Below are 57,671 nucleotides of genomic sequence, written 5' to 3'. Positions count from 1 at the left end.
ACAGCTTAACCGAAGAACAATGTCTTCATGGCGTTATTGCTGCCTCAGCAGGTAATCACGCTCAAGGCTTAGCTTTAGCTGCTAGTAAATTAGGTATTAAAGCCACAATAGTTATGCCTAAAACCACACCTGATATTAAAGTAGACAATGTAAAACGTTTTGGTGGTGAAGTTCGTTTAGTAGGCAATAGCTTTAACGAAGCGCAAGCCGCTTCAATGGAGTATGCTGCTGCCGAAAATAAAACAGTTATCCACCCGTTTGATGATGTTGATGTTATTGCAGGTCAAGGCACCGTTGCCAAAGAGCTATTACAGCAACTACCCAAGGGTGATGTTATTTTCATTCCTGTTGGCGGCGGCGGCTTACTTGCCGGCATGGCCGTTTATATAAAGCAGTTACGCCCAGAGACTAAAATAATTGGTGTTGAAGCCGAAGATTCTGCCTGTTTAAAAGCAGCATTAGCCGCTAGACAGCCAGTTGATCTTGAGCAAGTAGGATTATTTGCTGACGGTGTTGCCGTTAAACGCATTGGTCAACACACCTTTGATTTAATACAACGATATTGTGATGAAGTTATTACCGTAACTACTGATGAAATATGTGCTTCAATTAAAGATATCTTTGAGCAAACTCGTGTTATAGCTGAGCCTGCCGGTGCACTTTCTTTGGCTGGCTTACAAAAATATTGCCAAACCAGTAAAGGTGACGAAACCTTAACGGCTGTTTTATCTGGCGCAAATATGAATTTTCATACCTTACGCTATGTCTCTGAACGCTGTGAATTAGGTGAGAAAAAAGAAGCTATTTTAGCGGTAACTATTCCCGAAGAAAAAGGCAGCTTTAAACGTTTTTGTCAAACTATAGGCAATCGTGCCATTACCGAGTTTAACTACCGTTATTCAGGTAAAGCCTGCGCCGAAGTATTTGTTGGTGTACGTTTAGGTGGAACTGTTGAAGAACGACAACAGCTATTACAAGACTTACACACAGCTAATTACCAAGCCATTGATTTTACTGACAATGAATTAGCAAAATTGCATGTTCGTTACATGATTGGTGGTAAAAATCCTGAAAACACCAACAATGAACAAAATGAACGGTTATTTAGCTTTGAGTTTCCAGAACACCCTGGCGCGTTAGAAAAGTTTTTAGCGGCAATGGGCGAGCATTGGAATATCACTTTATTTCATTATCGCAACCACGGCGCAGCTTTTGGACAGGTATTAACAGGCTTTGAACTTGCTGACAGCCAACAAACAGAGTTTTTCAAACATCTTGATGATTTAGGTTACCAATGGCGAGAAGAAACTGAAAACCAAGCATATCAAGCGTTTTTGAATTAATACTAGACTGGTTGAGCATAATTGATAATTAAGCTTGTAGGCGGGAATTTATTCGCGCGAATAAATTCCCGCCTACAAGGCCATTTTCGTAAATTCCGTTACCGTCATTCCCGCGTTATCTTGGCGGGAATCCAGTGGTTTATTTGGTAATTATTTAACCTTAATTCTAAATTCCATAAATAAAAACCTACTCTGTTGGCATGGCTTCAATTTTTTTTAATGAACGTAAAAACAAGCCTAGCCCCCCCATCGCCAGCACTAAAATTACAATCAGATCAAACGAGGTCATCGTTCTAAAACTAAAACGAATAGACGAGATTACGCCAAAAATCAGTGCGGTGATTGAGCCTAATGCTAGCACCCAGCCCAAAATGTTTTTTCCATTATAAAAAATTAAGCCCACGCCAAACATAAATGGGATCATCACCATACCGCTAGTAATACTATACATACCACCCATAGCGGAAAAGCCATAAAGTCGCATTCCCATACCAAAACTCGAGTTAACCTGAATGGCATTAAGTAACATGTAGAATCCCCCACACATCATAATTAACCCGACGAAGAATTGCCCTAAACCACCTGATGTTCCACCTGCACCGCGCATAAAATTCCTTATTTAAATGAATAGACAATCATAAATCAAACTAATTGCCATATTAACTTTCAATATTAACTGAGATAACGTAAAAATGACAAGAAACTAAAGCCCAGATACAAAAAAACACCCATTGTTACAGTGGGTGTTTTTAAGTGGTTTGTTGATTTAATAGTATTATTTTTTCAATTTACGAGCAATTAAACCCATCATACTTAATACTAAAATAATAAATGCAGCAGGTGTAGAAACCGCTATTGGTTGTGCTAAAGCTGTTGCATAAGTCACGTTATCAAATACTGCACTAGCTAAGTCAGGAGTAAAATTTATATCTGAAAAGGTAGAGCCGTCATCCGAAACAATACCAAAAAAACCACCGGTATTAGTAGCTGTTGAAGTTAACCCATTAAGATTTGCAACTAAAAAATTTCCGTAAGCTTTAGAGTCATCAGCGTCAAAATCAAAACCAAAGCCCACAATACCTGTATTAAATGAAAAGTTTGCAGAGCCATCTACCCAAAGATACTCAGCCGTCAGGTTATTATATGGCCCATAACATACATCATCTGAATGACAGCGATACATGTCACCCGAAATAGTAAAGTCATTCAAAGTTTCACTATCAGAATACTCAGCGACACTACCAATAGAGGATAAGTCGTCAGTAACTACCCCACTTAAATAACTTTCAAATGTAGCTCGGTCATTAAACGCAATCAATCCCGCATTCGCGACATTTACAATGCCACTCATTGCTAAAGTAAAACCGATTAATAAGGTATTCAAATTTTTAAACTTCATTGAAACTCCTACTTAATATTAAGTAAACTTTGAAAGCCTACAATAGATTATCTACACGGGCGAAAATTAAGGCTTCACATTAATCGGCGCTCTCTTTAACACCCCTTCTATAGCAAAAATCAAGCCACTTATATAAATGATATATATTTCAATACACTATAAATGTTATTAAAATCTTAAAATGCTAAACTGTAAATTAATCTGACAAAAAAATGGCAGTAAGCTGTTAATTTAGTTACATAAAATTTACACTTTACGTGTTTAAAATGACGTACTTAAATTATCTTAAAGTTTATTCATGTTTTTAAAAATAATTCAAGTCTATATAATTTACTCATTAGTATATCGAAATAATATTTACCCGTTAAAAGTATTAACATATGCTAGTATTTATAAATCGTTTATCGTAATCAGTTTCAACCTTGTATTTAACTTATTTGATTAATTATTGTTTATGTCTGTATATTTAAATAAAACTGTCATGATTTTATTGCTTAGCTTGATCTTTTTTGGTCAATCAACGGCATCTATGATCATGTCTTATAACATGACAAGTAATGCTATAAATATACATAATATGGCTAAGCAATCTGTTGTAGATAATCTAAATAATAATCCTAGTTGTCATCAAACTAAAACACTAGCCCCGCCTGCTAACCTAAACTCCACTAGCACGAACAGTAATACTGCAAATATAAGTATTAAGCATGTTCCAAGTAATTGCTGCACACAAGAATGTAATTGCTTAACTACAGGCTGTGCAACCGTTGCGACATTTATAGCAAGTATTAATCACACACCTAAATTTACTACCCCAACCAAGATACATTCATTTAAATCACTTGTATCAAAAAACATCCCTACATCCTTGTATAAACCTCCAATACTGAGCTAATTACAGCCTCATTACGTCTAAAAAGCATCTCACTCTTTAGTATTGAGAATGGCTATGTTGATAATACATATCGACTTTACGTAATTTGCACTGCGATTAATTACCCTTTATTTCAAGCACAATTTATGACTGACAACTTATAGTTATGTCAAATATAGTTTCTGGTTTGAACTTAAATAGCTCGATCACATAAAAACGCTAAATAACCTGCAATACAATATTACCTAGCGTGGAGAATAAAATGCAAAACAACAAAGCCAACTCAACAACAGAAAACCCTAGAGCAAAAAAACATATCACTTCAGTTCTAGGGCTCACTGCCGCATTAGTACTAGGGGCGGTTTTAGGAAATAAATTTTCATTGAAAACCGACTTATCCTCGCAATCCCAAGCGGCTACTGGCGCTAATATAACAACTGATGAAACAAAGCCTTTATATTGGGTAGCACCGATGGATGATAATTATCGTCGTGACCAACCGGGAAAATCTCCTATGGGTATGGATCTCGTTCCTTATTACGGCAACCAAAACAGTAGTACTGTAGATGAAGGCGCAGGAACGATAAAAATATCTTCACAAGTTATTAATAACTTAGGTGTTCGAACGGCAACAGTGACGAGAGGTATTCTTAATACCAAAATAGAAACCGTCGGTTATGTTACTTATGATGAAGATAAACTCGTTCATCTGCATTCGCGCATAGCAGGTTGGGTTGAAAAAATGCACATAAACGCTATTGGAGAACACGTAGAAAAAGACCAGCCACTTTACGATATTTACTCACCTGAGTTAGTTAACGCACAAGAAGAATTATTACTCGCCTTAGACAGTAATATTAGCCGATTAATTAGATCTGCTGAAAATCGACTTATCGCCTTACATGTTCCGAAAAGCACGATTAAGACGATTAAAAAACATAAAAAAGCACAACAATACGTTACTTTTTATGCACCGCAAGCAGGGGTTGTTGAAAGCTTAACCGTTAGAGCAGGACTGTACGTAACTCCTGAAACAGAGATGTTAACAATCGTTGATTTATCGCAAGTTTGGGTAAAAGCAGAAGTGTATGAGCGAGATATTGTTCAGCTTGCTATGGGTGATGACGCCAACATGCGCATTGATTCTTTTCCAGGGAAACAATGGCAAGGAAAAATTGAGCATATACACCCTATGCTCAACCCACAAACGAGAACAGGTGTCGCGAGGTTACATTTTGACAACGCCAACGGACTTTTAAAACCTAACATGTTCGCTAATATTGTTATTGCAGCGAATAACAATAACGACACCACAGTTTTACAAGTACCAAGAGAGGCGGTTATTCGCACCGGTACTCAAAATAGAGTGGTACTAGCGTTAGGGGGTGGCTCTTTTAAATCGGTTGCGGTGCAAATTGGTCGCGCTGATCGTAATAATATTGAAATTCTATCGGGATTGTCTGAAGGTGAGAAAGTGGTAACTTCCAGCCAGTTTTTACTCGACTCCGAATCAAGTAAAAACTCTGATTTTAAACGCATGAATGCTGATGAGAATTCCCCTGTAGCTATCAGTTTAGATGAAGAAAGTACCAAAAACCCAACCCAAAAAACTTCCCCCTCAACTACTCCTACAGCAATGGTGCACGGTACTGTTATCTCGGTAATGCCAGCTCATAGTATGGTTACTATCGACCGCGAAGCGATAGAGAAGTGGAACCGAGAGCCAGCTACGGTTGATTTCATTGTCAGCGAAACGGTTGATATGTCGTTGTTCACTGTTGACGCCTATTTAATGTTTACCTTTGAAATACGAGATGGAAATTTTGTCATTGTTAACGCCATGCCCATGACGAAAGGTGCGATGGCTAAGGGGGCACACTAATGATTGCTGCCATTATTCGTTGGTCAGTCGCTAATCGCTTTTTCGTCATACTCGCTACCATGATTTTGGTAGGTGCTGGTTTATATACGATAAAAAATACGCCAATTGACGCACTACCTGACTTATCTGATGTACAGGTTATCATCAAAACCAGTTACCCAGGGCAAGCGCCGCAAGTGGTTGAAGATCAAGTCACTTATCCGCTTACCACAGCTATGTTATCGGTACCCGGAGCTGTGACTGTTCGCGGCTTTTCATTTTTTGGTGATTCTTACGTTTATGTTATTTTCGAAGAAGATACTGATGTTTATTGGGCACGTTCTCGTGTTTTAGAGTATTTAAGCCAAGTATCTCCCAATTTACCAAGCGAAGCGAAACCACAATTAGGCCCTGATGCAACAGGCGTTGGCTGGGTTTATCTTTACGCGTTAGTTAATAAAGCTGATGCAGGTGAAAATGAGCAACATGATTTAAGTCAGCTACGCAGCTTACAAGATTGGTTTTTAAAATATGAACTACAAACAGTAAAAGGTGTTTCTGAAGTTAGTGCGCTGGGCGGCATGGTTAAACAATACCAAGTACAAGTTAACCCAGACAAGTTACGCGCTTATGCTATTCCATTATCGCTGATCCAAACTGCCATAAAACAAGGTAATCAAGAAATTGGCGCTTCGGTTGTTGAAATGGCCGAAGCGGAATATATGATCCGCGCTACAGGCTATATAGAAGGCGTGGAAGATCTCGAAAATATTCCGCTCGGGGTGAATGAAAATGGCACGCCGTTATTACTAAAAGACGTTGCCGAAATAGGCACAGGACCGCAAATGCGTCGTGGCATTGCCGAGCTAAATGGTGAAGGTGAAGCCGTTGGTGGCATTGTCGTAATGCGTTATGGCGAAAATGCACAACAGGTTATTAACCGCGTAAAAGCCAAACTTGAACAATTAAAGAAAGGCTTACCTGATGGCGTAGAAATTGTCACTGTTTACGATAGATCAGCCTTAATTGAGCGCTCAGTGAGTAATTTAGCGATGAAATTGTTAGAAGAATTTGGCGTGGTTGCTTTGGTTTGCGTTATCTTCTTATTTCATATTCGCTCATCCTTAGTGGTTATTATCAGTATTCCGGTGGGCATTTTAACAGCCTTTATTGTTATGCATTATCAAGGATTAAATGCCAATATCATGTCGCTTGGTGGTATCGCCATTGCCATAGGTGCCATGGTCGACGGTGCTATTGTGATGATTGAAAATATGCATAAACACATGGAACGCTTACCTGAAAATGAAGCGATGACCAATGAAAAACGTTGGCAAATAGTTATCGATTCAGCCAGTGAAGTCGGCCCGGCTTTATTTTTCAGTTTATTGATCATTACCGTCAGTTTTATGCCGGTGTTTACCCTTGAAGCACAAGAAGGCCGCATGTTTTCACCGCTGGCTTACACTAAAACTTATGCTATGGCTGCCGCTGCGGCATTAGCCATAACCTTAGTGCCAGTATTAATGGGCTATTTCATTCGCGGTAAAGTACTAGCGGAGCATAAAAACCCTATAAATAAAGCGTTGACGGCGCTATACATGCCGATACTTAAAGCGGTATTACGTTTTCCTAAAACGACGTTAACTGCTGCCGTTATTATATTTATCATAGGTTTATACCCACTAGATAAGATAGGTAGTGAGTTTATTCCGCCTCTTGATGAAGGCGATTTAATGTATATGCCAACTACTTATCCCGGTATTTCTATTGGTCAGGCAAGACAATTATTACAGCAAACTGACAAACTCATTAAAACGATTCCAGAGGTTAAAACAGTATTTGGCAAAATTGGTCGCGCTGAAACCGCAACCGATCCCGCGCCGTTAACCATGATAGAAACCTTTATACAGTTCAAACCCAAAAATGAATGGCGCGAAGGCGTTACAACAGCAAGCTTGAAGAAAGAGTTAGATGATTTAGTAAAACTGCCCGGTGTTACTAATGCTTGGGTAATGCCAATAAAAACCCGTATTGATATGTTAGCTACAGGTATTAAAACCCCCGTAGGCATTAAAATATCTGGCCCTAAACTCGACACTATTCAAGAAATAGGTCAACAACTTGAAAATATTTTAGTCAATGTGTCCGGTACTGCATCTGTGTATTCTGAGCGTGTTGCTGGTGGGCGTTATATCAAAGTAGATATTCAACGCCTTAAAGCTGCACGTTACGGCTTAAATATTAGTGATGTTCAACAAGTAGTTGCTAGTGCTATTGGTGGCATGAATATCACTAACTCGGTTGAGGGGTTAGAGCGTTATCCCGTTAACTTGCGATATCTACAAGATTACCGTGACTCACCTGAGCAATTAGCTAAATTACCTATTGTGACACCTAAGGGGCAACAAATCACCTTGGGTGAAGTTGCTAATGTATTTATTGAAGATGGCCCACCAGGCATAAAATCAGAAAACGCGCGTTTAACGGGTTGGGTTTATGTCGATTTGACCGAAAATGAAAATATTGGTAGTTATGTAGAGCTAGCAAAATCAGTACTCGATGAAAAGCTAGTGCTGCCGACTGGCTATTCAATTAGTTGGGCAGGTCAGTATGAATATATGCAACGCGCTAAAGCGAAATTAACTTATGTTATTCCGTTAACCTTGGTAATTATCATCGTCTTACTGTACTTAAGCTTTCGCAATGTGATTGAAGTGGTGATGATATTAGGCACCTTACCACTAGCTATGGTTGGTAGTGTTTGGTTAATGTATTTAGAAGGCTTTAATTTTTCAGTCGCGGTTGGTGTTGGATTTATTGCGCTAGCAGGTGTCGCCGTTGAAATTGGCGTAATTATGTTGGTTTATTTGAATCAAGCTTATTATGCTGTATTGGCGAAACATAACGAGCAACAAAAACCAACGACTAAAGCCGATATATTACAAGCTGTGTTACATGGTGCAGGTTTAAGAATACGACCAATTATGATGACCGGTGGTACAGTAATTATCGGTTTAATACCTATATTATACGGCACAGGAACAGGCTCAGAGGTAATGAGTAGAATTGCAGCGCCTATGGTCGGCGGTATGGCAAGTGCTATGTTACTTACTTTATTAATTTTACCTGCATTATATTATTTATGGCGTTCAGCGAGATTTCCTATTCATTCACATCAAAGATCCAGTTAAAGCCGTTTATTTATGCAAAATCGGTTACAGATCCGGCATAATTTTACATTATCTATTTAATACTTAGCTTTACAGATAAAAAGATGGAGGTGATTTACTTTCCACCATCCTATAAGCAAAGTTGATTAAGTTTAATCAACTTTGCGACAAAAACCTTCATTTTCCTAGTTTCAATGCACACTATTTACCTTAACAACTTTAAATAAATTAAGCGCTTGGTTTTTCAGAAATCCAAAGTTTAATGTGCCCTTGTACTACAACTACATCATTTTCATCGTATGCGGTAATATCAACTAGCATATCTCCAGGTTGCCAATCTTCAGCATTAACCTTTGCAACACAACGAATATCACTACCCGCTTTTGCGGTATAATCAACTGTCATACCTTTTGGGATCCAACGTAAACTTTGTGGAATTGACGCCTCAGCCATTACTCCCATGGCCATTTCTAATCCATTACAAATTGCAATAACATGCACAGTTTTGATGTGATTAAAAACCTTTTTCTGTTTTTTGATAAGACAGGTACATTGATTTGGCGCTAACTCGGTAATTTTAGGATTGATAGTTGAGAAGTATGGAGCAATACGACTTACCATAATTGAAAACAACTTATTTCCAAACGGATACTTTACACATTTTTGATAGAGCGACAGGGTTCTATTAGCACTCAATTTCAAGGTGTTGTCGCTCTTATCCATCATATTTCCTCACTATAAACATATTTTAAATAAACGGTTTTTAATCCGCTATTTTTTCGTTGCACGACTAATGACGTTCATACAACGCAACAATTGTGCTTGTTGCAATAGTGTTAGCGTTAATCATATAGCCTGCTAACGCACCTGAAGCATCTGCAGGTAGCTCAATATTATCTACTGATAATGCATGCACAGTAAATTGATAATGATGTACACCGTGCCCTACTGGCGGACAAGCGCCACCAAAACCTCGGCTGCCATAATCATTATTTATTTGCATACTGCCTGTAGGTGCTAAATCGGTTTTAGTATTTCCAGCACCTGTAGCAAGATCGGTTACGCTCAGAGGAATGTTGATTATTTGCCAATGCCACCAACCACTGCCTGTTGGCGCATCGGGATCATAAGCAGTAATAGCAAAACTTTTGGTACCTTCGGGAATATTTTTCCATTGTAGTTGTGGCGATAAATCTCCACCAGTACAACCAAAGCCTGTGAATTCTTGTGATTTGGACATTAACTCACCGTCAGTAATATCTTGGCTTGATAACGTCAATGCATTGGCAAAAACAGTGGCCGACAAACATACCGATATTAAGGTGACTAAAGTAAGCGATTTAAACATATTCTGTACCTTCTCTAATTATTGTGAACTTACTGCTTTTACTTTCATTCAATATAAACCGTTATGTTTATGATTGATTATATACAATTAGCAGCTAGAGTTATTATTAACTCTAGCTGCTATTTTAAAGTTCGTTACTAATATTTATAGTGTTGATACAGTCAACTTTTCGCCCTATCCCGTCACCTTAGTCTTTCTCAATGCAGAAGGGGTTAAACCAAACCTATGTTTAAAGCGTTCCGTAAAACGAGATTGAGACTGATAGCCGCATTGTTCTGCGATATAAATAATTGAATGTTCGGTTGTTTGAATTAAGTGTAAACCCAAGCCTAATTTAACTTGGTCTTTAATTTCTTGAATCGTACTACCTTCAGCTAATAATTTTCTTCTCAAAGTAGACTCGCTCATTGCCAGTTGTTGACATATTTGAGCAAGAGGAACATCTACTGCGGGCTGTGCACTTAACATTGTATGTATTTTTTGCCCTACTTTATGCGACGCAGCCATTGAAACAATATTTTGATAACCTAAATAATATAGCAACTGCAATATCTCTTTTCTGCGAATAGACCACATATCTTGAGGCGAGAAAACTGACCACTCAACAAATTGCTGTAAGCATTTATTTAATACCGTAGATATTTCGCCTACACAATACGGCTTACCACCAGTTTGAGAGACCGAGTATGGCCTTAAGCCAATAAAGTCTTCGTATTCAAATTCGATAAGCAGCGCAAAATATTCAGTCGCTTGAGGAATATTACGCATATCTATTGCCGGATTGTCAGATAAAAAAATGAAGTTTCCAGCGCCACAAGATATTTCTCCTTGTTTACCTAATTGCTTATCACCGGCAAGTACCGCAATAAGAAGCGGTTTAACAACGGGTACATTTAATAAATGTTGTTCTTTTATTGAACTGTAAACAGCGAAAGGCAGTGAACAATTATCACTGGTAGCGGCTTCAGTAATTGCCGCTTTAATGATACTAATCAGTTTATCCATGATTTAACTCAACGAAGACATAGGTATTATTTAATATTCTTTTAGCCGCTAGAATATGATTTTGTTTGGTAATTAGGCTATCCTACTTAGTGTGAACCACCCTTTCAACAAACTCCTGGAAATACCTTTGTGACCTTAAACTCAAATAAAGAAACGATTGCTGAAATATCTGAAACAAAAAAATTATCAGGTAAAATAAAAGTGATTGTCACGATTGTATTGCTCATCATAATAATCGCCAGCACCATTTACTTAGCTACGAAAACAGATAAAAAAGAAGTTCAAGCTGAGTTACCGAAAATGACCGTGCAAGAGAAGAAAGCGCGTTTTAAATCATTAATTGTTCCTGCCGTTGACCACGTATATACGCAACTCATGAGCCGCTATGAAAGAATAAAAAACAATATTGATGCTGGTGAAAATAAGACAGAAATTGAAGCATTAAAAACAGAATATAAAGCTTCCTCTAACGAAGCGTTACTCATGGCGCTTAAGCCACACCCTCGAAGTATTGCTATTGCACAAGCTGCCATGGAAAGTTCGTGGGCGACTTCACGCTTTTTCAGGGTCGCCAATAATATTTTTGGTGTTTGGTCTTTTGACGAAGATGAGCCTAGAGTCGCTGCCTTAAAAAAACGAGGTGATAAAACTATTTGGATCAAAAAATATAACAGTATTGAAGCTGCAGTATACGACTATTATCGCACCCTTGGGCGCAGCCATGCCTTTGGAGAGTTCAGACAAACAAGAATGATTACAGATGACCCATTTATCTTAGTTACTAAACTAGATAGTTATTCTGAAAAGGGCAGTTTATACGGCGAAGAATTAACTTCAATTATCAAATTCAATAAGTTTAATCAGTATGATGTTACCGGTGAAGGCGTCGATGATGAGTAATGCTATGACTGGGTACTAGGTACTAGGTACTAGGTACTAGGTACTAGAATAATGACTATCTAAAACGTAAAAGCAAAAAATTTGTCTTTACTTTACGTTTCTTTATTTATAAACCGTTATGATAAACACTTCTTTTCTCATTTATTAATAAATTTATTATGTATTCAACTACTCCACTCAAAAGTCTTTTTATTGTTCTACTGTTGAGTATTGTTATTGCTGGTTGTAGTAGCAAACACGATATGAAAATAACTGAAGTATTTCGACCAAGCATTCTTGATAATGATACAAAAATGTTTAGCTTCTCTATAGTTTTTGTTAATCCAAACAAGCTCTCAACTGCAGATAAACAACAAGGAAGCCCTAGCCAAGAGCAAGGCAAGAGTAAAAAAGGCAAAGGCCGTGACAGAAAGAAAACTGCTAACAGACAAAGTAAATCAAAAGGCGCATCTAAAAAAGAAAACTTAGACGACTTAATGTCTGAAGAATTAGAAATTCGCTTAGTAGAAAAGTTAGAGGAAAATAATTATTGTCGTACAGGCTATTTTGAACTTGATCGCACATTCAATAAATCAATTTTTACACTACATGGGGAATGCAATGAAAGTGCGACTGTTACCGATAGAGAAAATTTTGGTAATAAAACCGTATTATAGGGCCTGTTGCTCTTTCTAGATTACTTTTACAGCAATTTGTTTGGACTTCTTTATATTAAGAGTAGACAAGACAGGCACTAATACTGACTTAATAAACTATTCCTTTTTAACACCTACATCGCACAAATATTCCCAATCATTTTCCTTTTCCCAAGCTTCTAGCCACAATATAAAATCATCAGCCGGCATTGGTCTAGCAATGCCGTAACCTTGTGCCAAATGACAACCTAATATAAGTAATTGCTCACCGTGATCGGTAGTTTCAACACCTTCAGCAATAATTTTTCGGCTAAACGCTTTAGCTAAGCCAATAATACCAATAACAATGGCTTTATCGTCGGCATCCATCAGCATGTCTCGAATAAAAGACTGATCAATTTTGAGATATTCGGTAGGTAGCCGTTTTAAATAAGACAGCGATGAATAGCCCGTCCCAAAATCATCAATTGAAAAAACAATGCCTAATTGATGACATTCTTGTATAACTTTAGTGACTTGATTTATTTCTTTGAGGGCACTGGTTTCTAATATTTCAAACTCAATACTACCCGCCCTAAAATGCGGAAACTTCTTCAGAATAACTTTTAAACGCTTAACAAAATCAAGACTTTGCAATTGCAATGGGCTGATATTGACACTGATCGGAATATTGATATTTTTTTCAGACCAAAGCGACAGTTGTGTTAACGCTTTTTCAATAACCCACTCACCTACTTTAATATCCAAAATATCTTGTTCAATAATAGGTAAAAACATTATTGGCGGTAAAATACCTCGCTCTGGATGGCGCCAACGGATGAGTGCTTCAACGCCTATTACATTATTGGTTTTAATATTAATCTTCGGCTGATAAAACAAATCAAATTCATTGTTATTTAACGCTAATCTAATATTTTCTAATTCTTCATGTTGATTTTTTTCCGCCACATCTTTAGCTACATCAAAAATATGAAAACAATTTTTACCTGTATTTTTAGCAATATACATAGCCTGATCAGCATGCCTTAATAACTGATCTGAATTACTATTATCTTGCGGATAAATAGTGACACCAATACTAGCTGAGACTTGAATAGCTTTATTTTTTAATAATACTGTTTTGCTAATAGAATCAAGGATGCGTTTTAAAATAACAATACAATCGTCAGGATGTTCTAGCTCATCTAGTATCATCACAAATTCATCGCCGCCAAAGCGTGCTAGAGTGTCGCATGAGCGCATTAACTTAGTAAATTGATTGGCTATACTGCACAAGAGTTCATCACCAAAGCTATGGCCATAAGCATCGTTAATTTCTTTGAATCGATCAAGATCAATAAAGGCAATAGCAACACTATTTTCAGAACGCTTACTATGTTCAATAGTTTGCTGCATCCGATCAGCTAAAAGGTTTCTATTGGGTAGGCCGGTAAGTGCGTCATAATTAGCATTTCGCTCAAGTTTAATATTCACTTGTTCTAATGCTCGATTGGAGTTTTTTAAGGTCCGTTGAATAGACTTTTCTTCGCTAATATCTTGAAATATACCCGTTAACCTAACTGCTTTGTTATCCTTCATGGTAACAATACAAGTTGCCCTTACGTCAATTAATTTACCTTTAGTGGTGTAGGTTGTTAATTCTAAATCGTAGCCAATACCTCGATTAATTGCGTTATCTAAAGCTTTTTCAATTAGTACTCTTGATTCAGGGATAAAGTACTCAAAAACTGCATCCACGGTAGGGTTAAACTCTTCAGCTGTGGTTTCATGTATACGGTAGGTTTCGGTTGTCCAAAATAACTCACCAGACAACACGTCTAATTGCCAACCACCAACTTTCGCAATACGTTGCGACTCATCCAACAAGTAGCTAGTAGTAATTAATTTTTGCTCGTCTATTTTTCGTAAGGTGATTTCTCGATGAAAGCCAAGCATACGTTTAGGTGAACCATCTTCATGCCACTCTATTGTTTTACCTGCAATTAATACCCAAACATATTCCCCATGTTTGTGCTTCATTCTTACCGCAACTTCGTATAATTCGGCATCACCTTGTAAGTGACTAGCGAGTCTTTCATTCGCTTTTTGTAGGTCTTCTGGATGAATATATTTAAACCAAGTTGCAAAACTTATAGGCTGTAATTCATCTAAACAGTAACCAATAATCTCAGCCATACGCTCGCTGAAAAATACAGTTTCCGTTTTAATGTTCCAGTCCCAAACTCCCATCCCTGCGGCATTAATAACTAATTCAAATCTATCCGCATTGAATTTTTCAATTTCTTGCATATAACTAATGTATCCGAGAAGCTGTCAGTAAATATATTTATACTTAAACGATTAGCCAAACAATTGATTAATAATGATAAATTTATACTGGCTGAAATATTGACGTTGAATATTGAGCTAGAATATAAATTTAGGTTAAAAGTACCTTAAACCGAGTCAGGTTAAGTAGAGTTTAACAGAGCTTTAATCATGATAGCAAAGCTGCAGAGTAAGATTCACTTTTTCAGCAATTTTATCGAAAAGTGAATAATTAAGCAGGAAGAAAAAACAATCTAATGAACCGTTTTCGTATAAAATTCACTAATGTATTGGCCACCTTTAATAGTAGCAACGATGCGTAACTTATAACGATCACCTTGGTTTGCAACTAACTCACCTAAAGGCGTATTTCTGCGCCAATAATAAGGGTTTTCTTTCATACCTAAAGGGTATGGGGTCATTTTGTCATTCTCATCGACTAAAAATAATGTCGCTGTATCTAAAGGAAAAGTAGAGTTAATTTGTGTAACGCCAGCTTTATCAGATACATTAATTTTAAACTCTCCTGAAGTCAGTACACAGTCATTTTGAGTAACATCACAATTACCTTCTGCAACTAGCTGTATTACCTTCTCTTGCGCTGCTTTATTTTCACTGTATAAATCAGCAAGACCAAAGCCAGCAATAGCAAGAATTGGTGCCACCAAAAAGGCAATTTTTAAGTGTTTATTCATAAGATTATTTGAACCTTAACTTCTATTTAATTACGTGTTTTATTAGAGCAAATTACCCTAGAAAAAGAAAGGCTAGGCAACTTTAGAATGAGTCGTCTAGCCTTTTTAGTTTTACTTACCGATTATTAAAATTAATAACCCATACTTCCTCCCTTAGTGTGCATGTGCTGCGCCTACATCGCCCGGAGTACGCATGTTTTCTACCATATCTTGAATATTAGCAGGAGCTGGGCCGGTAAACTTAAGTACTGCAAATGCTACAGCAAAGTTAACTAATGCACCAACTGCACCAAATGCATTAGGAGAGATACCGAAGAACCAATCTGCTCCCATGTTTCCTAGGAAGTCAGTACCTGGGATAAACATAATACCTTTGTGTTGGAACACGTATAACATTGTTACACCGATACCTGAACACATACCTGCGATAGCTGCTGTACCACTCATTTTCTTAGAGAATATACCCATCATTAATGCCGGGAAGATACTTGATGCTGCTAAACCAAAGGCTAATGCAACTGTACCTGCAGCAAACCCTGGAGGATGAAGCCCTAGATAACCAGAGATTAAGATAGCAATGGTCATTACAACACGACCGGCAAGCAATTCATTCTTCTCAGATAAATCAGGCGTTAACACCCCTTTCATTAAATCATGAGAGATTGATGATGATATCGCTAACAATAAACCGGCTGCTGTCGAAAGTGCCGCCGCTAAACCACCAGCTGCAACTAAGGCAATAACCCAGTTTGGTAAGTTAGCAATAGCAGGGTTCGCAAGTACCATGATGTCACGGTCAACTTTAACCATTTCATTTGGAACAACAGTTTGTTGAGCACCCGTCATATCATTAGTTACGACAATGTTGCTATCTGTAGTGTTGGCAGTATATTGAATTTTACCGTCACCATTTTTATCTTCAAACTGTAATAAACCTGTTGTTTCCCAGTCTTTAAACCATTGTGGACGTTCAGAATACTCAAGATTTTGACCCGCTACCGGTTCAATGGTATGCATAAGGTTCAAACGAGCCATTGCACCAACAGCTGGAGCTACTGTGTAAAGTAAAGCAATACATACTAAAGCGTAACCTGCAGAAGAACGTGCAGCTTCTACTGAGGGAACAGTAAAGAAGCGCATAATTACATGCGGCAGACCCGCTGTACCAATCATCAACGACATAGTGTAAGCGAACATATTTAATGTGCCGCCTAAGTTTGATGTAGTGTATTCTTTAAAGCCTATTTCAGTTACAACCATGTCTAACTTATCAAGTAAGTAAACACCACTACCGTCAGCTAAAGTGCTACCTAAACCTAATTGCGGAATTGGATTACCGGTAAGTTGTAATGAAATAAATACCGCTGGAATTGTGTATGCAAAAATCATTACTACATACTGAGCAATTTGCGTATAAGTAATACCTTTCATGCCGCCTAATACCGCATAAACCCAAACAACGAACATGCCGATGCCTAAGCCTAAGCCGTAATCAACTTCTAAGAAGCGAGAGAAAGCAACACCTACACCTTTCATTTGACCAATGATGTAAGTTAATGATGCGATAATTAAACAAGCAACCGCTACAATACGGGCTGTTTTTGAGTAATAACGATCGAAAATAAACTCAGGAACGGTGAACTTACCGTGTTTACGCATATATGGCGCTAATAACATAGCCAATAATACATAACCACCAGTCCAACCCATTAAGAAAACTGAGCCGCCGTAACCCATAAAGGAAATCATACCTGCCATTGAAATAAATGACGCTGCACTCATCCAATCGGCACCAATTGCCATACCGTTTTGTAATGGGGTAATGCCGCCACCCGCTACATAAAAATCACTGGTTGAACCTGCACGAGCCCACCAAGCAATGGCAAAATATAAGCCAAACGTACCGAATACGGCGATGTAAGTATAGAATTTTAACTCATCCATTTTTAGCTCTCCGCGTTATATTTTTTATCAAGCTTGTTCATTTTGGCGCCATACCAAAAAATCAAACCTAAAAATGAATAAATAGAACCTTGCTGTGCAAACCAGAAACCTAGCTTGTACCCACCTAGTCTAATTTCATTTAACGGCTCTACTAGCAGTAGGCCTAAACCAAATGAAACAAAAAACCAGATTGCAAGACAGATAAAGATCAAGCGCAGATTTTCTTTCCAATATGCTTCTTTATTTTCCACAATAGCCTCCTAGCGACCGAGCGTTTTGTTAGCGATTATTATGTTACTTCGCTTTATTACGCTTTATTAGTTGTTAGTAATTATTTGAACATTCTAGTAAAAGCTTAACTTCAACTGTTGATCAATCTAACAAGCTTTTTTTTTAGGAGATATTAGCCTTTAGTCTAGATTCACCAAAGTTAGGCTAAATTAATGCCTTACAATTATGTTTATCGATTAAATATTAAACAAATGAAGTGAAAGGAGGTAAACGAGGATAAATAACCTGATCTCAGATTAATTTTTTCATAATTAGTTTAGCTTTAAAGCTAAACTAACAGCAGCAATTAAAATGGATATTGTGTAAACATATCATTAATTAAATCATTAAGTGACGCATTACCATTATTCGCTGTAGCATAAGTACGTAAACCGTTAATTTGTATCATCACATGACTTGCTAGCCTTTTAGCATCTTTATCTTGGCTAATTTCACCTAAGCTTTGTGCTTCTTCAATTAAACTCACAAAGGCTTGTTCAATACGCAGCAGTGAACTCCTTGCTGTCGTTAACAATTCTTGGTGTTCATCAGTTAACTCACCAACAGTTTTAGCTAACATGCACATCCCATTTGGCGCATCTTTTTGAGTATCAACAACTTGCATAATTACAAACGCTTTTAAAGCCGCGATAGGTGAGGAGTTTTCTGCTCTACAATCAGCTAGCGCGGAAATACCCATGTCTGTGTAATTTTTTAAAACTTCAAGAAAAAGGCCATCTTTATTGCCAAAAGCAGCATAAATACTACCTGGACGCATATCAATTACATCTTGTAAATTACGCATTGAAGTGGCGTGAAAACCTTTTTTCCAATAAAGATTTGTGGCTTTATTAATTACATCTTGTCTATCAAACTTTGCTGGCTTAGCCATAAAAAACACCTGAGAATATTTAAGTGAACGCTAGTTCAACTATAAAGAAATATATTTTATTAGCAAAACTCATTAGACGCAAACCTCCCTTTAAACTAACTCAATTATTATTCAAAATAAATATTTGAACGAATGTTCACTAATTTTATTGAACGATCGTTCATTATCTTCTATAGTAACTCATATAGAATTAACTTAACGAAATAAAACTAACCCAATAGGAATATAACAATGACTATATTTACACTACACACAGCCGAAACAGCACCAACCAAAAGTAAAGACATTTTAATCGGCGCAGAAAAGCAAATGGGCGCAGTACCTGGCTTATTCGCAGTTATGGCCGAGTCACCACAAACATTAACTGCCTACACACAATTACATCAGTTTTTTACAGAAACATCGCTTGATGCCGAAGAGTTAACCGTTGTTTGGCAAACCATTAATGTTGAGCATGAATGTCATTATTGTGTACCCGCGCATACTGGAATTGCTCATTCAATGAAGGTTGACCCTGCTATAACAGAAGCGTTACGCAATGAAACGGCTTTGCCAACGGCTAAATTACAAGCATTGAGAGACTTTACATTAAGCATGGTTCGAAATCGTGGTAATGTTTCGCAGCAAGATCTTAAAGACTTTTTCACTGCCGGTTACAGTCAACAGCAAGTGTTAGAAATTATCTTAGGTTTATCACAAAAAGTAATTAGCAACTATGTAAACCATGTAGCTAACACCCCTGTAGATCCAATGTTTGAGTCTTTTGCGTGGACTAAGAAGTAACTTAATTAGGTTACTGAGGCTTTGTGCGCTGTTGTGCAAAGGGGTAAATCAGGCTACTTCTGTGGTTAATAGGGGGCTATTAGCTACAGAGTAGTTTTGATTTAACCTCTCATTAGCAGCAACTAAAGAAAATTGTCGCTATAAAGATTATTCCCGTTTCATTAATTATAAATGGAGTTGTCATGACTAAAAAAATCAAATTAGACATCATTTCAGATATCGTTTGTCCGTGGTGTATTATCGGTTACAACCGACTTAAAGTTGCCATTGATGAATTACAGCTTAACGATAAAATTGACATTGAATGGCAACCTTTCGAGCTTAACCCTGATATGCCCGCAGAAGGTGAGCCACTACGCGAACACGTCGCCAGAAAATACGGGGCTTCGCGTGCAGATAGCGATAGCGCCCGCGAAAACATTAGTAAACTAGGCGCAGAGCATAATTTCATATTTAATTACTCTGATGAAACCAAGATGGTTAATACGCTCGATGCCCATATATTGTTAGATTTAGCCGAAAATTTAGGTAAGCAAACCGAACTCAAACTCCGTTTATTCACTGCTTTTTTTACCGAAGGTAAAGATATTTCACTACGTGATGTTTTATTAGCAGAAAGCGATGCAATAGGTATCGACAGAGCTAAAGCAGAGCAAGCGTTAGCTGATACGAGTAACAGTGAAAAAATCAGAGCTATCGAAACACAATGGCATAGCATGGGCGTTTCAAGCGTACCTACAGTGGTTTTTAATCGTACAAGCGCATTAACAGGCGCACAATCGGTTGAGGCTTATAAACAAGTACTTAGCCAATTGCTCGCAGAGCAAAATTAAGACTCAATAGTAACTACAAGGAAGTAGCTTGCTAATTTAGCCTGAATTATGTTTACTTATAGGTTCTTACTAAGCGAATAAATTCCTCCAACAAAAATAATAATGGTTATTATTTAAAACTTATTAACACAGAAACAAGGCTCCCCCAAACTATTTATCAGTACGATCTCTTTGATAATTAATTGACTCAATATATTATTTTCAATACAGTAATTGTAGTTTTGTTAACAGTTAAATAGCTTGTTGCAAGAATATTTAAAAGAATATCTATATTTTTTATGAGGTTATACTTGTCATGTTATTTTTAAATAAAATTAAGATTCAAACACGTATTATAATTTTAGTTTTAATTCCGCTAATTTTTACATTTTTGTTGTCAATAGAAAGACTGAACAATGCATTTACTGAACAAGATAATATCAACAAGTTAGACGTTGTATTAGATTACTCTCAAGTAACCGCTCCGTTGGCTGCAGACGTTATAAAAGAAGCCTTTTATTCACGTTTATATATTGATGCAACGCCAGAAAAAAACATTGCTGGCAAGCCCATGGATGCCAATAAATACTTAGACGAGATGAAAAAAGCGCGAGCTAATGCGTTGTTGAGTCAAAATAAATATTTGAATTTCATTAATGAAAACAAAGAAACCCTTGAACAATTTCAAATACTTAACCAACATATAAATATTATTCGCAATTTAATTGATAAATTTCAATATGTTCGTAATGCAGCTGATGAAAAATCTCATCTATCTAAAAATTACACCTCAGAATTTGGTCGTGATCTACATACCATGTGGGAAATGGAAGTATTAATTAAACGCTTAGTGCTTTCGCTTAATGAGATTGTTGTGATCTCAATGCAAAATCCGCAATTAGGTAAATTATCCAGTGCTTATTACAATTTAGTTGCCGCCAATACAGAATATTCTTTTCATAATAGTTTTGTCTATTTAGCCATTTACAATGCTAGAGATGTTTACACTCACACTCAAATTTATAGTAGCTTTACTAAAAACCAAAATTACTTGGATACCTTTTTAAGCTTTGCCGATGAAGCAACAGCCAAAGCATATAATGAAATGAGAGCTAACAAATACTTTCTAATGGCTGACCAAATTGCTTTACAAGCACGCACAGGTATATACGAGCAACTCAATAAACCATTAAAAGTTGATGCAAGCATAGACTGGGATCGCACCACGGCTGAAATTTTCGACCTTTATCAGCAGACCATGGATGTTGCATTAAATCAGCTTATTGATACAAAAGAAGCGCTAATAGATGACGCTAACCAACGCGTAATAGAAACGTTAATTTTAATGATTCTAGCACTAGTAATCATTGCAATTATTTCATATTTTATTGGTCACAGTATTACTAACCAATTAAAAGCAATGGTTGGCTCTTTTAAGCTGTTAACCACAAACAAAGACATGTCAATCAAACTCGATGCTGACGGTAAAGATGAATTGTCCGAATTAAGTGCGGCGTTTAATAGCTTACTCGAAAGCTTTAATGCAACCCTTGGCTATGTCAAAAATGAAGCTATTGTTATTAACAAAACAACCAGTGATGTTTCCAATGCGATGAATGAATCGTTAGAGCTTTCTGATAGACAACTTCAAGCAACAGATAGTATTTCTGTTGCCATCAATGAAATGACCGCAACGATAGAAGAAGTGTCTAACATGGCATTACAAACCTCTAATGCAGTTCAAAATGCTTACAATATTGCAGTGAAAAGTTCAGATAATGCGGCATTAAGTCAGCAAATGATGGAAAAGTTAACGTTAGAGTTAGGCAACACAAGTCAAGTCGTTAATTCATTAAATCAGGAAACTAGCCTTATTGGCAATGTGTTAAATGTAATACAGGGTATTGCCGAGCAAACTAACTTATTAGCTTTAAATGCTGCTATTGAAGCCGCAAGAGCTGGTGATATGGGTAGAGGCTTTGCGGTTGTCGCAGATGAAGTGAGAAGCTTAGCAGGTCGAACTCAAGAATCGACAGAACAAATTCGTTATCAAATAGAAGCACTTCAAAAAGGTGCAGATGCCGCTACTACCAATATGGATAATTTACAATCTGAAGGTGCTAAAGCTGTGGATATTGTGATTGAAGGTGCTGAAGCGGTAAATATAATGAAAACTGAGCTAGACAACATTATGCAAATGGCTGAACAAATCGCAACGGCAGCTGAACAACAAACGAATGTGTCCAATGAAATCAATGAACGCATACATGCGATCAAAGAAGATGCCGACAAAATCACCTCAAAAACAAATGACACAGCTTCTTCCGCTGAAGGTTTAAAAGAAACCGGCGGTCGCTTAAATGTTTACATTAGTGAATTTAAAATAGACGAAAATTAATTGATGAATGTCGATTATTGTCAGGACGAATCATTCGTCCTGACAACTCACACTTTAGTCTAATTTTACTGATTAACACTTGTCTAAACATCACCAAGACTCTAGATTAGCCATATCACGCGATATTATTCACTTATATTATAAGGCTGAAGCATGAGTATGGATCCTGAACTTTCAGAGATAAGCAGTTTTATTCACAGTATTCCGCCCTTTGACAGCTTACCTAAACAAGTACTTTCGCAACTTGTTCGTGAATTATCAATTAATTACGTTAGAAAATCTGAGCCCTTTCCACCAAAAAGTATCAAAGAAGCCAGACTTTACATCATCAGAAAAGGTGCGATGAGTTGCCTCTCTGCTGATGGTGAATTAGTCAATAAATTAGGCGAAGGAGATTTATGCGATGCTTTTTTTCATGCTAATGTCAGTACCACAGAAAGTAACACCGCGAATGAAAATGTGTTCACTCATACCTTATTGAGTACAAATCAAACCGCCATTGACAATCAGCTGCAAGTGCATACCGATGAAGACTGTTTAATTTACAGTGTTCAAACTAGCGTTATACAGGAAATAGGTGAACGATTTCCGAGCATTAGTGATTACTTCAGCCAAAATTCCGCCCAGCGTCTAAAACGCAAAATGACACAAGTAAATGAAGAGGCAATTTTATCTTCAACCTTAATGAACTCATCGGTAGGTAGCTTTTATCAAAGCCCAGTCGCTTCTATTGACATTGAAAAAACAATTCAACAAGCTGCTATACAAATGAATGAACAAGGTTATTCTTGTTTAGTGGTAACGGAAAAAGGCACCTCTGTTGGTATTGTTACCGACAAAGATATTCGTCGTCGCTGTGTCGCTACAGGGTTAGCTACTAGCGAAAAAATTAGCAGTATAATGACAACAGATATGTGCAGTATTGACATTAAAAATAATGCTTACGACGCACTAATGATGATGACCGCAAAGCATATTCATCATCTTCCTGTCACCAAATATGGCAACCTTGTTGGCATGGTCACTGTTACCGACCTCATTAATAATGAAGGCCATAATGCGATTAATTTATCTAGCATTATTCATAAAGCGCAAACTGTTCAACAATTAGCTGAAATAAGTCACTTATTACCTAAATTACAAATACGCTTAGCTAAATTAGGTAGCAGTGCAGATCATGTTGGTAAAAGTGTTAGTGCAATCACCATGGCGTTTACCAAACGTTTAATAGAATTAGCAGAATATAAATATGGACCAGCCCCTGTACCTTATGCATGGTTAGCTGCCGGCTCGCAAGCTCGACAAGAGCAATTAGCACATTCAGATCAAGACAACGCAATTATTATTTCAGACACCATGAAACCGTATGACGATGCGTGGTTTGAAAGCCTAGCCGATTTTGTCTGTGATGGTTTAGCTGAGTGTGGTTTTATATATTGCCCTGGCGATATTATGGCAACTAATCCAAAATGGCGACAGCCACAAAGAGTTTGGCATAAATACTTTAGTGACTGGGTCGGTACGCCAAGCCCACAAGCGTTATTAAATAGTAGTGTTTTCTTTGATTTAGAGACCATTTACGGTGATGCATCAATACTTCGCAACGTAAGAAAAAAACTATTAAAACAAACCAAGCAAAACACTTTGTTTATTGCTCACTTATCTAAAAATGCATTAAGTTTGCGTCCTCCTCTAGGTTTTTTTCGTGATTTTGTTTTAAAGCCCAATGGTAAACATAAAGCTACCCTTGATTTAAAACACAATGGCATTGCCCCCGTTGTTGACTTAGCCCGTATTTACGCGCTTGCCGAAGGTATTAGCGCAGTAAATACTATTGAACGTATTCAACAAGCAGCAGGCACACCATCACTCACTAAAGCTTCAGCAGAAAACTTAATTGATGCGTACGAATTTCTTGGTATGTTACGAGTAGAGCATCAAGCAAAATGTTTAATGCGCGGGGAAAGTGCCGACAATTATTTATCACCTAAAGACATTTCTAAATTAGAACGGGAACATCTTAAAGATGCATTTAAAGTAATTAAAAGCTTACAAGACGCTAGGCAGTCGAGCTACCAATGATTAATGCTACGATCGGAAATTCCTCTTTATTTTCATGGTTATTGGGTTATGAAGCCCAACGTAAACGTCTTTTTAAAAAGGCACCCGCAGGAGCTTTACGTAATTTTTTAGCCGTACCTGTTATCAGTATAAACACGCCCATTGATGATATTGAGATATTAGCAGTAGATTTTGAAACCACTGGTTTAGATGCTACTCGCGACAAGTTACTTAGCGTGGGGTTTGTAAACTTAAAACAACAGCAAATCGCACTCAATACTTGCTATCATCAAATTATTAAAACGAAAGCGCAGTTAGAAGAAAGTAACGTCATTATTCATCACATTACCGACAGCCAAAAAGAGCAAGGTAAATCTTTAAAAGAGGTAGTTGAAGCGCTGTTGAAAGCATTAGCAGGTAAAGTAATGTTAGTGCATTTTGCCCGTATTGAAAGGCAATTTTTAACACAAGCTTGTTATGAATTGTATGGCATGGCACCAGTGTTTCCTATTATTGATACCTTAGCAATAGAAAAACGCCGTTTAGATAAACGTGATGTTGCTTATGATCCTTCCGAATTACGCCTGAGCAACTTACGCCATAAATTTGAGTTACCTGAACACCATGCACATGACGCACTGTCTGATGCCATTGCTACCGCAGAATTATTTATGGCACAAATGAGTAAAGCTAATAAAGATGGGAAAACTACGTTACGGGATGTTCTTTTATAGTAAGTAATAACTAAGCTGCATTGGTATTACACAATTGAAAATATGATTACTATAGCTTTTGTTAATCATTATTACACCTAGCCCCTTTCAAATAAATCCACAAATAAAGAGCTTTCTCTCTGCGCGTCTTGCGTTACAATCAAACTAATACGGACAATACAAATACCAAGAAAATCATTATCAAGAGAATCTTTCGCTAAAGGATACACATGAGTAACTTATTCACTTCTGATCTAACTTCTTTAATAAATACGCAAAGTACAGGCACGCCATTAACCATTATAAACGAAACTGTTTATACCACTTGGCTTGAAAATCAAGATCCACAAAACCAAGCCTGGTTAGCAAACACCCAATATAGCGGCAAAGGTTTAGCCTTGCTACCGAACAATCAGGGTGAACTTAGCCAAGTACTCTTTGTAGTAAATAATGCTAGTGATTTTTTTGCCTGCGGCGATCTCATTAAACAATTACCCGAAGGTCAATATTTATTACAATCTTCACCTGAGAATATAGAAGCAATAACTTTTGGCTGGTTAGTTGGCGCTTACAACTATGATAGATACGTTAGTAATAAAAGTGATAAAAAGCTGGCATCATTAGCATTAGGCAAGGTAAATAATAGTACCGATATAGTGACCAAGGCTATTCGTTTTGCACAAGCAACTGCCCTTACCCGTGATTTAATTAACACTCCAGCAGCAGACATGATGCCAGAGCACTTAGCCCAAGCAACCGATGATTTAGCGACACAATATAACGCTAAAGTAATCCATATTATTGGTGATGAATTATTAACACAAAATTACCCAACCATTCACGCCGTTGGTAGAGCCAGCGTACATACACCGCGCCTAATCGATTTGCGTTGGGGCGATAGTAACAACCCAAAAATAACCTTAGTAGGTAAAGGTGTTTGCTTTGACAGTGGCGGTTTAGATATAAAACCATCTGCTGGTATGCGTACCATGAAAAAAGACATGGGCGGCTCGGCGCACGTATTAGGTTTAGCACAACTGATTATGGCGCATAATTTACCTATTAACTTACGTGTATTAATTCCTGCAGTAGAAAATGCCGTGTCGAATAATGCCTTTCGCCCTGGTGACGTAATTACTACCCGTAAAGGGCTTACCGTTGAGATACATAACACAGATGCTGAAGGTCGTTTAGTCTTGTGTGATGCCTTAGCTGAAGCTGAAAACGACGAGCCTGAATTAATTATTGATTTTGCTACCTTAACAGGCGCAATGCGCGTTGCGTTAGGTACCGAATTACCAGGTTTTTTCGCTAATAATGACGACGTAGCAGCCGGCATTACCCTAGCGGGTAATAAAATTAGCGATCCTGTTTGGCGGATGCCGCTGTATAGTCCTTACGATAATTTATTTAGTAGCTCAATTGCAGATATGACTAACTGCGCGGCGCAACCTTTTGGTGGCGCTATTACCGCAGCATTATATTTACAGCGTTTTGTTGAAAAAACTGACTGGGTACATTTTGATGTTATGGCATTTAATATTCGCCATTTATCAGGCCGTCCATTAGGTGGTGAAGCATTTGGTATTCGTGCTGTTTTTGATTATTTACAAGCGCGTTTTAACTAAAATTCATACACATAAGCGACAAAAAATTAAAGCATTCAACACGAAAGCAAAGGACTAACAATGTACAAAGCGTTAATTGCACTCAAAAATACCGTCAACTTTCAGTTATCTTTAGTCGCTAAATTGAGTTTAATTTACAGTGTTATTAGTTGTTCAAACGTTATAGCTGAACAGCTAAATACTACTAAACAATCGACCACATTATTTACCGCCGAAAAGCTTGCAACACTGCAATCAATAAGGCAAGCGCAAGTTAGCCCTAGTGGTGAGTTTGTGGCTTTTATCCGCTCTGTGCCTCGTGAAATTTATATTGAAAAAAATGGCAAAAATTGGAGCGAACTCTATTTAGTTGACAATCACGGTAAAGAGCGAGCATTTGTTACTGGTAAGGTAAATATAAACAACATTCAATGGTCTGCTGATGGCTCATTAATTTATTTTTTAGCGAAAATGAAAAATGATGAGTTTACCGCCCTTTATCAAATTGCAGTTGATGGTGGGCAAGCACAACAAGCTATCGCGCTCAAAGACACCAATATAAGCCAATACACAGTAAACCGCGATAACAGTAAAATTGCATTGCTAGCCAAAAAAGCCAAAGACAAATCGGTAAAAAAACTAAAAGAGCTAGGCTTTAAAGCTGAAGTTTTTGAAGAAGAGTTAAGTAACCAGTTTTTATACGTTATCAATATTAATCCGTCTGATAAATCTGCATTAGCCTCCAATAAAAGCCTTAGCCCACAAGCATGGGATATTAAAGGCAGTGTTTCTGCTGTTCGCTTTTCACCAAACGGTAGCGACTTATTAGTAAAAACACAGCCTACGCCATTAATTGATGACAAATACATGAAGTCAAAGTGGCATATTGTTGATATAGCTAGCCAAGAAATTAAAACAACCTTTGTAACCGAAGGTAAGTTAGGCGCTGCCGAATTTTCTTATGACGGAAAATATGTTGCCTTGCTCGGCGCGCAAGACCAGCATGATCCGGCTTTAGGGCGCTTATATATTGCTAATGCCAATTCAGGTAATGTTGCCAATTGGTTACCTAATTTTAACGGTCACGTTAGTGACTTTGAATGGGCAAATTCGCGCAATGAGTTACTCTTTATTGCCGATATTGGCACCCAGTCTATTATTGCTAACATCAAACCTGGATCTAGCGATTACACCACAGTTATTGACGTTGGCAGCTTTATCGCCAGCAATTTAAGTATTTCTGATTCTGACAAAACGGTGGCAATTAGAGGCAATACCGCACAACACCCTAATGAAGTTTTTTTACTGCGCGGTACACAACACGCCCGTTTAACCTATTCAAATGCTTGGTTAACCGACTTACCATTAGCCAAACAAGAAAGTATCACTATTCAAGCACGCGATGGTATAGAGGTAGGCGGCGTATTAGTTTACCCGCTCAACTATAAAGAAGGTCAACGTTACCCATTAATTATGTCGGTGCATGGTGGCCCTGAAAGTCATGTAAAAGATGGTTGGCTTACAGGTTACGCAAGCCCTGGACAATTAGCTGCCGCACAAGATTACCTGGTTTTTTATCCAAACTATCGAGGTAGCACCGGCCAAGGTGTCAACTACTCCAAATTAGGTCAAAACGATTATGCAGGCAAAGAATTTGATGATTTAGTCGATTTAAAAAATCACCTCGTCAATATAGGTTTAGCCGACGAGAAAAAAGTAGGTATTACCGGTGGTTCTTATGGTGGCTACGCTGCCGCTTGGGGGGCAACCAAATTAACTAAACATTTTGCCGCCAGCGTTATGTTTGTTGGTATAGCAAATCAATTATCAAAGTTTGGTACTACCGACATTCCTAATGAGATGCACTTAGTACACGCCCGCTCTTATCCGTGGGAAAAATGGCAATGGTATTTAGAACGCAGTCCTATTTATTGGGCTAAACAATCAAAAACTCCCTTGTTAATTATGCACGGTAAAGCAGATCCTCGCGTACACCCCGCACAATCATTAGAAATGTACCGTTATATGAAAGTCCACGGTAAAACCGTACGCTTGGTTTATTATCCTGATGAAGGTCATGGCAACAAACGTGCTGCAGCAAAATATGACTACAACTTACGGTTAATGCGCTGGATGGATAACTATTTAAAGCACGGCAATAAAACAATGCCTAGCCCAGACTTGCCCCATCAAATAAATTTAAAGCAATACACTAAAGCAAGTGTTACAGAGCATAAAGAGTCAACTACTGCTGATTAAGTTAAAGGGGCATTAATCGCGATTTGTTAACTTCTTAAATTTAAACCATGTTCAAATAGTCTAAAGAAAGAGTAACCGTTCTTTCTTTAGATACCCCTTTGTTAGTGTCTCAACACCACAATAGTATTGAGGCAATCATGCTAGCAAGCTCTTATAAACTGCTTGGTTAACTTCTTCGATACAATACATACTTAACTCGAACTATTCTTTTTTCTTAACAATGTAGACTTAGGTCTAATTTATTTTGTTCACTTTACACTCTAACTTATGATCGTATTGAAAAACGTAACAATAAAAAATACACATATAATAAGTCCAACCAAAATTGGTGAACAATAAAGGGAATATCATGCTTAATAATTCTATGTTTAAAAAAACTACGTTTAAAGTTAAAAGATTAGCATTAGCAACTAGCTTACTAGCCGTTACAGCTGCTGCTAACGCTAGCTATACAATTAAATTAGATGACGGTGACAGTTTAACTTTTGGTGGTTACATTAAAGTTGATGCGCGCTATATGAACGGTAATATTGCCGCCAATGATTACTTTTATGGTGGTGGTACAGTTTTAGACAGTGATATTTCAAACTTTGGCATTTCAGCCAACGAAACACGTTTTAATACCAAATATACCCATGGCGACGTAACCGGTTTTATTGAAATTGATTTTTATGGTGACGGTGTTGCTGGTGGTGGTAATGAAATTATCTCAAACTCTTCAAAACCACGTTTACGTCACGCCTTTGTTAAATACAAAGATATTTTAGTCGGTCAAACTTGGACTACTTTTCAAAACACTAGCTCACTTGCTGAAGCGGCCGATTTTGCAGGGCCTTTAGTGGCTTCTGCCTTTATTCGTCAGGGACAGATTCGTTATACCAATGGCGGTTTACAACTGTCTATTGAAAACCCTGAAACGTATGGTGGTGTTCACGGCGATGACTCAATCCCTGATTTTATTGGTAAATACACCTTTTCTGGCGATTGGGGTAACGTTTCAGTTGCTGGTTTAGTCCGTCAATTACAAACTACCGGCGGCTCTGAAACTGGAGTAGGCGTTGGTGTTGCAGGTCGTATTAATACCTTTGGCAAAGATGATGTACGTTTCCAAGTACACGCAGGTAACACGGGTCGTTATGTTGGCGTTACTGCTGCCACCGATGTGGTTGGTGATGAAGTAGAAGAATCAGTCTCAATTATGGTTGCTTATCGCCACTTTTGGAATGAAACCCTACGTAGCTCAGTATTTTATGGTAATACCACAACAGATCTAAGTGATAGAGATCGTTCTCACTTTGGCGTTAACTTATTCCAAAGTCTGACTAAACAGCTTTCTGTTGGTGTTGAAGTAGGTAATTTTGATATGGCTAACGCCACTTCGGCTTCCGGTACAACTACTGGCGGCGATTCAACCTACGTACAATTATCAACAAAGTTCGTATTGTAAGTTAACGTAAATATTTAATGTAAAATTTTTGCATTGTTTAACCTCCTTGAGGTTATTTTATTGGGAAGCTTTGGCTTCCCTTTTTTTATACAAAAACTAAACATATCTCTTATTCGCACTCTAATTCTCGCTTAGCTGTATTTCTTATCTATAATTAACCTAAATCTTTAAAATCGTACCTATATTAACACTTTAATTAGGCACTATAGTTATCGACTAAACTTAGTTTCAGGCTCAGCTTAAAAATTATTACTAAAAATATTAGCACTAGCATTTATTAGTTAAAAAAGGATAAAAAATGGATTTCTTACGAAAGTTTACTATACAGCAAAGATTAAGCGCATTAGCCGCATTATTCATCATAGGCCTCATTGTGCTTGATACCATGAGCTTGTCAGAAGAATACCAATTAATGCTTAAACAAAAACAGCAAGCCACTAAAGAGCTTGTTGATAGTACTTACGGTGTAATAGAACACTATTATGCTTTACAAAAAGCGGGTGAGCTCAGTGAAGGTGACGCAAAACAACAGGCATTAAATGTTATTGCCGCTATGCGTTACGACAGTACTAATTATTTTTGGGTGAATGATTTTAAACCGAATATGATAATGCACCCAATTAACGCTAAATTGAACGGTAAAGATATATCCAACTTTAAAGATCCCGACGGCAAACGCTTATTTGTAGAAATGGTGAAAGTCACTAAAGCAGAGGGTGAAGGTTACGTTTATTACAAATGGGCAAAAGCTGGTTTCGATAAGCCTATAGACAAAATCAGTTTTGTTAAAGGTTTTACTCCTTGGCAATGGATTATTGGCTCAGGTACTTATTTAGATGATATTGATGTAAGTTTTGCTAAACAACGTAATTTAGTAATAACCAACAGCATCATTATTATTTTAGCCATAATTGCAATAAGTTACTTTATCGGTCAAAGCATCATACTACCTAGCCGCTCTGCTGCTGAATTAATGAAAGATATAGCTCAAGGTGAAGGCGACTTAACACAATCTTTAGACGCAACAGGTCATGATGAAATATCACACCTTTCTAAATACTTTAATGAATTTACTCGCAAGATTCGTCAATCATTACAAGATGTAGCTAATAACACTAGCCAAGTTCTTGAGCATTCCGATGCCGTTGCTGGAGCAAGTGAAGCGGTACAAACACTAATACAAAACCAAAATGACATTACCGCACAAGTTGCAACAGCAATGGAAGAAATGAGCTCACAAATCAAAGAAGTTAGTGATAATGCTAGTTCAGCTGAACATGCAGCTAACGAAGCAAGAACTAACACCTCTGATGGTAAGCAAATAATCTCAAATACCATCAATCAAATGCAGTCATTATCAACCAACATTGATGAAGTGAGTCAAGTTATCGCAAGTTTAGCGTCTGAAAGCGACAACATTGGCTCTGTACTCGATGTAATCAGAGGCATTGCTGAACAAACCAATTTATTAGCATTAAATGCTGCTATTGAAGCCGCGAGAGCAGGTGAGCAAGGCCGAGGTTTTGCTGTTGTTGCCGACGAAGTACGTACTTTAGCTAATAGAACAGAACAAAGTACTAATGAAATTCAGCAAATGATTCAAAAATTACAGTCTGGCGCACAAGAAGCGGTTGCCGCTGTAAAAATTAGCCAAAATATTTCCATGCAAACAGTAGAACACACCAGTAAAGCAGATGACTCATTAACTGAAATAGATAAACTGATGGAGCTTATTTCAGATATGAATACTCAAATTGCTCGCGCAACAGAGCAGCAAAGCCAAGCAGCGAGTGAAATCAACTTACGAATTAATGATCTTGCTGGTATGGCTGATGAATCCCTAGCTACCACGGAAATCTTGGGTGCCACAAGTCAAGAGTTAAAAGGCAGTAGTAACGGCATGTCGGAAGTGGTTAGTCGATTTAAAATATAACTGTAATAAGTTTATCGACGAGCATAAAAAAGCCAGTAATACTTATCAAGGTATTACTGGCTAAACCATCAAAAACATATAATAGAAACTTAAAGTGCTCAGTTAATGTGTGGTCCTGAAGCACACCATTAAATTCACACTTTAAAAAGTAAGGTTGGCACTTAGTGGCTATGCGTCCTGAAACATAACCACCAAGCTCCGTGCTTTGCTATAACTTATTAAGTGAGAGAGCATTCACCGCTTAAGTAATCTAGCAAATGAAACTTAGTCGTTATGTGTCCTGAAGCATAATTACTAAGTTCCTTTCCTTACCGTTACTTATTTAGTGAGAGAGCATTCACTTACTAAGCAACGAAACAAATGATAATCATTCTCATTACGTTAGTCAACACTATTTGTACAATTAATTTAAAATAATTGATAAATGTAGTTAACTTAGCTGAATATGTCATCTTCGAAGTCTCTAGTCGAAGATCCATTACCTTTTTAAGAATTGGATCCCCGATTAATACACCACGGGGATGACGCAACTGAGTCAGTGCATATAACCTAGAACATAAAGCGTAAAATAAGTATTCGTTAAGTTAACGCCTTATTTCTTTAACTTCGCAAAAGCATCCGCAAAAGCGTTACCCATTGCTGCATTATCTACTTTTTTAGGTTTAGACTGGGGCGCAGTGTTTCTTTGCTTGTTATGGTTGTTTTTCGATTGCGTTTTATCTGCTGCATTAGTTTTAACGTAAGCTGGTTTGCTGGCTTTTTCACTTACTTCTTCATCTAAACGCATGGTTAAGCTAATACGTTTACGAGCAACATCAACTTCAACCACTTTTACTTTAACAATATCGCCCGCTTTAACAACCTCACGCGGATCGCTCACAAACTTATTAGTAATGGATGAAATGTGTACTAAGCCGTCTTGGTGAACACCAATATCAACAAAAGCACCAAAGTTAGCCACATTAGAAACTACCCCTTCAAGTATTAAACCTGGGGTTAAATCTGCCATAGTAGTTACGCCGTCGGCAAAGGTTGCCATTTTAAATTCAGGACGTGGATCTCGACTTGGTTTAGCTAGTTCTTTGATAATTTCATTAATAGTAATTTCACCAACATTTGCATCAGTTAACTGACTAACGTCGAGAGAGTTTAATTGTTCGCTATTATTCAGAACACTATTAACATCCAAATTTAATTGGTTAATAATCTTCTCAACCACAGGATAACTTTCAGGATGCAATGCTGATTGATCTAACGGGTTATCGCCGTCAGTAATACGTAAAAAACCTGCGGCTTGTTCAAAAGCTTTTGGCCCTAAACGAGCAACTTTTTTAAGTTGTTTACGGTTATTAAAGCGACCTTCGCTATCTCGAAAAGCCACAATGTTATTTGCCATGGTTTTATTTAAACCTGACACACGTGTTAATAAAGCCGCTGAGGCGCTATTTAAATCAACACCGACGGCGTTTACACAATCTTCAACCACATCATCAAGGGTTTTGCTTAACTGGCTTTGGCTGACGTCATGTTGATATTGACCAACACCTATGGCTTTTGGATCTATTTTCACCAACTCGGCAAGTGGATCTTGCAAACGTCTGGCGATAGATACCGCACCACGAATAGATACATCTAGATCAGGAAATTCATTGGCGGCAAATTCAGAAGCCGAATACACCGAAGCGCCCGCTTCACTAACAATCATTTTGGTTAATTTGATTTTGCTTTCTTCAGCTTTAAAGCTTTGAATTACTTCAGCAACAAGCTTGTCACTTTCACGCGATCCGGTACCGTTGCCAATTGCCACTAATTCGACTTTAAACTGGCGACAAACATTAACTAAAGTACGGATTGATTTGTCCCAATGGTTTTGCGGTGCGTGTGGGAATATAGTGGCGGTATGTAAGAGTTTTCCTGTGCCATCAACAACAGCAATTTTACAACCGGTGCGTAAGCCCGGATCTAAGCCTAAAGTTACCAATGCGCCAGCAGGAGCCGCCATTAATAAATCAGCCAAGTTGTTAGAGAAAACATCAATGGCTTGAGTTTCAGCTTGTTCGCGCAACGCAGTAATTAACTCGGTACTTAAACTAACGCTTAATTTTGCTTTCCAAGTCAATAGTATTGTTTTAGTTAAAAACTCAGCCGCAGCTTGTTTATTTCCTGAGGTTAAACAACGTAATGTTAAATGCTCAATAATAATATGTTCAGCACTACTAAAGGTTGTTGACTCTTGTCCTGGGTCAACATCAATACTGAGTTGTAAGAAACCTTCATTTTTGCCGCGTAACATGGCCAGCATACGATGCGACGGCACCGTTTTTAATTTTTCACTGTGCTCAAAATAATCACGGAATTTAGCGCCCGCTTTATCTTGTCCTTTAACGACCTTACTCGTTAAATACGCTTGTTTTAGTAAATGATTACGTAATTTAGCAAGTAAACTAGCATCTTCACTAAAGCGCTCAGCTAAAATATAACTAGCACCTTCAAGCACAGACTTTTCATCGGCAAAACCTTCCGCAGCATTAATAAAAGCTTTAGCTTCTGTTTCAGGGTTAAGCTGCCAATTATTAAATAATTTATTCGCTAATGGCTCAATGCCTGCTTCACAAGCTATTTTACCCTTAGTGCGACGTTTTGGTTTATAGGGTAAATATAAATCTTCTAAACTGGTTTTGTTATCGGCTTGGCTAATTAACCTTTCAAGCTCAGGTGTTAGCTTATCTTGTTGTTTGATACTGGTTAGAATAACTTGGCGGCGATCGGCCAATTCACGTAAATAACTTAAACGCTGGGCTAAGTGACGAAGGTGTCCGTCATCTAAACCTTGCGTAGCTTCTTTACGATAGCGAGCAATAAATGGCACGGTTGAGCCATCATCAAGTAGGGAAATAGCGGCATTAACTTGTACCGCGTTAACATTGAGTTCTTGAGCGATTTGCTCGGCAATCGTTAACATTAAAAGACAGTTCCAACAAAGTAATAGTTGGCTGCATCATAACAGAAAACCCTAATTACGAAAATTAAACTGAGATGACAAGAAACATCAGCAATACTGCTGCCTCATATTACTGCGTATACACTGTCGTTACCACGCGGAGCGTGGGAACGAGTAAACCTAGTCTTTGTTATATTCAATGCTTACGACAACCCATTCTTTAATGCTTTCGGGGGTTTTTACAAATACATCATCATCTACTTCTTTTTTCAAGCAGGCTCGTGCCATTGGCGAGTCTATCGAGATGTAGTCGTTGCGGCCGTATATTTCTTCGGGGCCAACAATACGAAATTTTAATATCTCGCCTTGCTCATTTTCAAGTGCAACCCAAGCGCCAAAGAATATTTTGCCGTCTTGCTGGGGATGGTAATCAACCACTTTAATTTGTTCTAATGTTTTTGTTAAAAAGCGTACTCTGCGGTCTATTTCACGTAAACGACGTTTATTATACTGGTAATCAGCATTTTCTGATCGGTCACCTAAACTTGCTGCCCATGATACTTTTTTAGTGGTTTCAGGGCGTTCAATGCGCCATAAGTCATTAAGTTCTTGTTGTAGCTTTTGATAGCCTGCACGAGTAATTATTTGAGTTTTCATTGGTTTTTATCTTAACATTTTAGATGTGCGGTTAATGGATAATTAATAATTGAGAGTGAATTGAATAATGCCGTTCATTTCAGGCTTAACTAATAGGGTAATAATATCCTGACATGCTTAAGCAAACAACAAATGCTAAATTGATTTACTAAATAGTGTAAAACTTAGGTAAAATGTTGCAATTAATCTCTTCTCACATTTTCATTAAGGACAAAAAGTGAATAAAAGCTTTATTACCAACTGTATTGCCTTAGCCTTAACCGTGGCAGGTTATGTAAGCGAACAGCCTATTATTTTCACCCTAGGTTTATTTGCCTTATCGGGCGCAGTAACCAACTGGTTAGCGGTGCACATGTTGTTTGAAAAAGTGCCATTACTTTATGGCTCGGGGGTAATTCCTGCACGTTTTGAAGAGTTCAAAGTTGCTATTCGCCATTTAATGATGGAACAATTTTTTACTGAAGAAAATATCGATCGCTTTTTGTCTGATAGCTCGGGTAAGGCAAGCACCATTAATTTAGCTCCAGTTATTGATAAAGTAGACCTTTCTCCTGCCTTTGACAACCTAGTATCGGTTATTGAAAATTCTTCATTTGGCGGTATGCTCGCTATGGTGGGTGGTAGCGCAGCAATAGAGCCTATGCGTGAACCTTTTATTGAAAAAATGAAACTGTCTATAAAAGATATTTCCGAAAGTGAACAGTTTAATACCCTATTACGCAACGAGTTAGAGCAACCAGATATGATTGCCGGCATGCGTGATAAAGTGAGTGACATTATTCAAAAGCGCTTAGATGAATTAACGCCACAACTGGTAAAAGAAATCGTCCAAGAAATGATAAAACAACATCTCGGCTGGTTAGTGGTTTGGGGTGGAATATTTGGTGGTGCTATTGGTGTGATTGCCGCATTATTAAATATAATGTAAGACCTACGTTATTTAATGCTTTGTAAGTAGCTAAACAATAGCACTAGATACATGGTCATTATTATCGAGCAATAAGCTCCAAAACATCACAACTATCTTTCAAAGCTATTGTCTATGTAAGCCAATTATGTACTTTATTTACACAATCAGCAGTAAATGCATGCTCAGCTTGCTGCGATTCATAATTATGTAACATTAAATCCATACAGTGACGGTTTTATTACAAACTATTATTCGCTTTATGAATAACATAACTTTATTAGCTGCTGAGCTAAATAACATTCTTGAAAAAGAAACGCTTACTACATATTTCCAGCCTATTTTCGATATTAGCAACCAAAAAATTTGGGGCTATGAGGCGTTAACACGTGTAGAAAAAGACAGTTTATTTTCTTCGCCATTAGAGTTATTTAAAACCGCGTTTGCACTAGGCCGCTTATCAGAGCTTGAAAGCTTATGTCGTAAAATTGCTTTTAAAAACTTCACGAAGCAACAACTAGACGGCTTACTTTTTCTTAATATCAGCCCCTTGGTATTAGGTGATAAAAACCACCAAAGTGGCGAAACTATCGGTTTAATCAAACAGTACGGCCTTAGCGCTGAGCGCGTAGTAATTGAAGTTACAGAGATGTTTGACAGTAAAGATACTGAATATCTAAAAGAAAGCCTGACTTATTATCGCAAAATGGGCTTTAAAATTGCCATTGATGACTTAGGCACAGGTCATTCTGGTTTAATGCAATGGGCAGAGTTACGCCCTGATATTGTTAAAATAGATAAATACTTTATTCAAGACTCGCATAAAAACATTGTAAAGCGTGAACTATTGCGCACTATTTTTGAACTAGGTAAAGCCACTGGCGTTAAAATCATTGCTGAAGGTATTGAAACTCACGAAGAGTTTTTATTATTAGAAAAGCTAGGCATGCAATTCGCTCAAGGTTTTTTATTAGCAAGACCTGCAGCTCAACCATTACGTACGGTTCCTAATATCGTCACTTTTAGAAAAGCAGCGTCAAACCAAAATTCCTCAGAAGTTAATACTGAAATTATTGATTTAACTAGCGTTACACCAGCGCTCACTATGGATGAGCGATGTTCAGCTGTGTATAAAAGATTTGATCTTGATAACCGATTGTTTTCTCTGGCTGTGGTAGATTGCGATAATGTCCCTGTAGGGATAATTCATAAAGATAAACTAACCGAGCTGTTTTCCAGCCAATATGGTTATGCGCTTTACAACAATAAACCCATAGCAACAGTGATGAGTCAATTACCTTTTATTGTTGATATACAAGCATCATTGGTTGAAGTGAGTGATTTAATTACTAGCGATCAGTCGTTAACTATGCGCCAAGAATTTATTGTGACCGATCAAGGTAAATATTTAGGGTTAGCGAATATTCATATTCTATTAAAGCGGATTACCGAACAAAAAATTCAATTTGCACAACATGCCAACCCATTAAGTATGCTTCCAGGCAATATAGTTATTGAGCAAAAAATAACGCAGCATATTACTAAAAACATTCCATTTACTCTGGCATACCTGGATTTAAATTTTTTTAAACCATTTAACGATTTATATGGTTATGCTGCAGGCGATGCGGTTATAAAACTGGTGGCTGACGTTGTTAGTGTTTGTTGTGACAGTGACGAAGACTTTATTGGCCATGTTGGTGGTGACGATTTTGTGATTATTTTCAAAACTCAGCATTGGTTAAAGAAATGCGAAGAAATATTACAAATATTTTCACAGCGTGTGCAAGATTATTTTAAACCTGAACACATACAAGCCAATGGCTACGAGAGTAATAATAGAAATGATGAAAACCAGTTTTTCCCATTACTAAATTTAAGTTGTGGCGTAATACAACCTGATATCAGGTTTTGTTTAAGCCATTTAGACGTTGCTAGCTTAGCTACAGAAGCAAAGAAAAAATCTAAACTAATGATTAACAATCAGGTTTACGTACATAACAAACGGCAGCCAGACAACTTAATAGATTATGATGAGTTAATTGCCATTCATACTGATATAGATAAGATAATGAGTAGTTAACTTGAGCCTGATTAAGCTGAGTCTAGTTTAATTAACTACTACGCCAGGTTATTTACTGTTTTTAATCAGATGTCTTTAATTTTATTCGGTTTAGCGCTATGCTTCCGACATATTTTTATGGGTATATTACTACAATCGTAATAGCCTGATTTGCGTAATACCCTTTACATTGATCTTTTCTATTTTAACGCTATAGAAGATCATAAATGTTACTGAAATAGGTAAAACGCCCTCCTCTTTTAATTAAGGTAAACGTCATCATGTTTGGTCATTTAACTGCCATGCCTTCTGATCCTATTTTAGGATTATTAACCTCATATCGAAACGATAACAACCCAAATAAAGTTGATTTAGGTGTTGGCGTTTACAAAGATGAATCAGGCCATACTGCAGTACTTAACTGCGTAAAAAGAGCTGAATTACATCGTAATACTACAGAAAACAGCAAAGTATATATTGGCCCTACCGGCTCTGAATTATTTAACTCTGAAATGACCAAGCTTATCTTTGGTGCTGAGCATAAAGTACTTTTTGAAAATCGTAGTCGAACTATTTCTACCCCAGGTGGCACTTGTGCTTTACGTGTTGCCGCTGACTTTATTCAAACCTGCAAAAAAGGCGCAACTATTTGGGTAAGTAATCCAACATGGGCAAACCACACAGGTTTGTTCGAAGGTGCAGGGTTACAAGTTAAAGTTTATCCTTATTACGATTATGAAAACAAAAACTTAGATTTTGACGGTATGTTAAATACCTTAAAACAAGTAAGCCCTGATGACGTAGTGTTATTGCATGCTTGTTGTCATAACCCAAGCGGTATGGACTTAACCAACGAGCAATGGCAACAAGTGGTTGAAGTAACCAAGATGGTTGGCTTTACACCATTAATTGATATGGCTTATCAAGGCTTTGGCGCTGGCTTAGACGAAGATGCTTACGGCTTACGTTTAATGGCCGACGCTGTTGAAGAAATGCTGGTTTGTAGTTCATGTTCTAAAAACTTTGGTTTATATCGTGAGCGTATTGGCGCTTGTACCGTTATTGCCAAATCAAGCCTTGCCGCCGATATTTCCTTATCGGTATTACTTCATGGTGTACGTATTATTTATTCTATGCCGCCAGCGCATGGTGCGGCGCTTGTTGAAACCATTTTGAGTTCTGACGAATTACGCAATGAATGGTATAGCGAGCTAAAAGTAATGCGCGATCGCATTAATGGTAATCGCCAAATATTAGTTGATAAACTCATTGAAAACGGCGTAACTCGTGACTTTAGTTTTATTGCCCGCCAAAGTGGTATGTTTTCATTCTTAGGGATTACCCCTGAGCAAGTACAGCAACTACAAGATGAATACAGCGTCTACATGGTTGGCTCTAGCCGTATGAGCATTGCTGGCATTGCCAAAAGCAATGTTGATTATTTAGCACAATCTATTGCTAAAGTACTTTAAGCGTTAGTTATTTAATAATACGCCCGGTAATTTGTCATTCCGTAAAATTACCGGGCTATTACCGGACTTAATAGAATATCTGTTTGCTTAACTGCTTACTTTAATTCAAGATAAGTAAAGTATATAAATTTACTTTTAACTGTTTGGAGAACGTAATGACTACCGCAAAAGATAACGCCGCAAACAAAACTAAAAAAGCAAAAGACGATACTGTTGTGTCTAATACACCTATCGCCGATAACGTAACTGAAAAACTTCATCATTCAGTTGATACATTAGGTGAACATGCGGCAACAGCTGAAACAAAAATCCGTGAAACAGCCGCCCATTCAACGGAAGCTATTGCTGACAAACAAATTCAATTTAAACAATACTGGGATCAGTCTGAGGTAGGTAAATACGCCAAAGAAAACCCATTAGCTACCGCCGGTATTGCTTTTGCAGCTGGTATGTTGCTCTCTTCATTTTTAAGAAAAAAATAACCCTTAACTATGACTGAACCCGCGCCAAAAAAACCAGAACAAACTGTACCGCCGGCACATGATACTGATCCGTTAGCGGTATTGTCAGCGTGGGAAAAGACGTTTTACAAAGTGAAAACGCAACTGAGTTGTTATGCCACATTAATTGCCACCGACTTCCAATTATCACTTAAAGCTATAGTCTTGGTCGCCGCTTGTATTGCTACCGCGGCATTTTTAGGCATGGTTATTTGGGTAATATTATTAATTGGCTTAAGTTATGGTTTAAACAGCCTAGGGCTAGATTGGTTATGGTGTTGGTTAGTGGTGCTAGGAGTGAACATTAGCGCCTTGCTTATCGTCAAAAATATTTTAACCAATGCCATGCAGTCTGTTGAAATGAAAACCTCTGCCAATGTTATCTTTAACGCGGGTAAAGAAATGATTAAGCCAAGCAATAAAAACAATGCAAGTAACGCAGATGATATTAGTAAACACACCACTGATAATGATCTCGCACCAACTAATACCGCTGATCATTAACACTACCTATCGTAACTAATCATATATAGGCGCTTATGTTCGATTTATTAAAAAAAGATAAAGCCGCTTTACAACAAGCAAGTATTAACGCACAACTGGCGAGCAAACAATCACGAATACAGCTTGAAGAAGCGACTTTAATAAGTAAACAATTTGTCTCTTCACCAACCGGTATTGCAACTATGTTTACTGCAGGCGCTATTAATGGTGCATTGCCACCAAAATACAACGTATCGGCAACCACACTCGCCTCATTTTTATGGAAGGCTTTTTAAATCCGTTTTAAATCGAATAGATTTTACCCCTGAAAGATCAACAGACCTTATATCCTTCGTTGCTATTTGCTCATGCAAGCAACAACAGCAAAAAACATCCCCTCAGAGTTAATATCAATATAAAACTGACTGAGATTTTTCTCTCACAATAGCGTAAAATACCGCTCACTCTTTTTATGAGCTGCTATATATTATATAGCTAAAATACCCGAGCCATAATTAACCTAAGGAAAACACTGTGATTGTTCCCGGTAATTTATTTATTCTTTCCGCTCCAAGCGGAGCAGGAAAATCAAGCCTTATCAAGGCATTACTACAGCCAGAAAGCTTAGCTTCAGCAAGACCTATGCAGGTTTCTGTTTCTCACACCACACGTGATCCACGTCCGGGCGAAAACAATGGCGAACATTATCACTTTGTTAGCGTTAAAGAATTTAAAGCACAAATAGCCAACAATGCTTTTTATGAATACGCCGAGGTATTTGGTAATTATTATGGCACTTCAGAAGCAGCTATTGATGCACAGCTTGCGCAAGGTATTGATGTGTTTTTAGATATTGACTGGCAAGGTGCACAACAAGTGCGCATGAAAAAGCCGAGTGTAACCACTATCTTTATCAGTCCACCATCTAAAGAAGAATTAGAAAAACGCTTAAAAGGTCGTGGCCAAGACAGCGATGAAGTGATTGCTAGCCGTATGGAAAAAGCGCAAGCGGAATGCTCTCACTATAATGAGTTTGACTATGTGATAGTTAACGATGACTTTGACCAAGCTTTATTTGATTTGAGTACCATTGTTAATAATCAACGTCTTAAATGCCGCCAACAAAGCATTGCTCAACACGAATTATTCAGTAAATTACTAGCTACAGAGCAATAATCTGTAAACAATAAGTGTTTTATTACCCATAAAAACATAAAAATTCAGCTGTTGCATTAGTGATCACTTGCTTAATTAGTGAGTGAGCAGTAAACTACGCAGCTATTTTGTACATTATTATATTATTTTTAGTTGGAGTGACCAGATGGCTCGCGTAACTGTTGAAGATGCCGTAGAAAAAGTCGGTAATCGTTTTGATTTGGTGTTAGTTGCATCACGTCGTGCTCGTCAAATTGCAACGGGCGGAAAAGATCCATTGGTTGAAGTCGAAAACGACAAGCCAACGGTACTTGCTTTGCGTGAAATTGAAGCAGGTTTAATTACTACCGATATTATGAACGTTTCTGATCGTCAACAACAAATCCAGCAAGATACTGCTGAATTAGATGCTGTTGCTGCGATTGTTGGCGGTCAACAAGATCAAGAAGAATTAAGTTAAGCTAATTATTTTCAATAGAAAATAAGATTAAGCCTTAAAAACGCGTACCTAACTCGACCCAAAGGTCAGAAAGTGGTTACGCGTTTTTTATTCCTTGTTTTTTATTTTTTTACTTGGTATTGCTAACTTAGCTTTTATTTCTTGTAAAACACGCGTATTGCCGCGTATTCTTACTTATTATCCACTTCCCTCAATTTGGAGTATTAGGTGTATCTATTTGAACCTTTAAAAGAACTTAGCGCTACCTACCTATCAAAAGAACAAATTGATCTGTTAAAGGATGCCTATATTGTTGCCCGTGACGCACATGACGGCCAAATGCGTTCAAGTGGTGATCCTTATATAACTCACCCAGTTGCCGTAGCCATTAATCTTGCGCACATGCATTTAGACCATGAAACCCTCATGGCAGCATTATTACACGACGTAATTGAAGATACCCCGGTAACCAAAGATGAACTCGCGGAATTATTTGGCCATACCGTAGCCGAGCTTGTAGAAGGTGTGAGTAAGCTAGATAAATTAGAGTTTGATAATAAAGAAGAAATGCAAGCGGAGAACTTCCGTAAAATGATACTTGCTATGGTGCAAGACATTCGCGTTATCTTAATCAAACTTGCCGATCGCACCCACAACATGCGTACTTTAGGCTCATTACGTCCAGACAAACGACGTCGTATTGCTCGCGAAACTTTAGAAATTTACGCACCAATAGCTAACCGTTTAGGTATTCATGATATTAAAAATGAATTAGAGCTACTAGGTTTTCAAGCACTCTACCCGATGCGTTCTCGCGCTCTAAAATCAGCAGTAAAAAGTGCTCGTGGTAACCGTAAAGCTATTGTTGATAATATTCAAAAAGAAATAACTTCACGTCTTGCTGAAAGTGGCATTATTGCTCAAGTTAAAGGCCGTGAAAAACACCTTTATTCTATTTACAAAAAAATGCTTAACAAAGAGCTTTTATTTAATGAAGTTATGGACATTTATGCTTTTCGTATCATAGTAGAAGACAAGGTTGATTGTTGTTACCGCGCATTAGGCGTTATGCACAATCTATACAAACCAATTGATACCCGTTTTAAAGATTACATTGCTATTCCTAAAACTAATGGTTATCAATCATTGCATACTTCATTAATTGGTCCGCATGGTATTCCTGTAGAAATTCAAATCCGTAATGAAGATATGGACCAAATGGCCGACAAAGGTGTTGCTGCCCATTGGTTATACAAACAAGACGGTGACAATACTGGCACCACCGCGCAAATGAAAGCCCGTCGTTGGATGCAAAGTTTATTAGAACTACAACAAAGTGCTGGTAGTTCTTTCGAATTTATTGAAAATGTTAAATCAGATTTATTCCCTGAAGAAATTTATGTCTTTACTCCTGATGGACGTATTATTGAGCTGCCAATGGGCGCTACCGCAATTGATTTTGCCTACGCAGTACATACCGATGTAGGCAACTCTTGTGTTGGCGTTAAGGTTGACCGTAAACCTTACCCAATGAGCCAGCCTATTACTTCAGGACAAACCATTGAAGTAATTACCTCGAAAAAAGCACGTCCGAATGCAACTTGGTTAAACTTTGTAGTTACCGCTAAAGCACGTTTACAAATTAGAACCTACCTAAGAAGCTGTGAAAAAGATGACTCGCATGCGCTAGGTAAACGCTTACTATGTCACGCCCTTGGTAAAACTAAGTTCAAAGATTTAGCGCCAGAAAAAGTCGAGGAAGTGGTTAAAAAGAGTGGTAACAAAACCTTTGACGAATTACTTACTAATATTGGTTTAGGTAACGCCTTAAGCATTGGTATCGCCAGACAATTAACCGACGGCTTTATTGAAGACACTGAAGCACCATACTCAGGTGCAAAAGTGAAGATGCCAATTAAAGGCACCGAAGGTATGTTAGTAAACTACGGTAAATGTTGTCGTCCTATTCCTGGTGATGCAATTGTAGCTTATTTAAGCCCAGGTAAAGGCTTAATGGTACATCAGCAAGGCTGTCGTAATATTAAAGGCCATGATCAAAGCGCTGTATTCCCAGTAAAATGGGACAGCGATATCAACAAAGAATTTATTGCTAAGTTACGCATTGAAATACTTAACCATCAAGGTGCATTAGCATTATTAACCAATGTAGTCGCTAAGTGTGGCTCTAATGTACACAGCTTAAATTCAGGCGAAAAAGAAGCCGGTTTATATGTCATCGATATGGAACTTACCTGTCGTGACCGTATTCACTTAGCTGACATTATTCGTAAAATTAAAGTATTAGTTGACGTTCAACGCGTTATTAGAAAAAACAGAAAAGTGGCAGCTGACAGTTCAAACAAGCCGCCTTTAAACCCTATTTAGGCTTATTAAAGCAGTACCTAAGGAAAGTTATGAAAAGTATTATCAGTACAGACAAAGCGCCAAGCGCAATCGGCCCATATAGCCAAGCAGTTAAAGTTAACAACACAGTATATTTATCGGGTCAAATCCCATTAGTACCTGAAACGATGGAAGTGATTGCTGGTGGTTTTTCTGAGCAAGCCGAGCAAGTATTTAAAAACCTAGTAGCCGTTTGTGAAGCTGCAGGTGGCGGTATTAACGACATGGTTAAGGTAAACATTTTCTTAACAGACTTAGGCAACTTTGCCACAGTTAACGAGATTATGAGTAAGTATTTTGTGCAACCATACCCTGCAAGAGCAGCTATTCAAGTGTCGAAATTACCGAAAGACGTTGAAATAGAGATAGACGGGGTTATGGAAGTGCCTAGCGTCGACTAAATAGGCTTTATAAATACAATTTAACCGGCATTGACTACGCTGTTCGTTCAAGTCACTTATAGTTATAAGCTCCATGAACTCACAGCTTGTCGGCTTTGTTTAAATCGCATTTATTTTGCCTATTATGTGCCATGAAAGATGTTTAATCTACGTTGCCCTCGTAACTCGACACTTTGCTTAAATACCATTCATTTAGACTATTCCGGTTATTAATACCATTTGTGTCTATGTAGTTCACTCAGGTGCTTGCTAAAAACGTCATCTTCGAAGTTACTGATCGAAGATCCATGCATTTTTAAAAACTGGCCCCCCGATTAAAACACTACGGGATGACGATTGATGCGTTTGCGTCTTAGCTTTGTTAATGAACCAAACCAAAATTATTTTAAAGATTAAGTAAAATGACTCCAGAAAGATTAACTCGTATTAACACCATGTTAGACACTCGCCAACCAGACTTAACCGTTTGTATGGAAGGTTTACACAAATCTCATAACTTAGCGGCGGTAGTGCGTACTTGTGACGCTATCGGCATTAGCGATGTCCATGCGGTTTGGAAAAGTGAAGAAGCTGAGGTACGTGGTGGTAGCGCTGCGGGTAGCCAAAACTGGATTGATGTACATAACTACAGCAAAACAGCTGAGGCTATTAAGGCATTAAAAGCGCAAGGTATGCAGGTTTTAGTAACTAACCTATCTGACACAGCGGTAGATTTTAGAGAAATTGACTACACCAAACCAACGGCTATTATTTTAGGACAAGAAAAATTTGGTGCTTCTGAGCTAGCATTAGAACTAGCCGATCAAGATATTGTTATTCCCATGGTTGGTATGGTTCAGTCACTAAATGTTTCTGTTGCTTGTTCGGTTGTGCTATACGAAGCACAGCGCCAGCGCGTTGCTGCAGGTATGTATAACACGCCACGTTTAAGTCACGAACGTCGCCAACGTACTTTGTTTGAAGGTGGTCATCCTATCTTTGCTGAAGCTTGTCAGCGTAAAGGTTTACCTTACCCAGAAATTGATGAAGACGGTCAAATTGTTGCTGATGAACAATGGTGGCAAAAAATGCAAATGGACAAAAAAGCTTGGCAACAGATTGACGATTAATTATTAGGGATTACTAAATGTCTTTGGAAGGGCTAAGTAAATTATCACAAGTTCCGTTAAGCTCCTTTAAAGGTGTTGGGCCAAGTTTAGCTGAAAAGCTCGCTAAAATTGGCTTGATATCCGTGCAAGATATTCTCTTTCATTTACCCCTGCGTTACGAAGATAAAACCCGCGTTAGTACAGTGCGTGAGTTATCGGTAGGTTTATCAACTAATATCATAGGTGAAATAACCGATAGTCAAATAACACATGGCAAGCGCCGTATGTTAGTGGTTACTTTGCACGACGGTACAGGTAGTATTCAATTATGCTTTTTCAGCTTTTCTGCTAGCCAAAAAAATAGCCTCTCGGTAGGTAAAACCATACGCTGTTACGGCGAAGTAAAACGCGGTCCACGTAGCTTTCAAATTGTTCACCCTGAATACAAATCTCTTGATGACGACAGAGAGCTAACCCAAGCCGAAGAAACCTTAACCCCTGTTTACCCAAGCACCGACGGTTTACGACAAATATCACTGCGCAGCTTAACCGAGCAAGCATTAATACGCCTTGAACGCGGGCAAGTAGAAGAGTTATTGCCTAGCGAACTGTTCGACGAGCAATATTCATTAAGCGAAGCCTTAAAAATAATTCACCGTCCACCGCCAAATGTTTCTATTGAGCAATTAGAGCAAGGTCGCCATCCTGCCCAGCAACGCCTGATCAAAGAAGAGTTACTCGCCCACAACTTAAGTATGTTAAAGCTTAGACAAACAAGCGATGTACATGAAGCTTTATCGTTAGTTGGTGATGAAAAAGTTACTCAAAAATTCCTTAAATCTTTACCTTTTACGCCAACCAATGCGCAAACTCGTGTAGTTGCTGAAATAAAAGCAGATCTCGCTAAAACTCAACCTATGATGCGTTTAGTACAAGGTGATGTTGGCTCAGGTAAAACCTTAGTTGCCGCCCTTGCTGCGTTAACGGCGATAAGTGAAGGTTATCAAGTAGCGTTAATGGCTCCGACTGAAATCCTCGCTGAGCAACATGCTATTAACTTTGCCAACTGGTTTACTGATTTAGATATCACCGTCGGTTGGTTAGCAGGCAAAACCAAAGTTAAAGCCAAACGCATTGCCTTAGAGCAAATAGCCAGTGGCGAAATGCAAATGGTGATTGGCACACACGCGCTTTTTCAAGACGATGTAGTGTTTAAAAATATGGTGTTGGTGATTATTGATGAGCAACACAAATTTGGTGTACATCAACGGTTAACGCTGCGCGAAAAAGGCGTATTTGATAATAAATACCCACATCAATTAATCATGACCGCAACGCCAATTCCGCGTACTTTGTCGATGACAGCCTACGCCGATTTAGACTCATCTATTATTGATGAATTACCGCCAGGGCGAACCCCCATTAACACAGTAGCATTACCTGATTTACGCCGAGACGATGTTGTTGAACGTATTCGAAAAGGCTGTGTTGAAGACGGTAGACAAGCGTATTGGGTATGTACGCTAATTGATGAATCGGAAGTATTACAATGCCAAGCGGCTGAAGACACCGCATTATTATTACAAGAGCAATTACCCGAGTTAAAAATTGGCCTAGTACATGGGCGAATGAAAGCTGCAGAAAAACAAGCGGTAATGGATACCTTTAAACAAGGGGATTTACACTTACTGGTTGCCACCACGGTAATTGAAGTGGGCGTAGACGTACCTAACTCAAGCTTAATGGTGATAGAAAACCCTGAACGCTTAGGTTTAGCGCAATTACATCAATTACGCGGTCGTGTGGGTCGAGGCTCAGTTGCTTCATTCTGTGTATTGTTATACAAAGCGCCGTTATCAAAAACTGCCACCAAACGCCTAGCAGTATTGCGTGAAAGTAATGATGGTTTTGTTATCGCCGAGAAAGACTTAGAAATACGTGGTCCCGGTGAATTACTTGGCACCAAACAAACAGGTTTAGCCGATTTAAAAATTGCCGACTTGTTACGTGACGGCTATTTAATTCCTGACATAAAACAAAAAGCTTATTTATTATCGCGCCAACGACCTGATTGCGCCCAAGCATTAATTCAACGTTGGTTAGGTAATAAAGAAATATATTCAAATGCTTAATTGTGATTTCATGCAATAAATAAGCGCGAATAAATTCCCGCCTACGTCTGCTAGTACACTCAAACTAAATCACTCAGCTCCTTATTAATCCTCATACTAAACACTGTCATCCCCAAAATGTCCTGTTGGGGATCCATTGTTTTAAGTTATTTAACTAAGCTAAAAAACTAGACTCCCGACAAACACCTCGGGAGTGACGATTAATCGTAAGCGGAATTTAAACGCACACACTAAAAAACCCCGTTACGATTAACTCGTAACGGGGTTTTGTCTATTTACTACTTTCTACAATATAAGATTCAACAACTTAAAATTAAGCCGCTTTCACTGTTTCTTTTGGTGTTTCTTCATACCAGTCAGTCATCTCATCGTACATTTCACCTTTTAATAAGTAATACGGTGATTTGTAGTAGATTTTAATATCATGGAATGGGTCAGTGACTATTTTACAAAACCATACACAACCTGATTGCACACCCATTAATTTGAACAAGTGCAAGGTACGAAAGATAACCGCGCCAAAACCAATGAATAACCAAGATAATGCTACGTGGTTCAGGTATTGCTCAAGTGTTACCGAAGAGGTCACATCAAGTAAACCAAATAAAGTTGGGCTAAAATATAAAACCACTGGCGCTGCCGCCCAGATAGATAACAACACTACTTTACGCTGTAAGTTGTAACCCACTTTTATGCTTTCTTTATAGTCATGTGTTGCTTCGTTTACTTTATCGTAAGTTTTTGGCTCAAAAAAGAAATGACCCGTTTGGCGTAATGTCATCGACAACAACCAACCCACCAACGCAGCAGCAACTGGCGAGTAAAAAATTAATACATAACTTGCCACAAAGCAGCAGGCACTTAACAAATGTAAGAATTGATTAACTCGATTGTGATGGTAAAACCTATGGTCATCCCAGCGTTGTTTTTGTAATTCTTCTAAAAATGTCATAAATCATCCTTTGAGTAATAGTAAAAATAGTAAAATTTGTCTGTTTAGCCACGTGGCTCAGACACGTTAATCTTGATCGCTATGCCCTGTTAATAACGCCTCCCCCATATTTACTCGCTTGCCTGTGGTTATGCCTTCACATAACTCATAATTAGCTGTAGCGAACAAAATAATCGTTGAACCGTGCTCGAAATAGCCCATTTCATCTCCTTTGTTAAATGAAGCATTACAATGCAATGTGTTTGGACCTTTGTATTTAAGGTTTAAAGCTTCTTTAAGGAAGTTGAATTTCATACAAGCAACCAGTACTGCGGCTACAGGAACAAGGGTAATGCTATGGTTTTTATGGGTACTTTGGGGTTTGTTTTTAAGCTCAATTACAGCACGTTCATTACGACAAAATAATCGCTCTATGCGCTTTAAGGTGATCGGGTTTACATTCCATGTATCGCCTGAAATGTAATTAACGCTTTTTACATCACAATCAATCGGAGCATGAAAACGATGATACATACTCGACTTTAAGCGTAAGGTAATAAACTTACCGTTTTTGTATTTATTGTTGAGGTGAAAATCTGGGATCAATTCACTTAATTCGTAAGGAAAACCCTTAGCTTGAAAAACCGTTTTTCCTGCTATTTCACCACACTCGCCAACAATGGCATCGCATGGGCTAGTGACAATATCGTTATCACTAGCAATTGGACGTAAACCGGGTTTGAGTTCGCGGGTAAAACATTCATTTAAACTCTTAAATGAAGACTTTTTAGCGTCTTCAAGTTTTAAGTCCTCTGCAAACACTGTCCATATTTTTATTGAAAGCTTAGTAAGCCAAGGTTGTTCTATTTTACTAAACCAACCCATAAACAAGGTTAAATAACGACGCGGAATACGGTTAGTTAATAAAAAATTTAATTGCTCTTTTTTTGTTAATTTTGACGTTCCTTGCTCAGTCACCCTCAGCTCACGACTTTTCTCATTCTTGGTCATATCCATACTCATACTAAGCAACCGTCCTTTGCACCGACTGCTCTTTTTCACTAGGCGTTTTTTTGCTTATGTCGGCAATCAAACGCTCTATATTGTTGTCTATCTTATTATCTACTTTACTAGTTGTGTTGTAACCGTCAGGTATATCTAACCCAACATTCTCCATAAAGGTGCCCATAATAGGTTCAGCTTGATATTCACTGGCGCGAACTAACGCATTAGCGCGCATAGTTTTCTGTAATGCCGGTGTACTAAAAAACTCAACCACTGCATTGGCCATATCTATTTTGGTTTCGCACAAAAAGCCATTTTTTCCGTGTTCAATAATATCTTTCGGGCCTTTGCAGTTGTAAGCCAGTGTTGGCATACCGTGAACAAAAGACTCTAAAATAACATTACCGAAGGTGTCGAATTTTGATGGGAAAATAAATAAATCTAAGCTTAAATACAGCGCCGCCATTTGCTCTTTACTTTGCCACCCTAAAAAGGTCGCATCTGGCATAACTTCACTAAGGGCAATTTTTAACTCTTCTGTGGCTGGGCCTGAGCCAGCAATCACTAATTTTAGGTTAGGAATTTTTTCTTTTGCTTTAGTGATGATCACAGGTAGGTCAAACAAACCTTTCTCTTTACTGATACGACAAGCAATAAATAAAATAGGCGTGTCATCGGTTGCACCTAACACTATGTCGCTTTTATTGCGTTTAACTATGTTTGGATTTCTCGCTTGGGTGTGATGAGCGGTTAAAAATATTTTCTCTTCATCAAGCTGCATTTCATGACTACTAAGCCATTGCTGGTGATCACTATTTAAGACAAAAATACCATCATATCGGTTATACAAAGCGCGCATTAAACGGCGTACACGATCACGTTCATATTGATTTAATTCTGTGCCATGTTTAATAAAGTCAATCCAGTCGGTATGCATAAAGAAGTAATTAGGCACGTTAAACATTTGCTGTAAAAACAACGACACAAGCGCCATTGGGCCTTCGGTAGAACAAATAATACGGTCGTAACCACCTTGGTAAAATATTTGCGCAATCGCCATCAAATCAGGGATACGTATTTCTTGCTCACCAAACTTTTTCACCATAAAAGTGGTAATAGGTTTCACCACATATAAGTGAGGCTCTGGGGTTATGTTGTTGTCACATACTAGAAAATCGATAGGTAAGTTAGCGCGTTGTGCTTCGGCTAGTTTTCCTGATAATGAATTAGACACACCATTTTTATCGCGCAAAGTATCGGTTAAATACAAAGCACGTTTAGGATGGCTGTTTTTACCTATTTGTTCTGAAAAGTCATTTAATAACACACGATTTTGATATAACACACGCGTAGACGCTAACGATGCCGCGGCTAATATAGTGGTAATTAAAAACGGGAAAGAAACTTTATCAACTAACTTTTCAAGGTTAATGTTACTGAGGTTGTCTTGTCGTTTACCGCCCCCTAAAAAGAGTGCGGTAAGTTGGCTTGGAATTTCAAATTTTCGAGTGATTTCTTCGGTGGTAAAGTTTTCGAGTTTTGGCCCTTTGTTATTAACCATTACCCCTTCAACACTATCAGCAATATGTTCATTTAAACGAGTAAATAAGCCATTAACCGAGTTATTTACTGTTGTCGCAAAAGCTTCTGGCGATTGTTTCTTACTTTCAGCTATTTGTTCAAGGTACTCAATACAAAAACGAAATTTCTTCGGTACATTCCATTTGATTAGTTTACTCGGCTTTTTACCTTGCATGGCATCGTGAATAAACCCAAAGAACTTCATTGCATATTTATTCTTTTGCATTTCAAGCAAGATATTACTTACCGCAAAACAACCAACTTTATCGAGTGGCGAGCCACGGTGTAACATTATGCGAAAGAAGCCAGGATCTTCAATTTTAGTGGCAACTTGTGAGAAGTAATCAAGCAAGGCAATATTGAGTTTTTCGTTTTCAGCCACTTGCCCAAATACCGCAACATTACCTTTTTTAATCGCTTCAAGCGCAAGTGACGAGGCGCTTTGAGTTTTTAAACGCTCCTGCAAATTCTCTACATATAACTTTGAGCCACATTGCCCGGCAAAAATACCGGTGTGATCGTCTGAGCCACCGGTTAATATTTTGTCTTGATAAGGGTCAACGCCAAAGTCATAAGGGTTAAGATCATGCTTGGCTGCATAGGCAATAATTTTGTCACTTGTTAAACCTTGTGCCCAATTCAGTGTTAATACACTTTGCCATAAATCACGTTGACCATTTAATACTTCAAAGCGTGAAAAAATAACCGCAAATTTTTCAAATAAGCCAATGTCTATTTTTTCATTACGGGTATAAAAATAAAGCGGATGCGGCAGTATTACGGGAATATCATTTTTAGCGGCGTATTTTAAAAAGCTATAAACGTCACTGCGTAGCTCGTTTAATATATTTTCTTGGTCTTTACTAAAGCCATAGGTTAATACGTGAATAAACAAATCATATTCTGGGAAGTAACAGGTAAATTCTGCGGCAACCAATACGTCTTCACCTTTGGCAATTTGATCCCAACATGAACGCGCATTGTTATGGTTGGTAACGGTAAAAACGTCACAGTTGTTTTTCTTTAATAATTTCGCCAGCTTTTTAGTTTTCAACCAGGTTTCAGGTAAGCGTAAAATACGCCCCCATAACTCATCCGGCACATCACTATTATGATCATGGCAATGTAAATCAACGGTTAAACAGTCTTCTGGCGCGTATTTAGTTTTTTGTGTTGTTAAAAAACTGTCAAATTCATTTTTTAATGATAAGCGAAAGTCACATATCTCTGGCGTACTAAATTGTTCAGCTGATATAGATTTAGTTGAATTATTCATTAACTTACCTTTTTCACTCGTTACCTGAGTGCTTAGCCTTTATGTATGATTAGTAGTGCTGTTCGTTACGTTTATTCTTTAATTGTGCTGCTTGTCTTAGCTATATTGACTGCGTTAACCGAACTACTCGTTTTAACCGCCGTTTTCAACTTCGACATTAACGGGCTTGGTAAAAACTTAGCTAACAAAGGCGAATAGGCTGAAACCATGTCGTATACGAACTGTTGTTTAATGGTTTTATTGGTTAAGTTGCTTGATTGCCACCACCAACCATCAGCGGCCATTTCTTCTGCTGCAGTAATAAACTGGGTAATAACCTGATCAAAATCTGCATCGGTATAATCAAAACTCATGATCATTCTGCCGCTGCCAATCCAACTCAGCTCTAAGTTGTTGGCTCGTAAATAGAACTGAAACATCCAGTTATAACGGCTTGGTTTAGTGTATATAACCGATAAAATGCTTTGCATATTGGTTATTTTCAGCGGTAAGTTAGCTTGCTGCAGACGTTCATTAAACTTGGCAACACGTTCATCCCACACAGATTCAATCTGTTCATATTGCTGTTGAATATCAGGATGTTGAATGCGAATTAAAAATTCATTCATCGACGCCATAACAGAAGGGTGAGAGTTAAAAGTACCGCGCGCTAACGACACGTGCGCAGGTTGCTTGTCTTTATAACGTTTCATTAAAGTGTGGCTACTGGCGACAACGCCTATTGGCAAACCACCACCAATAGTTTTACCGTAAGTCACCATATCGGCTTGTACATCAAAATATTGCTGTGCGCCGCGATAACCTAAACGAAAACCGGTAAACACTTCATCGAAAATCAATACAATATTTTTTTGCGTACAAATTTCACGTAAACGTTTAAGCCAAGTACTGTAAGCCGCTTTGTCAAAATTAGTGGCGCGTAAACTGCCAATTAAGCCAACATCTGAGGCCGAATCTGCATTTGGGTGAAAAGCCTGTAACGGGTTGATGAGTACACAAGCAATGTCATTACGGGTAGATAACACATGTAAAGTTTGCTCGCTTTGGTCGTTTAGGGTGTAAACGTCATTAATATCGCGCTGATTACCAACACCTGGTTGCACGCCATCCCACCAGCCATGATAAGCTCCACAAAAGCGGACTAAATATTTTTTACCTGTGTTGTAGCGCGCCAAGCGTACCGCTTGCATAACAGCTTCGGTGCCTGACATGTGAAACGACACTTCATCAAGACCAGATATATTTTTAATCAGCTCAACATTTTCGGCAATAATTGGGTGATAAGGTCCTAAAACAGGTCCTAAGTCAGCAACACTCTTGCTACCAGCTTGCATGCAACTTTTATAAAAATCATAACCAAATACGTTCACACCATACGAGCCAGACAAGTCATATCGCCAGTTACCGTCTAAATCTTTAATTTGTGTACCTCGCGTTTCTTTAACGATATTACTTAAGGTGAAAGGTTTAGGTAGCTGATTGCGAAAAGGGAAAGGAACACGATATTTACTGGTGAATTGTAAGTCAGATACGCTTTGCTGTAAGTTAGATGAAAATGCAATAGTTTTCGGGGAGTTTGCTGCCATGCGTTCTTTTAACTGATGAAAAGCCTGTTTACGCTGCTCTTGAATAGTCGCTGGCGCGCCATCAACAGCAAAGTAACTGTCTTCTTTATATTCAAAAAATTTGACGCATTTGGCCAACCGACGAGACCATTTGCTATGACCTCTAAGTGAAGGGTGTTTAGCTTTTGATAACGCTAAACGAACTCTAATTTTATTAACTAGATAAATTATTACTGCACAAAGTACTATAAATTGCGTAAATGTTACTGCGTATGTTTCTTCCATTAATAACATGTCCATCTCACTAATTTATAGCAAAAGTAGCACGCTTATTTGAACTATTTATTTCGGATTAATTGCAGTTTTATAGTACTTTTATTGCACAATTATTTCAGTGGTTACACGATAAAGCTAATGTAATCATCAGTAACTTAAACGCTAAACACATTTACACTAGATGATTGAGTATTTAAATTTCATACTACAAGGTGTATTATCACGGTACTTGAATAAGTTAGACTCAACGGAAACTAAAATGAATACGGAATTTTCATACCCCAACGTGGGTCGTCAAAGCATCTTTAGCAAGGGGCATTACCTTGTTTGCAATTTTTCATATCGCTACCTAGCCTGTAAACCTGTCGACAAACCTAACGACCCTTTTTTAAAACCATCGCAAATGGACTTAAGAGTCTGCGCCACTTACGGGGAGCAATTCTTAAATAATTTACATGAATGGAAAAACGAACAGAATATTATCAGTCACCTGTATAGTTATATCAAAGGTGAAAGTGTTTATGCTCTTCACAATGATGAACGCGCACTTATCCCTTATATTGCCAAAGAGCTTGAAGCGGGTAACTTATTAATATTTCCGCTGGATGAGCCAAGGTCAGTGTATAGTTCACCAACCAGTTATGAACTTGAACAAAGTGCTAAGCAAAAAGCCGCTAGTAGTAATATTCCTATTATTAATGCGCAAGCACTAAATAATGAAGTGGCCAATGCCACACCAAAACCTAGAGCAAACACCGCTCCAAGTGCTGCACAAATACTTGCCAGTGAAAATAAAAACAACAAAAGTAATAACAGCACCATCAAACCACCATTAACCATGGCTGAAGTTCAGGCAAGAATGCAAGCAGCTACTGAAGCTGTAGCTATAGCCCGCAGTACCGGAGCACCACTACCTACCTCACCTTACACCCTTGCCGATAAACTTGATATTGTTGAACAGGGCTTAGATGAAAAATACATAGTGCGTATCATTGAAAGTGAATACGCTACAGATGAAGGTACCGTGGGTTGGGTAAACCCACAAACTAAACAGTCAACCTACTGGACAACAACGTATAGCCAGCTGGAGTATGCCGATAAGGATCCTGAATTAATTACCAGTGCAGTGGGGATCCCGTATAACAAAGCAGCAGACTATACCTTATTGGTGATAGATGCAGACAAAGCGGCGACAGAAGGCGATATGAAAACCTTTATACCGACTTATAACAACCTAACTGATTTTGCTAAAGCTGACCTTGAAGACACCCCTGCGGATGTTATCACCGCGTGTATGACACCGCAGTATTCAAAAGACTATGAGGCACTTGTTAAAGTCGCCAAAGCTGATGGAGTAAATCTAAAAGATAAAGATGAATTTAGTGAATTTTCCCGAGATATGCAATTAACCGAGGCTGATGAAGATATTTTCAGGGCAAGGCATAGAATAGATAGAAAATACGGCGCGAATGAACAATTTCAAGGTAATGGTTTAACCCGTAATACTGACCCTGTAACGGGTAAAATTAGCCAAGGCATGGTTGAAACTTTTAGCCAGGACAAAAACCCTCAAACCTTAAAGTACTTAGAAGACAATAACATTTTAGTGCGTATTGCTTTATAAGCTAACGATTTTGAAACACGGAATAAATAACCATGAAGACTTTTAACACCGTAGACCCATTAACCATCAAGCAACACCCTGATGTGGTTGGCTCGATTGTTCAATATGACAAAA

General features: G+C 38.0%; 44 protein-coding genes (1 of these 44 running past the window's edge). 28 read left to right on the top strand and 16 right to left on the bottom strand.

Annotated features, from left to right (window positions below; genetic code table 11):
• Nucleotides 1-1,343, top strand: partial view of a threonine ammonia-lyase, biosynthetic gene (gene ilvA, locus KO502_RS14460; protein ID WP_216023273.1) — the 3' portion only. The gene continues 217 nt to the left of window position 1, outside the view; the window shows 1,343 of its 1,560 coding nt (coding positions 218-1,560); its start codon lies off the left edge, out of view; the stop codon is at nt 1,341-1,343.
• A gap of 187 nt (nt 1,344-1,530) precedes the next feature.
• On the opposite strand, the gene KO502_RS14455 is transcribed toward ilvA, so the two are convergent.
• Nucleotides 1,531-1,950, bottom strand: a complete 420-nt coding sequence (locus KO502_RS14455; protein ID WP_216023272.1) for a hypothetical protein — start codon at nt 1,948-1,950, stop codon at nt 1,531-1,533.
• A 168-nt stretch (nt 1,951-2,118) separates the two neighbouring features.
• Nucleotides 2,119-2,742: a hypothetical protein gene (locus KO502_RS14450; RefSeq protein WP_216023271.1), complete on the bottom strand. Its 624-nt coding sequence runs from the start codon at nt 2,740-2,742 to the stop codon at nt 2,119-2,121.
• Between the two features lie 454 nt (nt 2,743-3,196).
• Here KO502_RS14450 and KO502_RS14445 point away from each other — a divergent pair, with 454 nt between their 5' ends.
• The 3 genes from KO502_RS14445 (at nt 3,197) to KO502_RS14435 (ending at nt 8,671) form a co-directional block, all read left to right on the top strand.
• On the top strand, nt 3,197-3,637 hold the full coding sequence (locus tag KO502_RS14445) for a hypothetical protein (RefSeq protein ID WP_216023270.1): 441 nt from the start codon (nt 3,197-3,199) through the stop codon (nt 3,635-3,637).
• A gap of 241 nt (nt 3,638-3,878) precedes the next feature.
• Nucleotides 3,879-5,498, top strand: a complete 1,620-nt coding sequence (locus KO502_RS14440) for an efflux RND transporter periplasmic adaptor subunit (RefSeq protein WP_216023269.1) — start codon at nt 3,879-3,881, stop codon at nt 5,496-5,498.
• Nucleotides 5,498-8,671, top strand: a complete 3,174-nt coding sequence (locus KO502_RS14435; protein WP_216023268.1) for a CusA/CzcA family heavy metal efflux RND transporter — start codon at nt 5,498-5,500, stop codon at nt 8,669-8,671. Before KO502_RS14440 ends, KO502_RS14435 begins: the two co-directional genes overlap by 1 nt.
• 207 nt (nt 8,672-8,878) lie before the next feature.
• Here KO502_RS14435 and KO502_RS14430 read toward each other — a convergent pair whose 3' ends face one another.
• From KO502_RS14430 to KO502_RS14420, 3 genes are all read right to left on the bottom strand, one after another.
• A complete protein-coding gene (locus tag KO502_RS14430) occupies nt 8,879-9,373 on the bottom strand; it encodes a hotdog fold domain-containing protein (RefSeq protein ID WP_216023267.1) in 495 nt (164 codons plus the stop codon).
• A gap of 67 nt (nt 9,374-9,440) precedes the next feature.
• Nucleotides 9,441-9,998: a YbhB/YbcL family Raf kinase inhibitor-like protein gene (locus KO502_RS14425; protein ID WP_216023266.1), complete on the bottom strand. Its 558-nt coding sequence runs from the start codon at nt 9,996-9,998 to the stop codon at nt 9,441-9,443.
• Between the two features lie 174 nt (nt 9,999-10,172).
• The gene (locus KO502_RS14420; RefSeq protein WP_216023265.1) at nt 10,173-11,003 is read right to left on the bottom strand and encodes an AraC family transcriptional regulator; all 831 of its coding nucleotides are present in this window, start codon (nt 11,001-11,003) and stop codon (nt 10,173-10,175) included.
• Nucleotides 11,004-11,132: 129 nt separating this feature from the next.
• Here KO502_RS14420 and KO502_RS14415 point away from each other — a divergent pair, with 129 nt between their 5' ends.
• Both KO502_RS14415 and KO502_RS14410 read left to right on the top strand, forming a co-directional pair.
• Nucleotides 11,133-11,903 (top strand): glucosaminidase domain-containing protein, encoded by a 771-nt coding sequence (locus tag KO502_RS14415; protein WP_354668336.1) that lies wholly within the window; start codon nt 11,133-11,135, stop codon nt 11,901-11,903.
• 242 nt (nt 11,904-12,145) lie between these two features.
• On the top strand, nt 12,146-12,559 hold the full coding sequence (locus KO502_RS14410) for a hypothetical protein (RefSeq protein ID WP_216023264.1): 414 nt from the start codon (nt 12,146-12,148) through the stop codon (nt 12,557-12,559).
• Nucleotides 12,560-12,655: 96 nt separating this feature from the next.
• On the opposite strand, the gene KO502_RS14405 is transcribed toward KO502_RS14410, so the two are convergent.
• The 5 genes from KO502_RS14405 to KO502_RS14385 form a co-directional block, all read right to left on the bottom strand.
• Complete coding sequence (locus KO502_RS14405; RefSeq protein ID WP_216023263.1) at nt 12,656-14,827, bottom strand: GGDEF and EAL domain-containing protein; 2,172 nt, start codon at nt 14,825-14,827, stop codon at nt 12,656-12,658.
• Nucleotides 14,828-15,099: 272 nt separating this feature from the next.
• Complete coding sequence (locus KO502_RS14400; protein ID WP_216023262.1) at nt 15,100-15,540, bottom strand: hypothetical protein; 441 nt, start codon at nt 15,538-15,540, stop codon at nt 15,100-15,102.
• Nucleotides 15,541-15,693: 153 nt separating this feature from the next.
• Entirely contained in the window at nt 15,694-17,484 is a 1,791-nt protein-coding gene (locus tag KO502_RS14395; protein ID WP_216023261.1) for a sodium:solute symporter family protein, read from the bottom strand.
• A 2-nt stretch (nt 17,485-17,486) separates the two neighbouring features.
• Nucleotides 17,487-17,735: a DUF4212 domain-containing protein gene (locus tag KO502_RS14390; protein ID WP_216023260.1), complete on the bottom strand. Its 249-nt coding sequence runs from the start codon at nt 17,733-17,735 to the stop codon at nt 17,487-17,489.
• Nucleotides 17,736-18,061: 326 nt separating this feature from the next.
• The gene (locus KO502_RS14385) at nt 18,062-18,646 is read right to left on the bottom strand and encodes a TetR/AcrR family transcriptional regulator (RefSeq protein ID WP_216023259.1); all 585 of its coding nucleotides are present in this window, start codon (nt 18,644-18,646) and stop codon (nt 18,062-18,064) included.
• Nucleotides 18,647-18,877: 231 nt separating this feature from the next.
• On the opposite strand from KO502_RS14385, the gene KO502_RS14380 reads away from it, so the two are divergent.
• From KO502_RS14380 to KO502_RS14340, 9 genes are all read left to right on the top strand, one after another.
• Nucleotides 18,878-19,429, top strand: coding sequence for a carboxymuconolactone decarboxylase family protein (locus tag KO502_RS14380; RefSeq protein WP_216023258.1), 552 nt, complete (start codon nt 18,878-18,880; stop codon nt 19,427-19,429).
• Nucleotides 19,430-19,611: 182 nt separating this feature from the next.
• Complete coding sequence (locus KO502_RS14375) at nt 19,612-20,262, top strand: DsbA family oxidoreductase (RefSeq protein WP_216023257.1); 651 nt, start codon at nt 19,612-19,614, stop codon at nt 20,260-20,262.
• Between the two features lie 373 nt (nt 20,263-20,635).
• Nucleotides 20,636-22,639 (top strand): methyl-accepting chemotaxis protein, encoded by a 2,004-nt coding sequence (locus KO502_RS14370; protein ID WP_216023256.1) that lies wholly within the window; start codon nt 20,636-20,638, stop codon nt 22,637-22,639.
• 159 nt (nt 22,640-22,798) lie between these two features.
• On the top strand, nt 22,799-24,721 hold the full coding sequence (locus KO502_RS14365; protein WP_216023299.1) for a putative nucleotidyltransferase substrate binding domain-containing protein: 1,923 nt from the start codon (nt 22,799-22,801) through the stop codon (nt 24,719-24,721).
• Nucleotides 24,718-25,434, top strand: a complete 717-nt coding sequence (locus KO502_RS14360) for an exonuclease domain-containing protein (RefSeq protein ID WP_216023255.1) — start codon at nt 24,718-24,720, stop codon at nt 25,432-25,434. Before KO502_RS14365 ends, KO502_RS14360 begins: the two co-directional genes overlap by 4 nt.
• A gap of 209 nt (nt 25,435-25,643) precedes the next feature.
• Nucleotides 25,644-27,041 carry a leucyl aminopeptidase family protein gene (locus KO502_RS14355; protein WP_216023254.1) on the top strand — a complete coding sequence of 466 codons (1,398 nt, stop codon included), beginning with the start codon at nt 25,644-25,646 and terminating at the stop codon, nt 27,039-27,041.
• Nucleotides 27,042-27,101: 60 nt separating this feature from the next.
• Nucleotides 27,102-29,279 (top strand): S9 family peptidase, encoded by a 2,178-nt coding sequence (locus KO502_RS14350; RefSeq protein WP_216023253.1) that lies wholly within the window; start codon nt 27,102-27,104, stop codon nt 29,277-29,279.
• Between the two features lie 364 nt (nt 29,280-29,643).
• Entirely contained in the window at nt 29,644-30,726 is a 1,083-nt protein-coding gene (locus KO502_RS14345; RefSeq protein WP_216023298.1) for a DcaP family trimeric outer membrane transporter, read from the top strand.
• A 298-nt stretch (nt 30,727-31,024) separates the two neighbouring features.
• Nucleotides 31,025-32,659 carry a methyl-accepting chemotaxis protein gene (locus KO502_RS14340; RefSeq protein WP_216023252.1) on the top strand — a complete coding sequence of 545 codons (1,635 nt, stop codon included), beginning with the start codon at nt 31,025-31,027 and terminating at the stop codon, nt 32,657-32,659.
• Nucleotides 32,660-33,251: 592 nt separating this feature from the next.
• Here KO502_RS14340 and KO502_RS14335 read toward each other — a convergent pair.
• A complete protein-coding gene (locus KO502_RS14335; RefSeq protein WP_216023251.1) occupies nt 33,252-35,621 on the bottom strand; it encodes a Tex family protein in 2,370 nt (789 codons plus the stop codon).
• Nucleotides 35,622-35,780: 159 nt separating this feature from the next.
• Nucleotides 35,781-36,257, bottom strand: coding sequence for a transcription elongation factor GreB (gene greB, locus KO502_RS14330; protein ID WP_216023250.1), 477 nt, complete (start codon nt 36,255-36,257; stop codon nt 35,781-35,783).
• A gap of 217 nt (nt 36,258-36,474) precedes the next feature.
• On the opposite strand from greB, the gene KO502_RS14325 reads away from it, so the two are divergent.
• From KO502_RS14325 to recG, 12 genes are all read left to right on the top strand, one after another.
• Complete coding sequence (locus KO502_RS14325) at nt 36,475-37,185, top strand: DUF445 domain-containing protein (protein WP_216023249.1); 711 nt, start codon at nt 36,475-36,477, stop codon at nt 37,183-37,185.
• A 241-nt stretch (nt 37,186-37,426) separates the two neighbouring features.
• Entirely contained in the window at nt 37,427-39,247 is a 1,821-nt protein-coding gene (locus KO502_RS14320) for a bifunctional diguanylate cyclase/phosphodiesterase (RefSeq protein WP_216023248.1), read from the top strand.
• A gap of 260 nt (nt 39,248-39,507) precedes the next feature.
• A complete protein-coding gene (locus tag KO502_RS14315) occupies nt 39,508-40,698 on the top strand; it encodes an amino acid aminotransferase (RefSeq protein ID WP_216023247.1) in 1,191 nt (396 codons plus the stop codon).
• 155 nt (nt 40,699-40,853) lie between these two features.
• Entirely contained in the window at nt 40,854-41,180 is a 327-nt protein-coding gene (locus KO502_RS14310; protein ID WP_216023246.1) for a DUF883 domain-containing protein, read from the top strand.
• Nucleotides 41,181-41,189: 9 nt separating this feature from the next.
• A complete protein-coding gene (locus tag KO502_RS14305) occupies nt 41,190-41,702 on the top strand; it encodes a hypothetical protein (RefSeq protein ID WP_216023245.1) in 513 nt (170 codons plus the stop codon).
• Between the two features lie 35 nt (nt 41,703-41,737).
• Complete coding sequence (locus KO502_RS14300) at nt 41,738-41,977, top strand: hypothetical protein (protein WP_216023244.1); 240 nt, start codon at nt 41,738-41,740, stop codon at nt 41,975-41,977.
• Between the two features lie 238 nt (nt 41,978-42,215).
• Nucleotides 42,216-42,857 (top strand): guanylate kinase, encoded by a 642-nt coding sequence (gene gmk / locus KO502_RS14295; protein ID WP_216023243.1) that lies wholly within the window; start codon nt 42,216-42,218, stop codon nt 42,855-42,857.
• A 145-nt stretch (nt 42,858-43,002) separates the two neighbouring features.
• A complete protein-coding gene (gene rpoZ / locus KO502_RS14290) occupies nt 43,003-43,296 on the top strand; it encodes a DNA-directed RNA polymerase subunit omega (RefSeq protein WP_216023242.1) in 294 nt (97 codons plus the stop codon).
• A gap of 207 nt (nt 43,297-43,503) precedes the next feature.
• Nucleotides 43,504-45,660 (top strand): bifunctional GTP diphosphokinase/guanosine-3',5'-bis pyrophosphate 3'-pyrophosphohydrolase, encoded by a 2,157-nt coding sequence (spoT, locus tag KO502_RS14285; RefSeq protein WP_216023241.1) that lies wholly within the window; start codon nt 43,504-43,506, stop codon nt 45,658-45,660.
• 29 nt (nt 45,661-45,689) lie between these two features.
• A complete protein-coding gene (locus KO502_RS14280; protein ID WP_216023240.1) occupies nt 45,690-46,079 on the top strand; it encodes a RidA family protein in 390 nt (129 codons plus the stop codon).
• Between the two features lie 401 nt (nt 46,080-46,480).
• Complete coding sequence (gene trmH / locus KO502_RS14275) at nt 46,481-47,188, top strand: tRNA (guanosine(18)-2'-O)-methyltransferase TrmH (protein ID WP_216023239.1); 708 nt, start codon at nt 46,481-46,483, stop codon at nt 47,186-47,188.
• A 17-nt stretch (nt 47,189-47,205) separates the two neighbouring features.
• Nucleotides 47,206-49,299: an ATP-dependent DNA helicase RecG gene (recG, locus tag KO502_RS14270; RefSeq protein WP_216023238.1), complete on the top strand. Its 2,094-nt coding sequence runs from the start codon at nt 47,206-47,208 to the stop codon at nt 49,297-49,299.
• Nucleotides 49,300-49,612: 313 nt separating this feature from the next.
• Here the strand turns inward: recG and KO502_RS14265 are convergent, their stop codons facing one another.
• From KO502_RS14265 to KO502_RS14250, 4 genes are all read right to left on the bottom strand, one after another.
• Nucleotides 49,613-50,251 carry a hypothetical protein gene (locus KO502_RS14265; RefSeq protein WP_216023237.1) on the bottom strand — a complete coding sequence of 213 codons (639 nt, stop codon included), beginning with the start codon at nt 50,249-50,251 and terminating at the stop codon, nt 49,613-49,615.
• Nucleotides 50,252-50,317: 66 nt separating this feature from the next.
• A complete protein-coding gene (asd, locus tag KO502_RS14260) occupies nt 50,318-51,253 on the bottom strand; it encodes an archaetidylserine decarboxylase (protein WP_252730781.1) in 936 nt (311 codons plus the stop codon).
• A gap of 1 nt (nt 51,254) precedes the next feature.
• Complete coding sequence (locus tag KO502_RS14255; protein ID WP_216023236.1) at nt 51,255-54,092, bottom strand: glycosyltransferase; 2,838 nt, start codon at nt 54,090-54,092, stop codon at nt 51,255-51,257.
• Nucleotides 54,093-54,163: 71 nt separating this feature from the next.
• Nucleotides 54,164-55,942 (bottom strand): aminotransferase class III-fold pyridoxal phosphate-dependent enzyme, encoded by a 1,779-nt coding sequence (locus tag KO502_RS14250; RefSeq protein ID WP_216023235.1) that lies wholly within the window; start codon nt 55,940-55,942, stop codon nt 54,164-54,166.
• Between the two features lie 250 nt (nt 55,943-56,192).
• Between KO502_RS14250 and KO502_RS14245 the strand changes: the two genes are divergently transcribed.
• The gene (locus KO502_RS14245) at nt 56,193-57,557 is read left to right on the top strand and encodes a hypothetical protein (protein WP_216023234.1); all 1,365 of its coding nucleotides are present in this window, start codon (nt 56,193-56,195) and stop codon (nt 57,555-57,557) included.
• The last annotated feature ends 114 nt before the right edge of the window (nt 57,558-57,671 follow it).

Origin of the sequence: Colwellia sp. E2M01, from assembly GCF_018860585.1 — a bacterium.
GTDB lineage: Bacteria > Pseudomonadota > Gammaproteobacteria > Enterobacterales > Alteromonadaceae > Colwellia.
This window is presented reverse-complemented; position numbering and strand designations above follow the sequence as displayed.

Excerpts from the sequence above, each read along its gene's own strand:
- KO502_RS14455 (WP_216023272.1), bottom strand. The coding sequence starts at position 1,950 with ATGCGCGGTGCAGGTGGAACATCAGGTGGTTTAGGGCAATTCTTCGTC.
- KO502_RS14450 (WP_216023271.1), bottom strand. The coding sequence starts at position 2,742 with ATGAAGTTTAAAAATTTGAATACCTTATTAATCGGTTTTACTTTAGCA.
- KO502_RS14445 (WP_216023270.1), top strand. The coding sequence starts at position 3,197 with ATGTCTGTATATTTAAATAAAACTGTCATGATTTTATTGCTTAGCTTG.
- KO502_RS14440 (WP_216023269.1), top strand. The coding sequence starts at position 3,879 with ATGCAAAACAACAAAGCCAACTCAACAACAGAAAACCCTAGAGCAAAA.
- KO502_RS14435 (WP_216023268.1), top strand. The coding sequence starts at position 5,498 with ATGATTGCTGCCATTATTCGTTGGTCAGTCGCTAATCGCTTTTTCGTC.
- KO502_RS14430 (WP_216023267.1), bottom strand. The coding sequence starts at position 9,373 with ATGGATAAGAGCGACAACACCTTGAAATTGAGTGCTAATAGAACCCTG.
- KO502_RS14425 (WP_216023266.1), bottom strand. The coding sequence starts at position 9,998 with ATGTTTAAATCGCTTACTTTAGTCACCTTAATATCGGTATGTTTGTCG.
- KO502_RS14420 (WP_216023265.1), bottom strand. The coding sequence starts at position 11,003 with ATGGATAAACTGATTAGTATCATTAAAGCGGCAATTACTGAAGCCGCT.
- KO502_RS14410 (WP_216023264.1), top strand. The coding sequence starts at position 12,146 with ATGAAAATAACTGAAGTATTTCGACCAAGCATTCTTGATAATGATACA.
- KO502_RS14405 (WP_216023263.1), bottom strand. The coding sequence starts at position 14,827 with ATGCAAGAAATTGAAAAATTCAATGCGGATAGATTTGAATTAGTTATT.
- KO502_RS14400 (WP_216023262.1), bottom strand. The coding sequence starts at position 15,540 with ATGAATAAACACTTAAAAATTGCCTTTTTGGTGGCACCAATTCTTGCT.
- KO502_RS14395 (WP_216023261.1), bottom strand. The coding sequence starts at position 17,484 with ATGGATGAGTTAAAATTCTATACTTACATCGCCGTATTCGGTACGTTT.
- KO502_RS14385 (WP_216023259.1), bottom strand. The coding sequence starts at position 18,646 with ATGGCTAAGCCAGCAAAGTTTGATAGACAAGATGTAATTAATAAAGCC.
- KO502_RS14380 (WP_216023258.1), top strand. The coding sequence starts at position 18,878 with ATGACTATATTTACACTACACACAGCCGAAACAGCACCAACCAAAAGT.
- KO502_RS14375 (WP_216023257.1), top strand. The coding sequence starts at position 19,612 with ATGACTAAAAAAATCAAATTAGACATCATTTCAGATATCGTTTGTCCG.
- KO502_RS14365 (WP_216023299.1), top strand. The coding sequence starts at position 22,799 with ATGGATCCTGAACTTTCAGAGATAAGCAGTTTTATTCACAGTATTCCG.
- KO502_RS14360 (WP_216023255.1), top strand. The coding sequence starts at position 24,718 with ATGATTAATGCTACGATCGGAAATTCCTCTTTATTTTCATGGTTATTG.
- KO502_RS14355 (WP_216023254.1), top strand. The coding sequence starts at position 25,644 with ATGAGTAACTTATTCACTTCTGATCTAACTTCTTTAATAAATACGCAA.
- KO502_RS14350 (WP_216023253.1), top strand. The coding sequence starts at position 27,102 with ATGTACAAAGCGTTAATTGCACTCAAAAATACCGTCAACTTTCAGTTA.
- KO502_RS14345 (WP_216023298.1), top strand. The coding sequence starts at position 29,644 with ATGTTTAAAAAAACTACGTTTAAAGTTAAAAGATTAGCATTAGCAACT.
- KO502_RS14340 (WP_216023252.1), top strand. The coding sequence starts at position 31,025 with ATGGATTTCTTACGAAAGTTTACTATACAGCAAAGATTAAGCGCATTA.
- KO502_RS14335 (WP_216023251.1), bottom strand. The coding sequence starts at position 35,621 with ATGTTAACGATTGCCGAGCAAATCGCTCAAGAACTCAATGTTAACGCG.
- greB (WP_216023250.1), bottom strand. The coding sequence starts at position 36,257 with ATGAAAACTCAAATAATTACTCGTGCAGGCTATCAAAAGCTACAACAA.
- KO502_RS14320 (WP_216023248.1), top strand. The coding sequence starts at position 37,427 with ATGAATAACATAACTTTATTAGCTGCTGAGCTAAATAACATTCTTGAA.
- KO502_RS14315 (WP_216023247.1), top strand. The coding sequence starts at position 39,508 with ATGTTTGGTCATTTAACTGCCATGCCTTCTGATCCTATTTTAGGATTA.
- KO502_RS14310 (WP_216023246.1), top strand. The coding sequence starts at position 40,854 with ATGACTACCGCAAAAGATAACGCCGCAAACAAAACTAAAAAAGCAAAA.
- KO502_RS14305 (WP_216023245.1), top strand. The coding sequence starts at position 41,190 with ATGACTGAACCCGCGCCAAAAAAACCAGAACAAACTGTACCGCCGGCA.
- KO502_RS14300 (WP_216023244.1), top strand. The coding sequence starts at position 41,738 with ATGTTCGATTTATTAAAAAAAGATAAAGCCGCTTTACAACAAGCAAGT.
- rpoZ (WP_216023242.1), top strand. The coding sequence starts at position 43,003 with ATGGCTCGCGTAACTGTTGAAGATGCCGTAGAAAAAGTCGGTAATCGT.
- KO502_RS14280 (WP_216023240.1), top strand. The coding sequence starts at position 45,690 with ATGAAAAGTATTATCAGTACAGACAAAGCGCCAAGCGCAATCGGCCCA.
- trmH (WP_216023239.1), top strand. The coding sequence starts at position 46,481 with ATGACTCCAGAAAGATTAACTCGTATTAACACCATGTTAGACACTCGC.
- recG (WP_216023238.1), top strand. The coding sequence starts at position 47,206 with ATGTCTTTGGAAGGGCTAAGTAAATTATCACAAGTTCCGTTAAGCTCC.
- KO502_RS14265 (WP_216023237.1), bottom strand. The coding sequence starts at position 50,251 with ATGACATTTTTAGAAGAATTACAAAAACAACGCTGGGATGACCATAGG.
- asd (WP_252730781.1), bottom strand. The coding sequence starts at position 51,253 with ATGAGTATGGATATGACCAAGAATGAGAAAAGTCGTGAGCTGAGGGTG.
- KO502_RS14255 (WP_216023236.1), bottom strand. The coding sequence starts at position 54,092 with ATGAATAATTCAACTAAATCTATATCAGCTGAACAATTTAGTACGCCA.
- KO502_RS14250 (WP_216023235.1), bottom strand. The coding sequence starts at position 55,942 with ATGGAAGAAACATACGCAGTAACATTTACGCAATTTATAGTACTTTGT.
- KO502_RS14245 (WP_216023234.1), top strand. The coding sequence starts at position 56,193 with ATGAATACGGAATTTTCATACCCCAACGTGGGTCGTCAAAGCATCTTT.